This window comes from Blautia sp. AF19-10LB (assembly GCF_003461245.1).
Classification (GTDB): Bacteria; Bacillota; Clostridia; order Lachnospirales; family Lachnospiraceae; genus Blautia_A; species Blautia_A intestinihominis.
The window spans coordinates 115,343-173,013 of sequence record NZ_QTWS01000003.1 but is presented as its reverse complement, the minus strand read 5'-3'; the positions used below and the strand labels follow the sequence as shown (position 1 = coordinate 173,013).

Annotated in this window: 48 protein-coding genes and 1 pseudogene (2 of these 49 running past the window's edge); 40 read left to right on the top strand and 9 right to left on the bottom strand. The window is 44.8% G+C overall.

Going from position 1 to position 57,671, the window contains the following annotated elements; genetic code table 11:
- Window positions 1-964, top strand: the 3' portion of a protein-coding gene (locus DWX28_RS03605) for a sensor histidine kinase (RefSeq protein WP_118251854.1). Its footprint begins 710 nt before the window's first position; only the last 964 of its 1,674 coding nucleotides appear in the window; the start codon falls outside the window, past its left edge; its stop codon occupies window positions 962-964.
- A 50-nt stretch (window positions 965-1,014) separates the two neighbouring features.
- Here DWX28_RS03605 and DWX28_RS03600 read toward each other — a convergent pair whose 3' ends face one another.
- Both DWX28_RS03600 and DWX28_RS03595 read right to left on the bottom strand, forming a co-directional pair.
- Complete coding sequence (locus DWX28_RS03600) at window positions 1,015-1,203, bottom strand: hypothetical protein (RefSeq protein WP_022214101.1); 189 nt, start codon at window positions 1,201-1,203, stop codon at window positions 1,015-1,017.
- Window positions 1,203-2,063, bottom strand: coding sequence for a class I SAM-dependent methyltransferase (locus DWX28_RS03595; protein WP_118251883.1), 861 nt, complete (start codon window positions 2,061-2,063; stop codon window positions 1,203-1,205). Before DWX28_RS03595 ends, DWX28_RS03600 begins: the two co-directional genes overlap by 1 nt.
- 317 nt (window positions 2,064-2,380) lie before the next feature.
- Here DWX28_RS03595 and DWX28_RS03590 point away from each other — a divergent pair, with 317 nt between their 5' ends.
- The 6 genes from DWX28_RS03590 to DWX28_RS03565 all read left to right on the top strand — a co-directional run bounded on the left by DWX28_RS03590 (window position 2,381) and on the right by DWX28_RS03565 (window position 9,722).
- Complete coding sequence (locus tag DWX28_RS03590) at window positions 2,381-3,670, top strand: transcriptional regulator (protein ID WP_022214099.1); 1,290 nt, start codon at window positions 2,381-2,383, stop codon at window positions 3,668-3,670.
- 24 nt (window positions 3,671-3,694) lie between these two features.
- The gene (locus DWX28_RS03585; protein WP_118251853.1) at window positions 3,695-5,107 is read left to right on the top strand and encodes a L,D-transpeptidase family protein; all 1,413 of its coding nucleotides are present in this window, start codon (window positions 3,695-3,697) and stop codon (window positions 5,105-5,107) included.
- A 77-nt stretch (window positions 5,108-5,184) separates the two neighbouring features.
- A complete protein-coding gene (locus DWX28_RS03580) occupies window positions 5,185-6,219 on the top strand; it encodes a D-alanine--D-alanine ligase family protein (protein WP_022214097.1) in 1,035 nt (344 codons plus the stop codon).
- Between the two features lie 13 nt (window positions 6,220-6,232).
- Window positions 6,233-7,603 carry a UDP-N-acetylmuramoyl-tripeptide--D-alanyl-D-alanine ligase gene (locus DWX28_RS03575; RefSeq protein WP_022214096.1) on the top strand — a complete coding sequence of 457 codons (1,371 nt, stop codon included), beginning with the start codon at window positions 6,233-6,235 and terminating at the stop codon, window positions 7,601-7,603.
- 237 nt (window positions 7,604-7,840) lie between these two features.
- The gene (locus DWX28_RS03570; protein WP_118251852.1) at window positions 7,841-8,461 is read left to right on the top strand and encodes a hypothetical protein; all 621 of its coding nucleotides are present in this window, start codon (window positions 7,841-7,843) and stop codon (window positions 8,459-8,461) included.
- Between the two features lie 190 nt (window positions 8,462-8,651).
- A complete protein-coding gene (locus DWX28_RS03565) occupies window positions 8,652-9,722 on the top strand; it encodes an acyltransferase (protein WP_022214094.1) in 1,071 nt (356 codons plus the stop codon).
- A 61-nt stretch (window positions 9,723-9,783) separates the two neighbouring features.
- On the opposite strand, the gene DWX28_RS03560 is transcribed toward DWX28_RS03565, so the two are convergent.
- Together DWX28_RS03560 and DWX28_RS03555 are read right to left on the bottom strand one after the other, a co-directional pair.
- The gene (locus DWX28_RS03560; protein WP_022214093.1) at window positions 9,784-10,050 is read right to left on the bottom strand and encodes a hypothetical protein; all 267 of its coding nucleotides are present in this window, start codon (window positions 10,048-10,050) and stop codon (window positions 9,784-9,786) included.
- A gap of 99 nt (window positions 10,051-10,149) precedes the next feature.
- Window positions 10,150-10,653 carry a DUF6548 family protein gene (locus tag DWX28_RS03555; RefSeq protein ID WP_118251851.1) on the bottom strand — a complete coding sequence of 168 codons (504 nt, stop codon included), beginning with the start codon at window positions 10,651-10,653 and terminating at the stop codon, window positions 10,150-10,152.
- Between the two features lie 199 nt (window positions 10,654-10,852).
- Between DWX28_RS03555 and DWX28_RS03550 the strand changes: the two genes are divergently transcribed.
- From DWX28_RS03550 to DWX28_RS03540, 3 genes are all read left to right on the top strand, one after another.
- Window positions 10,853-13,111 (top strand): hydratase, encoded by a 2,259-nt coding sequence (locus tag DWX28_RS03550; protein ID WP_022214091.1) that lies wholly within the window; start codon window positions 10,853-10,855, stop codon window positions 13,109-13,111.
- Window positions 13,112-14,381: 1,270 nt separating this feature from the next.
- Window positions 14,382-15,086 (top strand): RluA family pseudouridine synthase, encoded by a 705-nt coding sequence (locus tag DWX28_RS03545; protein ID WP_022214090.1) that lies wholly within the window; start codon window positions 14,382-14,384, stop codon window positions 15,084-15,086.
- Between the two features lie 140 nt (window positions 15,087-15,226).
- Entirely contained in the window at window positions 15,227-16,348 is a 1,122-nt protein-coding gene (locus DWX28_RS03540) for a substrate-binding domain-containing protein (RefSeq protein WP_022214089.1), read from the top strand.
- An 86-nt stretch (window positions 16,349-16,434) separates the two neighbouring features.
- Here the strand turns inward: DWX28_RS03540 and DWX28_RS03535 are convergent.
- Window positions 16,435-17,276 (bottom strand): annotated as a pseudogene (locus DWX28_RS03535) (IS982 family transposase).
- 276 nt (window positions 17,277-17,552) lie between these two features.
- Here DWX28_RS03535 and DWX28_RS03530 point away from each other — a divergent pair.
- The 4 genes from DWX28_RS03530 to DWX28_RS03515 all read left to right on the top strand — a co-directional run bounded on the left by DWX28_RS03530 (window position 17,553) and on the right by DWX28_RS03515 (window position 20,864).
- Window positions 17,553-17,804: a helix-turn-helix domain-containing protein gene (locus tag DWX28_RS03530; RefSeq protein WP_118251850.1), complete on the top strand. Its 252-nt coding sequence runs from the start codon at window positions 17,553-17,555 to the stop codon at window positions 17,802-17,804.
- Between the two features lie 31 nt (window positions 17,805-17,835).
- Entirely contained in the window at window positions 17,836-18,015 is a 180-nt protein-coding gene (locus DWX28_RS03525; protein WP_118251849.1) for a hypothetical protein, read from the top strand.
- Window positions 18,016-18,117: 102 nt separating this feature from the next.
- Window positions 18,118-19,608: a sodium-dependent transporter gene (locus tag DWX28_RS03520; protein ID WP_420314286.1), complete on the top strand. Its 1,491-nt coding sequence runs from the start codon at window positions 18,118-18,120 to the stop codon at window positions 19,606-19,608.
- Window positions 19,609-19,670: 62 nt separating this feature from the next.
- Window positions 19,671-20,864, top strand: a complete 1,194-nt coding sequence (locus DWX28_RS03515) for a pyridoxal phosphate-dependent aminotransferase (protein WP_118251848.1) — start codon at window positions 19,671-19,673, stop codon at window positions 20,862-20,864.
- A gap of 145 nt (window positions 20,865-21,009) precedes the next feature.
- On the opposite strand, the gene DWX28_RS03510 is transcribed toward DWX28_RS03515, so the two are convergent.
- A complete protein-coding gene (locus tag DWX28_RS03510; RefSeq protein WP_022214085.1) occupies window positions 21,010-21,711 on the bottom strand; it encodes a GTP pyrophosphokinase in 702 nt (233 codons plus the stop codon).
- A 506-nt stretch (window positions 21,712-22,217) separates the two neighbouring features.
- Between DWX28_RS03510 and adhE the strand changes: the two genes are divergently transcribed.
- From adhE to add, 3 genes are all read left to right on the top strand, one after another.
- Window positions 22,218-24,827 (top strand): bifunctional acetaldehyde-CoA/alcohol dehydrogenase, encoded by a 2,610-nt coding sequence (gene adhE / locus DWX28_RS03505; RefSeq protein ID WP_022214084.1) that lies wholly within the window; start codon window positions 22,218-22,220, stop codon window positions 24,825-24,827.
- A 264-nt stretch (window positions 24,828-25,091) separates the two neighbouring features.
- Window positions 25,092-26,396 carry an AI-2E family transporter gene (locus DWX28_RS03500; RefSeq protein WP_243002315.1) on the top strand — a complete coding sequence of 435 codons (1,305 nt, stop codon included), beginning with the start codon at window positions 25,092-25,094 and terminating at the stop codon, window positions 26,394-26,396.
- A gap of 90 nt (window positions 26,397-26,486) precedes the next feature.
- On the top strand, window positions 26,487-27,464 hold the full coding sequence (add, locus tag DWX28_RS03495; RefSeq protein WP_118251847.1) for an adenosine deaminase: 978 nt from the start codon (window positions 26,487-26,489) through the stop codon (window positions 27,462-27,464).
- 136 nt (window positions 27,465-27,600) lie between these two features.
- On the opposite strand, the gene typA is transcribed toward add, so the two are convergent.
- Window positions 27,601-29,433 (bottom strand): translational GTPase TypA, encoded by a 1,833-nt coding sequence (gene typA, locus DWX28_RS03490; protein ID WP_022214081.1) that lies wholly within the window; start codon window positions 29,431-29,433, stop codon window positions 27,601-27,603.
- A gap of 196 nt (window positions 29,434-29,629) precedes the next feature.
- Between typA and DWX28_RS03485 the strand changes: the two genes are divergently transcribed.
- The 22 genes from DWX28_RS03485 to DWX28_RS03380 all read left to right on the top strand — a co-directional run bounded on the left by DWX28_RS03485 (window position 29,630) and on the right by DWX28_RS03380 (window position 54,500).
- A complete protein-coding gene (locus DWX28_RS03485) occupies window positions 29,630-30,256 on the top strand; it encodes a single-stranded DNA-binding protein (RefSeq protein WP_022214080.1) in 627 nt (208 codons plus the stop codon).
- Window positions 30,257-30,371: 115 nt separating this feature from the next.
- The gene (locus DWX28_RS03480) at window positions 30,372-30,884 is read left to right on the top strand and encodes a cob(I)yrinic acid a,c-diamide adenosyltransferase (RefSeq protein WP_022214079.1); all 513 of its coding nucleotides are present in this window, start codon (window positions 30,372-30,374) and stop codon (window positions 30,882-30,884) included.
- Between the two features lie 57 nt (window positions 30,885-30,941).
- On the top strand, window positions 30,942-31,835 hold the full coding sequence (dapA, locus tag DWX28_RS03475; RefSeq protein ID WP_118251846.1) for a 4-hydroxy-tetrahydrodipicolinate synthase: 894 nt from the start codon (window positions 30,942-30,944) through the stop codon (window positions 31,833-31,835).
- A gap of 24 nt (window positions 31,836-31,859) precedes the next feature.
- Window positions 31,860-32,618 carry a 4-hydroxy-tetrahydrodipicolinate reductase gene (dapB, locus tag DWX28_RS03470; protein ID WP_118251845.1) on the top strand — a complete coding sequence of 253 codons (759 nt, stop codon included), beginning with the start codon at window positions 31,860-31,862 and terminating at the stop codon, window positions 32,616-32,618.
- 368 nt (window positions 32,619-32,986) lie between these two features.
- Window positions 32,987-33,982, top strand: coding sequence for a BMP family protein (locus DWX28_RS03465; RefSeq protein WP_022214076.1), 996 nt, complete (start codon window positions 32,987-32,989; stop codon window positions 33,980-33,982).
- Window positions 33,983-34,066: 84 nt separating this feature from the next.
- Entirely contained in the window at window positions 34,067-35,596 is a 1,530-nt protein-coding gene (locus DWX28_RS03460; protein ID WP_022214075.1) for an ABC transporter ATP-binding protein, read from the top strand.
- On the top strand, window positions 35,593-36,663 hold the full coding sequence (locus tag DWX28_RS03455; RefSeq protein WP_022214074.1) for an ABC transporter permease: 1,071 nt from the start codon (window positions 35,593-35,595) through the stop codon (window positions 36,661-36,663). The genes DWX28_RS03460 and DWX28_RS03455 overlap by 4 nt, the downstream gene beginning before the upstream one ends.
- Window positions 36,664-36,665: 2 nt before the next feature.
- On the top strand, window positions 36,666-37,586 hold the full coding sequence (locus tag DWX28_RS03450) for an ABC transporter permease (protein ID WP_022214073.1): 921 nt from the start codon (window positions 36,666-36,668) through the stop codon (window positions 37,584-37,586).
- 129 nt (window positions 37,587-37,715) lie between these two features.
- The gene (locus tag DWX28_RS03445) at window positions 37,716-38,159 is read left to right on the top strand and encodes a hypothetical protein (RefSeq protein WP_022214072.1); all 444 of its coding nucleotides are present in this window, start codon (window positions 37,716-37,718) and stop codon (window positions 38,157-38,159) included.
- A gap of 161 nt (window positions 38,160-38,320) precedes the next feature.
- Window positions 38,321-39,088 carry a phosphoribosylformimino-5-aminoimidazole carboxamide ribotide isomerase gene (gene hisA / locus DWX28_RS03440; RefSeq protein WP_022214071.1) on the top strand — a complete coding sequence of 256 codons (768 nt, stop codon included), beginning with the start codon at window positions 38,321-38,323 and terminating at the stop codon, window positions 39,086-39,088.
- A gap of 140 nt (window positions 39,089-39,228) precedes the next feature.
- Window positions 39,229-40,317 carry a class II aldolase/adducin family protein gene (locus DWX28_RS03435; RefSeq protein WP_022214070.1) on the top strand — a complete coding sequence of 363 codons (1,089 nt, stop codon included), beginning with the start codon at window positions 39,229-39,231 and terminating at the stop codon, window positions 40,315-40,317.
- A 12-nt stretch (window positions 40,318-40,329) separates the two neighbouring features.
- The gene (locus DWX28_RS03430; protein ID WP_022214069.1) at window positions 40,330-40,851 is read left to right on the top strand and encodes a nitroreductase; all 522 of its coding nucleotides are present in this window, start codon (window positions 40,330-40,332) and stop codon (window positions 40,849-40,851) included.
- Between the two features lie 211 nt (window positions 40,852-41,062).
- The gene (locus DWX28_RS03425; RefSeq protein WP_022214068.1) at window positions 41,063-42,454 is read left to right on the top strand and encodes a radical SAM protein; all 1,392 of its coding nucleotides are present in this window, start codon (window positions 41,063-41,065) and stop codon (window positions 42,452-42,454) included.
- A 178-nt stretch (window positions 42,455-42,632) separates the two neighbouring features.
- A complete protein-coding gene (gene rfbF, locus DWX28_RS03420) occupies window positions 42,633-43,409 on the top strand; it encodes a glucose-1-phosphate cytidylyltransferase (RefSeq protein ID WP_022214067.1) in 777 nt (258 codons plus the stop codon).
- Between the two features lie 17 nt (window positions 43,410-43,426).
- Window positions 43,427-43,606: a DUF6472 family protein gene (locus DWX28_RS03415; RefSeq protein WP_022214066.1), complete on the top strand. Its 180-nt coding sequence runs from the start codon at window positions 43,427-43,429 to the stop codon at window positions 43,604-43,606.
- Between the two features lie 15 nt (window positions 43,607-43,621).
- On the top strand, window positions 43,622-44,455 hold the full coding sequence (locus DWX28_RS03410) for a DNA-3-methyladenine glycosylase family protein (RefSeq protein ID WP_022214065.1): 834 nt from the start codon (window positions 43,622-43,624) through the stop codon (window positions 44,453-44,455).
- A gap of 11 nt (window positions 44,456-44,466) precedes the next feature.
- The gene (locus DWX28_RS03405) at window positions 44,467-46,056 is read left to right on the top strand and encodes an inositol monophosphatase family protein (RefSeq protein WP_118251844.1); all 1,590 of its coding nucleotides are present in this window, start codon (window positions 44,467-44,469) and stop codon (window positions 46,054-46,056) included.
- 218 nt (window positions 46,057-46,274) lie between these two features.
- Window positions 46,275-49,991, top strand: coding sequence for a penicillin-binding Tp47 domain C-containing protein (locus tag DWX28_RS03400; protein ID WP_022214063.1), 3,717 nt, complete (start codon window positions 46,275-46,277; stop codon window positions 49,989-49,991).
- An 85-nt stretch (window positions 49,992-50,076) separates the two neighbouring features.
- The gene (locus DWX28_RS03395) at window positions 50,077-51,867 is read left to right on the top strand and encodes an FMN-binding protein (protein WP_022214062.1); all 1,791 of its coding nucleotides are present in this window, start codon (window positions 50,077-50,079) and stop codon (window positions 51,865-51,867) included.
- Window positions 51,868-51,906: 39 nt separating this feature from the next.
- Window positions 51,907-52,470 (top strand): FMN-binding protein, encoded by a 564-nt coding sequence (locus DWX28_RS03390; protein ID WP_022214061.1) that lies wholly within the window; start codon window positions 51,907-51,909, stop codon window positions 52,468-52,470.
- Window positions 52,470-53,309: a 4Fe-4S binding protein gene (locus tag DWX28_RS03385; RefSeq protein ID WP_022214060.1), complete on the top strand. Its 840-nt coding sequence runs from the start codon at window positions 52,470-52,472 to the stop codon at window positions 53,307-53,309. Before DWX28_RS03390 ends, DWX28_RS03385 begins: the two co-directional genes overlap by 1 nt.
- Before the next feature lie 144 nt (window positions 53,310-53,453).
- The gene (locus DWX28_RS03380; RefSeq protein WP_022214059.1) at window positions 53,454-54,500 is read left to right on the top strand and encodes an FAD:protein FMN transferase; all 1,047 of its coding nucleotides are present in this window, start codon (window positions 53,454-53,456) and stop codon (window positions 54,498-54,500) included.
- Between the two features lie 155 nt (window positions 54,501-54,655).
- Here the strand turns inward: DWX28_RS03380 and DWX28_RS03375 are convergent, their stop codons facing one another.
- Window positions 54,656-55,141, bottom strand: coding sequence for a Gx transporter family protein (locus DWX28_RS03375; protein ID WP_022214058.1), 486 nt, complete (start codon window positions 55,139-55,141; stop codon window positions 54,656-54,658).
- 30 nt (window positions 55,142-55,171) lie between these two features.
- A complete protein-coding gene (locus DWX28_RS03370; protein ID WP_022214057.1) occupies window positions 55,172-55,540 on the bottom strand; it encodes a NusG domain II-containing protein in 369 nt (122 codons plus the stop codon).
- 329 nt (window positions 55,541-55,869) lie between these two features.
- On the opposite strand from DWX28_RS03370, the gene secA reads away from it, so the two are divergent.
- Window positions 55,870-57,671, top strand: the 5' portion of a protein-coding gene (gene secA / locus DWX28_RS03365) for a preprotein translocase subunit SecA (RefSeq protein ID WP_118251843.1). The gene runs 775 nt beyond the window's last position; 1,802 of the gene's 2,577 nt are visible here — the first part of the coding sequence; it begins with the start codon at window positions 55,870-55,872; the stop codon falls past the right edge of the window.

The following is a 57,671-nucleotide window of genomic DNA, read 5'->3' as shown; positions in this document are numbered from 1 at the left end:
CATTGATGCATATACGATCATTCTTTCTGGGAATTCCAGTGTATGGAGAATGTTCCAGGTACGGGAACCAAAGACAGGAGAAAGCGTTTATTCTCTTGACAGGAATGAGGATTTCCGCAAGGTGATCGAGGAAGTCCTGGGCGGTCGTCATGGCAGTGCGATGCTGCAGCTAGATGGCGAATATGTTCAGCTTATCGCCAATCCGGTATTCAGAGATACTAAAGTTGCAGGTGCAGTTCTGCTTCTTGTCAATGAAACCGAAAAGATGGAGAGGGAGAACCTGCGGAGAGAATTTTCTGCAAATGTATCACATGAACTCAAGACACCATTGACATCTATCTCTGGTTTTGCAGAGATCATAGAGGGCGGTCTGGTACAGGAAGAAGACATTCGGAAGTTTGCCGGAAGGATTTACCGGGAAGCACAGAGACTGATCCATCTTGTGGAAGATACCATCAAGATCTCACAGCTTGACGAGGGAGAAAACCCATATGAGTGGGAAAAAGTAGATGCATATGCCGTAGTAAAGAATGTCTGCGGAAACCTGAAAGAAATCGCAGCAAAGAAGAACGTACATCTCTTTATTGACGGCGAGAAACTGGTCTTCTGTACAGTTCGTCCGATACTGGAAGAAGTGATCTATAATTTGTGTGATAACGGAATCAAGTATAACAGAGATGACGGTACGGTAAGCATCCATCTGCAGGATCTTGGAGAAAGCGTAGAGATCCGCGTCAAAGACAACGGCATCGGAATCCCGAGAGAAGACCGCAGCAGAGTCTTCGAACGCTTCTATCGCGTAGACAAAAGCCACTCCAAATCCATCGGCGGCACTGGACTGGGCCTGTCGATCGTGAAACATGGCGTTACCTTCCTCGGCGGCACACTCAAGATGCTCAGCGAAGTTGGCAAAGGAACCGAGATCACCATGACCTTCCCGAAAGAACGCAAAACAAATTTATAAAAAACAGGAGATGCTGACGATCGATCATGTCAGCATCTCCTGTTGTGCTATTAGTAGCAATACGCGCCTTCGTAACGTCCACAGGCGTCTTTTTTGTGAGAAAGTTCTTTGCAGGAACTGCAGCGATCGCAGAATTCCTGCTCGTAACAGGTTGCACAGACACAGTTCCCACAACTGCTACGGTCATAAGCCGGAGTACAGGTGTAGGGAAGAGCGTCCTTGGATTTTTCTTCCTTCATTATTTCGCCTCCCAGCGTCCGGAAGCACCACATGGAAGTACCAGTCCGTTGGAGGTTACCGGAAGTCCGATCTCCTGGGAGTCAACATGTCCGTCGAAGTCTTTCAGCTCGGTTGCCAGCATATAAGTCAGTACGGCAGGAGCCAGACCTGTGGTGTAGGAGTTGATGAGGAAAAATAGCGGGTTCGGGCTTAAAAGTTTCACGCAGAGCTTGATCAGAGGATGGATCGCCTCCTCGATCTTCCAGATCTCACCCTTCGGTCCACGTCCGTAGGACGGCGGGTCCATGATGATCGCATCGTAGTGATTGCCACGACGGATCTCACGCTCCACAAATTTCACACAGTCGTCCACCAGCCAGCGGATCGGTGCGTCAGAAAGTCCGGAAGCGGCAGCGTTTTCCTTCGCCCAGTTGACCATTCCTTTGGAAGCGTCTACGTGGGTAACCTGTGCACCGGCAGCAGCGGCAGCCAGAGTTGCACCGCCTGTGTAGGCAAAAAGGTTCAGCACTTTGATCGGACGGCCTGCATTACGGATCTTGTCACCAAACCAATCCCAGTTGACAGCCTGCTCCGGGAAAAGTCCGGTGTGTTTGAAACTGAACGGTTTCAGATGGAAAGTAAGATCTTTGTAATGGAGATCCCACTGCTGAGGGAGGTCAAAGAATTCCCATTCACCGCCGCCTTTTTTGCTTCTGTGGTAGTGGGCGTTCATGTTTTTCCATCCACGGCTTACCTTCGGAGTGTCCCAGATAACCTGCGGATCCGGACGGACCAGAGTATATTTACCCCAGCGTTCCAGCTTTTCTCCACAGGAAGTGTCAATTACTTCGTATTCTTTCCAGTCATTTGCAATCCACATATATATGATAACCTTTCTTTTATTACATTTAAATAGAAACATTCAGGATATTCCTGCCTATTCAGTATAGGTGAAACAACGAAATTCTGCAAGTAAAACTGTGGCGTTTTGTGTATAAGCAGGGGACTTTATGCAGAATTCACACTTTATCACACTGATTCGAGAAATTTTTTTTCAAATACAGGGGCAGCAGGGCTTGACAAGCGGGAATTTAGCATACTAAAATAGACGGGATAGTAATATTAGATATCAAAAGAAAAAAGAAATTTATATTATGCCGGTACAGGATTCTGGAAGCGGCACGAGGAGGACAAATTATGCAGAAGTACAGTGAAATGAGCAGAGAACAGCTTCTTGCTCTGAAGAAGGAACTGGATCAGCAGTATGCAGAGATCAAGGCACAGGGACTTGCCCTGGATATGTCTCGTGGTAAACCGGCGGCTGACCAGCTTGATCTTTCCATGGGATTGATGGATGTTCTGTCAAGCAGCGCGGACCTGAAATGCGAAACAGGTGTAGACTGCCGTAACTACGGTGTTATGGATGGTATCCCGGAAGCCAAACGCCTTCTTGGAGAAATCTCTGAAGTATCTCCGGAGAACATCATCATTTATGGTACTTCCAGTCTGAACGTTATGTTTGATACCGTAGCACGTTCCATGACTCACGGCGTTATGGGAAACACTCCATGGTGCAAACTTGACAAAGTAAAATTCCTTTGTCCTGTTCCGGGATATGACCGTCATTTCAAAGTTACAGAATTCTTCGGAATCGAGATGATCAATGTTCCGATGACTCCACAGGGTCCGGACATGGATATGGTTGAGAAACTTGTAAGCGAAGATCCTGCGATCAAAGGTATCTGGTGTGTTCCGAAATACTCCAACCCGCAGGGCTACACTTATTCAGAAGAAACAGTTAAGCGCTTTGCACGCCTGAAACCGGCAGCACCGGATTTCCGTATCTACTGGGACAATGCTTACAGCGTACATCATCTTTATGATGGAGAAGAGAAACAGGATTTCCTTCTTGAGATCCTGGAAGAATGTGCAAAAGCAGGCAATCCTGACATTGTTTACAAATTTACTTCCACATCCAAGATCAGCTTCCCGGGTTCCGGTATCGCAGCAGTAGCAGCATCCAAAGCAAACCTGGATGATTTCCGCAAATATATGACTGTTCAGACGATCGGACATGACAAACTGAACCAGCTTCGTCACGTAAGATTCTTCAAGAACCTGGACGGTGTTCATGCACACATGAGCAAACATGCAGCAATCCTTCGCCCGAAATTCGAGATGGTAGAGTCCACCCTTGAAAAAGAACTCGGCGGACTTGGAATCGGAAGCTGGACAACACCGAAGGGTGGATACTTCATTTCCTTCGAATCCATGGATGGCTGTGCCAAAGCAATCGTTGCCAAAGCAAAAGAAGCAGGCGTTGTCATGACAGGTGCAGGAGCAACTTATCCATATGGCAAAGACCCGAAAGACAGCAATATCCGTATTGCACCGTCCTTCCCGCCAATTGACGAACTTGCCAAAGCAGCAGAAGTATTCGTTGTCTGCGTCAAACTCGCAAGCGTAGAGAAACTTTTGGCTGAATAAGACAGGAGCTATAAAGGAGGCATCATGGCAGAAGAAAACACAGGGATGAGCAGAGAAAGAAAGATACTGGTAGGCTTCATTGTTGTGCTGTTTTTACTGACCATCGGTGCCTACTTTTTTGGAGTATATTATTTTACAGAACATTTCCTGCCGGGAACACAGGTAAACGGTTTTAACTGCTCTTACATGACACAGGAAGAAACAGAGAAACTTCTGGCAGAAGAAACCAGTGTATATATTCTGGCTATTCAGACCAGAGGAAACGGTCGGGAGAGTATTTCAGCAGATGAGATCGACCTGAAATATACTTCTGATGGAAGCGTGAACCGAATGCTCCATGAACAGAAGCGCTTTCAGTGGTTCCTCGCATTCAGCCAGCACAAATCCTGGGAGGTTCCATCATCTGTTACTTATGATCAGGACAAATTTGAGCAGGTCATCGATAGTCTGAACTGTATGAAGGACAATCAGGAACCTTACGATGCATACATAAAGCAAAATGATGACGGATTTGAGGTCGTACCGGAAGTAGAAGGAACAAAGATCGACAAAGAAAAATTGCAGAAAGACATTTCCAATGCAGTTACGACAGGAAGAACGCTGGTAGATCTTGATGTGGATGGCTGCTATGTAGATCCTGCAGTATATGGCGATGAACTGACAGAAGACTGCGAGCAGATGAATGAGCTTACTGATGTTGTGGTCACCTATGATTTCAGTGACCGCAAGGAAACGGTTGATCGTACCTTGATCAAGGAATGGCTCAGCCGTGATGAGGATGGAAATCTGATGCTGGATCACAGCGCAATTGCATCTTATGTTGGACAGCTGGCATCAAAATATGATACAGTGGGTATAGAGCGTTCTTTTTCAACTTATGACAACAGAGAGGTCACCGTATCCGGTGGCACTTATGGATGGCTGATCGACCAGCCGAAAGAAGCGGATGCTTTGTATCAGGCGATCATGGATAAGAAAACACAGGTGAGAGAGCCGGTATATGCACAGGAAGCGGCGAGCCGCTACACGAATGATATCGGATATTCTTATGTGGAAGTCAATCTTACTGACCGCAGGCTTGTACTTTACAAGAGTGGAAATCCTGTTGTAGATACCGGGATCGCGATCAGCAGCAGTACACCGGATGGAGTTTATTCGATCGAAGAAAAGAAAAACCAGCAGGCAGTTGGAAATATGACGGTGGATTGCTGGATGTCCTTTACAGATGATCTTGGAATCTATGGTGATCCGGGATTTGAACCTGGGACGGCAACGGAAAGTGAAGCAGACAGTTTTGGAAGTTCGTCAGAGACAGATTTCAGTTCAGATATGACGGACTGGAGCAGTACAGAGGGCTGTATTGTCCTGTCTGAAGAAGCGGCACAGGAGTTGTATCAGAACGTAGAAACCGGTATGCCGGTGGTTATTTATAAATAAGAACAGGTAAAATGCTGCAGAGATTCTGAAGTGAATTTTTGCAGCAGTTTTTGCTTTCCTTAAGGAGATGGAAGAATATGAAAATTGTTGTATTAGCAGGTGGAACCAGTACAGAAAGAGATGTTTCTATCGTATCAGGAACAGGAATCTGCCAGGCACTCAGACAGAAAGGACATCAGGCGATCCTGGTGGATGTATTCTGTGGCCTCGAAACCGTAAACTGGGAAGATCCGTTCCCGGCGGAATACGATGTCGAAAAAGCAGCAGAGTATATCAAGGGCTTTAATCCGCAGATGAAAGAATTAAAGAAAGCCCGCAGAGATTTCTTCGGGTCAAATGTCATCGAACTCTGCAAAAAAGCCGACTTTGTTTTTCTCGGACTTCACGGTGCAAACGGAGAGGACGGCAAGTTACAGGCAGCATTTGACCTGATGGGAATTCCTTATACCGGAACCGGATACTTAAGCAGTGCGATGGCAATGGACAAAGGCGTGACCAAAGCAATGTTCCAGATGAGAGGCGTAAGCACACCGGGCGGAAAAGCCATGAAGAAAAAAGACCGTCAGGACTCTCTTGCGGCACTTGGCATGGAATTTCCTGTAGTTGTCAAGACATGCTGCGGTGGTTCCAGCATCGGTGTCTATATCGTAGATAATCAGGAAGATTATGTCAAAGCACTGGATGAAGCTTTTGAATACGAAAACGAAGTTGTCATCGAAGAATTCATCAAGGGTGTGGAATACACAGTTGCGGTCGTTGACGGAACTGCCTACCCGGTAGTCCAGATCGTGCCGAAAGAAGGCTTTTACGATTACGAGAATAAATACAAACCAGGTGCAGTACAGGAAACCTGTCCGGCTCCGATCTCAGAGGAACTGACAAAACGCCTTCAGGAAGCAGCCGTGGACGGCTATCATGCACTGGAAATGGAAAGCTACGCAAGACTTGACTTCATCGTGACCGAAGACGAAAAGATCTACTGCCTGGAAGCCAACACCCTCCCGGGAATGACCCCGACCAGCCTGATCCCGCAGGAAGCAGCCGTTCTCGGAATGGATTACCCGACACTGTGTGAAGAACTGATCCGCGTTTCACAGAAAAAGTACAACTAAAGAGGAAATCGATATGAAAAATCTTACTATAAAGAATCTTACCGAAGTCTGCTCCGGTACATACCATGGTCCGGAAAACGTGATGGACAGGGAAGTTTCCTCCATCACTACAGACAGCCGCAAGATTGAAAAAGACAGCCTGTTTGTTCCAATCGTAGGAGAACGTGTAGATGCACACCGTTTTATCCCGGATGTCATGAGCAAGGGTGCGCTTGTCACACTTTCAGAGAGAGAACTGGAGAATGCAGATTTTCCATATATCCAGGTAGGATCTTCTCTTCAGGCAGTGAAGGATATCGCAGAATTTTATCTGAAACAGCTTCAGATCCCGGTTGTCGGGATCACCGGAAGTGTTGGCAAGACCAGCACAAAAGAAGTGATCGCTTCTGTACTTAAAGAAAAATACCGCACACTCAAGACACAGGGAAACTTTAATAATGAACTGGGACTTCCGTTGACTGTTTTCCGCCTGAGAGATGAAGATCAGATCGCAGTTCTGGAAATGGGAATCAGTGATTTTGGCGAGATGACCAGACTGACAAAGATCGCCAGACCGGATACCTGTGTGATCACAAATATCGGAACCTGCCATCTCGAAAATCTCGGAGACCGCGATGGTGTGCTCAAAGCCAAAACAGAGATCTTTAAGTCCATGAACCCGAAAGGACATATTGTTCTGAATGGTGATGACGATAAACTGGCGACAGTAAGTGAATACAATGGCGTCAAACCGGTATTTTTCGGACTCAATGCAGAGCGAGATGTATATGCGGATCAGATCGAGAGCAAGGGACTCAAGGGCGTTGCCTGCCGTATTCATCTTGGCGAGGATGCTTTTGATGTGCTTGTTCCGACACCGGGGATCCATATGGTCTACAATGCACTGGCAGCAGCTGCTGTAGGACGCATTTACGGGCTTTCCATCGAGGAGATCAAGAGAGGTATCGAAAGCCTGGAGACGATCCGCGGACGTTTCAAAATGATCGAGACAGACAAATTCCTGGTAGTGGATGACTGCTACAACGCAAACCCGATGTCCATGAAAGCTTCCCTTGATGTTCTTCACGACGGAGAAGGACGAAGAGTGGCGATCCTTGGAGATATGGGAGAACTTGGAGAAAATGAGATCGCGCTTCATGAAGAAGTCGGAACTCATGCAGCACAGTGCGGAATTGATGTCTGCATCTGTGTTGGTGCGCTTTCTGTGCATATGGCAGAAGCTGCACGCAAAGCAGATCAGGAATTTAAAGTAATTTATGAAGAGAGCCGGGAATCTCTCCTTGAGCATCTTGGAGATCTTGTCCAGGAGGGAGATACGATCCTTGTAAAAGCATCCCATTTCATGCAGTTTGAAGAGGTTGTCAAGGCACTGGAAGAAATGTAAATATCAGGTTATGAAAGATCCAGACAGAATATAAAACGACAGAAACTCCTCATGGGAGGTTGAATTATCACGAAAAGCAGATAAATCAGCCGTTCAGAGGAGTTTTTCGCATTTTCCAGGGAGAATTTGACGAACGATTTTTGTTTCCAGCAAGTTCATACGGGTGTAGAATGGGAATTAACAGCAGAAGAAAAGCCGAGAAGGTGTCGGAGAGATTGTAAAAGCAAGGAGGGGCTTATGCTGGAGCGAATCATGAACCTGCAGATACTGCTTTGCATCATGGCAGCCGCCGGAGCTTTCGGAGCGGTTGGCATGCTGGCAGTACACCTTACTTACAGAAGAACTCTGCGAAGAACAAATGCAGTCACAAGCCTTAAGGAAAAATGGCTGAACCTCTGGAAAACAAGAGATAAACTGCTGAACAGGATGAACTTTCTGGTCTGGCTGCCGTCGCTTCTGTCAACGTTGTGTCTGGGGCTTGCAATCCTGTTTGTGACAAAGCTCAAGTGGACAAGTGGGCTGCCGCTTAGGTATCTTTATCTGGGAACGGTGATCCCGGTTGCATTGATGATTCTGAGACAGGCTCTGGATTTTGCTTACCGGGAAGAGCTTGTGATGAATTCTCTGGCAGACTATATCCTTTCTGCACGGACCAAAAGAGAGGAGACAGTCACACCGCGAAAGGCGGAACCAGTCGCACCGCCGCCCAGGATGGACCCCGTTCTCCAGGAAGAGATGGTGGAGAAGATCACGGCAAGCATCCGCCAGACAGCGGCGACCGGAAGCCATTTCAGCAAAATGCTGAGCCCGGAGGAAGAGGAGATCATGCGTGAGATCATCCGGGAATTTATGGAATGACAGATCGTGGAAGAAATATTGCTTGTAGGAAGGCAGTTCGTTTGTTATACTTTCAGAAGGATCTGAGAGTTACTGTGAACGGAGCGAACAGTAACATCTGAGAAACTTGAAATATGTAATTGTGAAGAAATAAGATAGTTGCGGATACACAAAATTAAGGAGAAATGGGGGACAGCCCCACGAAACAAAAATGAATAAAAAGAGAATTACATGGATAGAACTCCTGCGAATTGCAGCCTGCATCGGTGTGATCGGCATTCATGCCGGGTCACAGCATTTCCGGGATACACCACTGGATTCCAGTATATGGAGAATTTCGAATTTTTACCATGGAATCAACCGTTTTGCAGTGGCATCGTTTATCATGATCAGCGGAACGCTGTATCTGGATGGTAAGAGAAACTGGTCACTCAAGAAACTCTGGACCAGGAATATTTTTCAGATAGCAGTGGCGTATGTGTTCTGGCAGATTTTTTATGCGGTATACAGGATCGTAATGGCGGGGAAACCAGCGATAGGATCTGTATCGTTTTTTAAGAAAATACTGATCTATTGCAGTGAATCCTATTTCCATCTGTGGTATCTTCCTATGTTAGCAGGACTCCTGATAGTGACACCGCTTTTGTGGGAAATCGTAAACTGTGAACGAAGTAAGAAATGGGAAGAATATCTGATCCTGATGTTTCTGCTCATCAAGATCATACCATACACAGTAAACTGTTTTTCGTTCCCGCTGAAGGAATACGTCATGAATGTGATGCATACGGTTCAGCCGGGAATGGTCGTGGACTATGCAGGATATTTTATCCTGGGACATTACCTTTCACATTATGAGATTTCCAGGAAGCTGGAACGAACGATTTATATTCTGGGAATTTCACTGATCCTTGCGGCAATCCTGCTCAGTCAGTACATGTCACCGAGAGTGGGAAGAGAACTCCAGTCCTATTATGAAAACTTTACGCTTGCGGGATTTTTCTGGGGAAGTGCGATTTTCTTATTTTTCAAAAATCATGTGTCCAAAATACATTGGAGCGAGAAACAGGAAGAGATCATATGTCGGTTGGGAGGTTATACGTTCGGAATCTATCTGATCCATGCATTTTTCCGCGACATCCTGCACAGAGCTGGAATAGACAGCATGATGATCGGAAATACAGTGATTGCGATCCCGATAGTCATGGTGTGTATCTTTGGACTTAGCTGCCTTGCGGTAATACTTATCAAAAAAATACCGGTATTGGGTAAGTGGATTGTCTGATACGAAAAAATGCCGCTTGCAGCAAACTGTTATTATCAGTGAAGCTGTGAGCGGCACTTTTTTAATCTTCCTCGATCACCTGAATCTCCAGGTAATCAAATTCAATATGTTCAATAAAACTGTCCTGGCGGAACCGTGTTCTGGAATGGCGTTTGAAATCCGTGACATTGCTGTCCAGCCAGATCGGATTTTCCAGGTCAAAATCATAGCAGATCTCCTGCAGTGCACGGAAGATCTTGTGTGTCCTTGTATCTTCTGAGTCGTCATCAATGACGAGATCTTTCAGCATGTGGTTGTCTTTCCACAGTTTTCCCCATAAACGAAACATAGTGTTCCTACCTCCCTATCAAAACTGCCACAGGTGACAGAAATATTTGAGTGCTAAGTGATTTTAAGTATAATGGCTTTTAATATGCAAGTAAAGATGTTATAAGTTCATATTTATAAGTGAAAAAACGATTAAAATTATAATAATTATGCCAGCTATGATACTGATAACTGCCAGAGGTCCATGTGATGAACTGCCATTAGAAGTGTCAGGTAACTGAGTATGAAAGGAGTTATCTGAAGACTTTGGCGGAAAATAATAATTGTTATTGGCATAGGTTTTTCTTTGTTCTGCTTTTCTTAAATGTGAGAAAGGATCATTTTGATTTATGATTCGATCATAAAATGCATTTGTAAATTCCAAATCAGCTTCTGTGCTGAATGGAGCGTCTGAGATATCATGGGCTATTTGATTTCTGACCCAGCGGATATGCTTCAACATTTTATAATCTTTTTCCCAATTGGTAACTGTATACTGCGCCTGAGGAGTTTTATCCATTTGCTGAATATATTCACTAACACCATTTTGGCAGTTGAGAATATCTCTGCAAAGCCGGTCAAGACGTTTATAAGCTTCAAAAAAAGTATTATCTCTCTGATTCAAATTTATCCCCTGTTTTTTACATCAATAGTAGGTGTTTGCTAATGGCATTGTAGTTATCAGTTATTATTTTGTCAAGAATTTTTATATATCTTCTTGTGAAATGTCGTTGCAGATTTTAGCGAGATAAAGTATAATTAATATACATTTTGCAAAAACACAGAAGCGTGCAATGCATAATTTATATGAATGGAGGATTATTATGAAGCTATACGACGGTGGCGTTTACCTTGTAAATGGCAGTGACATTGTTGAAGAAAGCAAGTTTGATCAGCCGGTATCCAGAGAAGACGCAGCAAAGAACACCATGGCATATGATATCCTGGAAGCACACAATACTTCCGGAAATATGCAGAAATTACAGATCAAGTTTGATAAGTTAACATCCCATGATATTACTTTTGTAGGAATCATCCAGACAGCACGTGCTTCAGGACTTGAGAAATTCCCGATCCCATATGTGCTGACAAACTGTCACAACTCTCTGTGTGCAGTAGGCGGAACAATCAACGAAGATGACCACATGTTCGGACTTACCTGTGCAAAGAAATATGGCGGAGTATATGTACCTCCTCATCAGGCAGTCATCCATCAGTTCGCACGTGAGATGCTTGCAGGCGGCGGCAAGATGATCCTGGGTTCTGACAGCCACACCCGTTATGGTGCACTTGGTACCATGGCCATGGGCGAGGGTGGCGGTGAGTTGGTTAAGCAGCTCCTTTCCCAGACTTATGATATCAATATGCCGGGCGTAGTTGCGATCTACCTCAAGGGACAGCCGAGACCGGGCGTAGGACCGCAGGACGTTGCTCTGGCGATCATCGGCAAGGTATTTGCCAATGGATACGTTAAGAACAAAGTTATGGAATTCGTAGGACCTGGAGTTGCAGGTTTAAGTGCAGACTTCCGTATCGGAATTGACGTTATGACAACAGAGACAACCTGTCTTTCTTCTATCTGGCAGACAGATGAGACCATCGAAGAATTCTACGAGATCCATGGCAGAAAAGAAGACTACAAAGAACTCAAACCGGGCAAGGTTGCATACTATGACGGCTGCGTAGAGGTTGACTTAAGTGAGATCAAACCGATGATCGCAATGCCATTCCACCCAAGCAATACCTATACTATCGATGAACTCAAAGAAAACCTCTATGACATCCTTGATGATGTAGAGAAAAAGGCTCAGATCAGTCTCGACGGCAAAGTTCCATATTCTCTCAAGGACAAAGTCGTTGACGGTAAACTTTATGTAGAGCAGGGAATCATCGCCGGATGTGCAGGCGGCGGATTTGAGAATATCTGTGCAGCAGCAGACATCCTCCGCGGAGCAAGCATCGGTGCAGACGCCTTTACACTCAGCGTTTACCCGGCAAGTACACCGATCTATATGGAACTTGCAAGAAACGGTGTCCTGGCTGACCTCCTTGCAACAGGGGCAGTTGTCAAGACTGCTTTCTGCGGACCGTGCTTCGGTGCCGGAGACACACCTGCAAATAATGCGTTCAGTATCCGTCATACAACGAGAAACTTCCCGAACCGTGAAGGTTCCAAGGTCCAGAACGGACAGATTTCTTCCGTTGCACTTATGGATGCGAGATCCATCGCAGCAACAGCAGCAAACAAAGGCTTCCTGACTTCCGCAGAAGAATTTACCGGAAGCTACAGACATCAGAAATATTTCTTCGACAAAACAATTTATGAGAACCGTATCTTTGACAGCAAGGGCGTTGCAGATCCAAGCGTTGAGATCCAGTTCGGACCAAACATCAAAGACTGGCCGGAGATGCCTGCGCTGGCAGAGAACCTTGTTCTCAAAGTTGTTTCTGAGATCCATGATCCTGTTACAACAACAGACGAGCTGATTCCTTCCGGTGAGACTTCCTCTTTCCGTTCCAATCCGCTTGGACTGGCAGAGTTCACTCTTTCCAGAAGAGATCCGGAGTACGTTGGACGTGCCAAAGAGATCCAGAAGGCACAGAAGGCGATCGAAGCAGGAGAATGTCCGGCAGAGGCAGTTCCGGAACTGAAACCGGTTATGGAAGCTGTTAAGAAACAGTTCGCAGATATCAGCAAAGAAAACGTCGGAGTCGGAAGTACGATCTTCGCTGTAAAACCTGGTGATGGCTCTGCACGTGAGCAGGCCGCTTCCTGCCAGAAGGTTCTCGGCGGATGGGCAAACATCGCAAACGAGTACGCTACCAAACGTTACCGCTCAAACCTTATCAACTGGGGCATGCTTCCATTCCTGATCCCGCAGGGAGAGCTTCCGTTTACCAACGGTGATTTCCTGTTCTTCCCGCATATCAGAGAAGCTGTTGCTGATAAAGCCGACAGCATCACCGGATATGTAGTCAAAGAAGACGGACTTAAGGAGTTCCAGGTAACACTCGGAGAACTGACCGATGACGAACGTGAGATCATCCTCAAAGGATGTCTGATCAACTACAACAGAAAATAAGACTGGTTCTGGCACCCCACATACAGAACCAACCCCTGTTTGTGCAGTCCCGCAGGATGGCTTACCACAGCCTCCCGCGGGACTGCTTTTTGTATGGAAGAGGAGTTTTATAATATGTTTAAATTATCAGAAAATAATAAAAAATACACACAAATAAAACAAGAATAATATTATAAACACGAAAAATATACAATAAATTAAAAAATAATCGAAAAATGTGTTGACAAATACACTATACAGTGCTATTATAATGACATCAAAAGAAAACAAAAACAAAACACAAAAGAAACTCATTCAATTCATAGTATAGAGAACATGAAAGGAATGAAAATCAAAAGAAAGGCAAGGGTGATACCGTTGGGACAGTAGTTACTAATCACAATCAATATAAGAAGTGATAGGAATCGAGTTTCCTGCAAGAAAGACCTGATACATATTAGCCCATTAATTTAAGAAATAATCATATTCTTAGAGAAGAAAGATGAAATTTACAGCCTGGTGAACAGGACTTCATGAAAAGAAATGATCGTTTATCATAAGTATTACAGGTATATAGAATCGATTACTTATATTGAATAACTATCACGCACCTGATACAGAGACTTTCGAAAATGTGTAAAGAAACATTTTTGAAAAAGTATAACTCCTTATTTTAGAGCATCGTCTGGAAGCAGAGATCCAGAGAAGCTTGAAGATAAATAAGCAAGATACTTTGAGATGCATATAAGATTTATTCTAATATGGATTGAAACTTTGCATCAGAAGAACATCTCCTCACAACAGATGTTAAGAAGAGATTATAAGGAATCTTATTTCAAAGGAAAACAGTTTGAAATTTAAGAAGTTAAGTTTGGAGCTGCTCTAATCCAATGAAAAAGAATATCCTAAGTTTCTCAATAAATTATAATTCGTAGATTATAATTTAAAATCTATAAACTTTCTAAATAGACGAAGTGATAAAAATCGTATCGTTTATGAGCAGGGAATAAAACAATCGCAACCACAAATCAAGACATCAATATGATATCGAAATTAATATAAAAACTAAATACAGAGAATTGGATCAGAGATATATGATGTAGATATATCACAGGAATTCAATTAGCAAACAAGACGATAAGTTTTGAAAGAACTAAGAGGTTATTAAAAATTGAATAGTGAAGAGTGTTAAGACGACCATCCTTTTATAAATAATTCGCGAAGAATAAATAGAAGTGATGGTCGTCTTACGTGTTGTATGTTATACTCTCCTCAAAAGGAGAGATTTTTTATGCAAAGTTTTAATATACAGGATTGTATTCTTTATGAAGATAAGGATATTCTGGTGTGCCATAAACCGGCGGGCGTTGCCGTGCAGAGTGCCCGCTTTGGAATGGCAGATATGGAAAGCAGCCTTAAGAATCATCTGGCACTTAAGACACCGGGCAAGATGCCGTATCTCGGGATCATACACAGACTGGATCAGCCGGTAGAGGGCGTTCTGGTATTTGCAAAAACGCCAAAGGCTGCCGCCGAACTGAACCGACAGATCACGTCTAAAACTGTCACAAAAGAATATCTGGCAGTAACCGCACAGCTGCCAGAGGAAAAGCAGGGGCATCTGGAAGATTACCTCAAAAAAGATAACCGGACAAATTCTTCCTCCGTGGTCACTCCGAAGACTCCCGGAGCAAAAAAAGCCAGCCTGGATTACAGTATTCAGGAAGAAATCAAAGACGAACGCACCGCAACAGGAAAAAGAATCCTTGTTAAGATCATCCTGGATACAGGACGACATCATCAGATCCGTGTGCAGATGGCTCACAAAGGCATGCCGCTCCTTGGAGACCGGAAATATAACGCCGCAGATAAGTCTGACCTTCCGTTAGGATTATGCTCCTGCCATCTGGCTTTCCGCCACCCGGCAAACGGAAAAAAAATGGAATTTAAAGTCACACCGAAAGGTGAGACATTCAAAGGCTTTTTGACACTGTAAAGCATATCAGCAAGAATGTATTATTTTCCGCTCAAATAATGAAAAAACTATGAAATCTATGGACGCAAAAAAGAAAATGTGTATAATGTAAAAAAGAAGCGCATTTGTATGAAGTTTGGATTAAGAAAAGAGGGAAAATAATGAGAAAAGCGGCTGCAGCCGGAATTATCCTTGCTGGTGCCATACTGGTGGCAGGGGGACTCGACAAAGAAAGCGGCTCTGAGAATTTTGTGGCGGATGTGCAGGCAAATGACGAGACAACACAGACAGAGGAAGAGACAGATTCAGATCCGGAATCAGAGGAAGAAGCTGCACTGGCAGCACAGATCGATACTTCTGCACCCGTAACGAAGGGAAGTAGAATTGCAGTTGTAAGTAAGAGCGTGGATGGTGAGTACTGGAAGGCACTTCATTCCGGTATGGAAGATGCGATTAAGGATGTCAATGCGGCATACGGTTTTACATCCGATGACCAGATCACGATGACCTTTGAAGGCGCAAGTGATGAGCAGGATGTGGAGAAGCAGGTTAATACACTGGATGCAGTTATTGCAGAGAATCCAACGGTATTATGTCTTTCAGCAGGCGACGAGGATTCCTGCCAGGCACAGCTTGAGGCAGCCAGAGAGAATGACATTGCAGTAGTAGCTTTTGACTCCAATGTAAGTGACAGTGATATGATCGCCGTTTTCCGCGGAACAGATAATGTTTATGTAGGAAAGATGGCGGGAGAGAAATTAAGCGATGCGATCGGAAAAAGCGGTAAAGTCGCAATTTTTTCCGCTCAGGAGAAGACAGAGAGCTCTAAGAAACGTGTAGAAGGATTCAAGGAAGCTCTCGCAGAATGTCCGGACATTACAGTTGTTCAGGAATTATATACAGATCAGGTGGATGACATGAAAACTGCCATGGAAGATGCTCTTCGGAGATATCCGGATCTGGCAGGCGTGTTCTGTACGAATGCAGATGTATCTGATCTTTATCTCGATATTGAGAAAGCAGAGGGTACAGCACCGGTCATGGTTGGAGTGGATGCAACTACCAAACAGCAGGACGCAGTTCGTAATGGTTCAGAGGCAGGCATTGTTTCACAGTCCCCGTATCAGCTGGGATACCAGACGATCCTTGCAGCCGTACAGCTGACCGTTCCGTATGAGGAAGTTTCCAGCGGTCTGGAGAAATTTGTATACTATGATCCTGTATGGATCGATACCACGAATCTGGATGCTCCAGAGTACAGCTCTTATCTGTATGGGAAATAAATTAACCTGTTGTGCTATTTCAAATAAAACGTTTAAAACTTGTAAAAACCGCAAAGAATCCCTGTTATTATTGATAAATAAATTTTTTAGAATATCAATTCTTTGATTTTTCCAAGTTCGCAGGTTTCGCCGAAAATACTGTTTAATGCAATGCAGAGGTTGTATGCCAATACTTTATTAACCAAACGGGTGCATAAGCCCTGAAAGCTTTTGACCAGTTTTCTTTACCGTTGGAACGCTTGAGTGCAAAAAGACAGATCGTTTGTTCCTTCATTTCCTGCATGAGTTTTTCGCCAACATATCCTTTATCTGCTAAAATTGTAATATTTGAACAATTATCCGCCAGATCCCGTAATCCTTCGCGGTCATCTGTGGATGCCGGCGTAATCTCAAATGCAGTAATGTAACCTTCTAATGTGACCAGGGCATGCACTTTATAACCGAAGTAAGTTTCCTTTTTAGAAGGACACTTTCCGTAATCAGCATCCTGGCTGCGAAATGTTTTGCAGTATCGTGCACGTCCAAAATTACAGACTGCAAGCGGAAAATTATCAAGAATGCAATAAGAACTGACCGGAACCGGAAAAACAGAGCGCATTTTTTGTCTTAATAATTCGGTTATCTGCATCAGAGCACGCCTCGTTCTGTTAAAACGGCTTCTGCTGCAAAGCTGTGGGAAAAGGTGTCGGTAATTCTTTTTTACAAAAGAAAACCAGGCATTTTCAGAATCAATACCGACCAACTCTCCACAGAGAGCAATCGTAATGATTTCGGAATCAGATAGTTTTGCATCCAAAACATGGCGACGTTTTCTGACTTCCGAAGGTGCAAAGCGGTGATACAATTCATCAATAATAACGTAAGTGGTCAAAATAAAGTCTTCAAAAGTTGCAATAATCGTGGTATCATTATTTTGAAACTTCAACATGATGATGCCCCCTTTCAAATTTGTATGTCCTACAAATAAGATAGCACATTTTGTTGAAGTTTCTTTATATTTTATTTTATCTAGCACAACAAGTTAATTTAACAAATGTAGTAAGAATTTCCTCACCTATAGGTGAAGGGATGAATTGACCTTTGAGCATATCTGCTCGAATAATTCATAAAAGCACTTGTTCTTATAAAACAAATATATTATAATGAAGCAAGAACAATGTGTTCATAGAAATAGAATCAATCCGTCAGTATATAGAAAGTCAGGGTGAGAAAAGTAAACCGGGCAGTAAAAATAAGAATCTATCCAAATAAAGAACAGATATCTCAGATAGAGAAAACAATCGGTTGCTGCCATTTTCTTTATAACCAGATGCTTGCAGATAAGATCAGTCATTACCAGAAAGAAAAAAAGATGTTGAAAAATACACCGGCCGGATATAAAAAAGAATATTCATGGCTGAAAGAAGTAGACCTTCGAACCGCATATCGTATCCTGCCCGTACTTTACCGTAGATAAGCTCGTTCTCGACGGACAGCACGTCAAAAAAGTGTTCGGCGAGATCGACAAGACTTCCTTCGTAAGCATTCTCGTCATGGAAGGAAAAGGTACGATCCGCGATAAGGAAGAAACCCTGACTTTCAAAAAAGGAGACAGCCTCTTTGTCACAGCCAATATCGGTGAGTATGAACTGGAAGGTGCTTTTGAGGCACTTGTAACGACCGTATAACATCTTGCCTGATATAACTATATATAAAACTTCAAATTGAAATCCCAATTCCTGCAAGGACAGTTCACATCGGACTGTCCTTGTGTTATAATAGATAAGTTAATGAAAATGGAGGAGGAAAATCTTTTGAAAGAAAGAGAAACATTTGGATCAAGACTTGGATTCATCCTGGTTTCAGCAGGATGTGCAGTAGGTCTTGGAAACGTATGGAAATTTCCGTACATGACAGGTAAGTACGGCGGTGCCGCTTTTATCCTGATCTATCTTGGCTTTCTTGTACTGCTTGGACTTCCGATCCTTGTAAGCGAATTTGCAGTAGGACGAAGCAGCAGACTGAGTACGGCAAGAGCATTTCACAAACTGGAGCCGGAAGGTTCTAATTTCCATAAATACAGCTATATGGGAATGATCGGTAACTACATGCTGATGATGTTTTATACGATGGTTGCAGGATGGATGATGTACTATTGTTATGTTATGGCAACCGGGAAACTGAGCGGAGCTTCTTCCGAAGAAGTGAGCAGATTTTTCTCAAATCTGATGACATCTACAGGAACGATGACTGGATGGATGATCGCAGCGGTCCTGCTGGCATTTGGTGTATGTTCCCTGGGACTTCAGAACGGAATCGAGCGTATCACTAAGATTATGATGATCTGTCTGCTGGCACTGATCGTTGTACTGGCAGTTCACTCCGTAACACTGGATGGAGCAATGGAAGGTGTGAAATTCTACCTTGTACCGAATCTTGACAATATCCGCGAGGCAGGAATTGGAAATGTAATCTTTGGGGCACTGTCACAGGCATTCTTTACTTTGAGTATCGGTATCGGAGCGATGGAGATCTTCGGAAGCTACATGGGCAAAGAACGTACCCTTGCAGGAGAAAGCATCAACATCCTGATCCTGGATACCTTCGTAGCACTGATGGCAGGACTTATTATCATTCCGGCGTGTTTTTCATTCAATGTAGAGCCGGGAGCAGGTCCGGGACTTGTGTTCATCACTCTGCCAAATGTGTTCAATCAGATGGCTGGCGGAAGACTCTGGGGAGCACTGTTCTTCCTGTTTATGTCTTTTGCGGCACTGTCTACAGTAATTGCAGTATTCGAAAATATCCTGTCCTTTGCAATGGATCTGTGGGGATGGAAACGCAACAAGGCTGTTGCATTTAATATCGTTCTGATCATTATCCTTTCCATGCCGGCAATCCTTGGCTTTGGACCATGGTCCGGAATCCAGATCCTTGGTGAAGGAACAACTATCATGGATCTTGAGGACTTTATTATCTCAAACAACATCCTGCCGCTTGGATCTGTAATATTCGTGATTTTCTGTACATCTAAGAACGGATGGGGATGGAAGAATTTCCTGAGAGAAGCCAACACAGGAAAAGGAGCGAAATTCCCGGCATTCATCAGAAATTACATGCTGTGGGTGATCCCGGTCGTTGTAGCGATCATTTATCTCAAAGGTTACTATGACATGTTCCAGCCAAAGGGAAATGCTTATCTGATCCCATGGATGATCGTCGGTATTGCCATGCTGGCACTGACAGGATGGATCTCATTCGGACACAGCAAAAAGAAATAAGATACCACGGAACAATCCGTAAGTATCGCAAACAATAAGAATTAAGAGGAGGCACAAGTATTATGATAGCAGAAAAAATGAAACCTTTCGTACAGAACAATTCAGCAATCCGTATGATGTTCGAAGAAGGAAACCGTCTCCGGGCAAAGTACGGTGCGGACAAAGTCTATGACTTCAGCCTTGGAAATCCAAGTGTTCCGGCACCGGACTGTGTACGCGAAGCAATCATAGATCTTGTAAACAACGAAGAACCGACTGTCCTTCATGGATATATGAGTAACGCCGGGTTCGAGGATGTCAGAGAGACGATCGCACAGTCTCTGAACCGTCGTTTCGAAACTGCTTTTTCTGCACATAATCTGATCATGACTGTTGGTGCTGCCAGTGGCCTGAACGTGATCCTCAAAACGATCCTGAATTCTGGAGAGGAAGTGATCGTTTTTGCACCGTATTTCCTGGAATATGGTGCATATGTCCGCAACTATGATGGCAAGCTTGTGGAAATCTCACCGAACACAGAGACCTTTCAGCCGAACCTTAAAGAACTGGAAGAAAAAATTACAGTCAACACTCGTGCAGTGATCGTAAATACACCGCACAATCCGACAGGTGTCGTTTATTCCGAGGATACTATCAAAGAACTTGCAGCGATCCTGGAGAAAAAACAGCAGGAGTTCGGTTCTGTGATCTATCTGATTTCTGATGAGCCATACAGAGAGCTGGCTTATGACGGCGTAGAAGTTCCGTATCTGACGAAATACTACAAGAATACGGTTGTAGGATATTCCTACAGTAAATCTCTGTCTTTGCCGGGTGAGCGTATCGGTTATCTGGTCATTCCGGATGAGCTGGAAGACAGCGCAACCGTCATCACAGCAGCAGCGATCGCAAACCGTGTACTCGGAAGTGTCAATGCACCGTCCCTGATGCAGAAAGTCATCCAGAAATGCGTAGACGCAGAAGTAGATGTTGCAGCTTATGACAGAAACCGTCTGGCACTTTACAATGGACTGACAGAATGTGGATTTGAGTGCATCAAACCACAGGGAGCTTTTTACCTGTTCGTGAAATCTCCGATCGCAGATGAGAAACAGTTCTGTGAGGCCGGCAAGAAATACAATATCCTCATGGTTCCGGGAAGCTCCTTTGCCTGCCCGGGATATGTGAGGCTGGCATACTGTGTTTCCTATGAGACGATCCAGAATTCCCTTCCGGAGTTTAAGAAACTGGCTGCGGAGTATGGACTGGGCAAATAATCCACATGAAACAACAAAAGAATGACAAAAAAATAACAATATAAAACACTATTTATACAGGATTTTAGATAAAACCACAAAAACAGGAGCCCCTCTTGTAGAAATACAAGGCAGAGGCTCCTGTCTACGTTTACATGGCATTATATCAGATCTTATCAATTTTCTTGCGGATCGCCAGCATCTTCTGATCGAGCTGGCTGATCATAGAGGCACATTGCTGCAGTTCCTCATTGATAACGGCAGCCTGTTTCTGACCTCTCTTATAACGGAGCTGGTGGTCGAGGTTTGCCCAGTAATCCATTGCAGCCGTCCGGAGCTGAAGCTCCAGTTTGACCCATTGATTCTCATTCTGGAATGGAATTGCGATCTCCAGGATCAGATGCAGGCTCTGATAGCCGGATTTCTTGGGCTGCTTGATATAGTCCTTGATCTTGATGATGCGGATGTCCTGCTGTTTCTGGATCAGGTCAGCCACCTTGTAGATATCGTCCACATAAGCGCACACAGCACGGACCCCGATCAGGTCGTTGATCTTCTCCACTGCCTGCGCGAAATTCATATCGAGGCCTTTTTTCTGCATTTTCTTGCAGACACTGTCGTAGCTCTTGAGTCGTCCGGTCTTCATCTGTATGTAGTTTCGTCCGGTCTTCATCAGCAGAAAAGTGTTGATGATATCGATCTTGGTCATCATAAGATTGATGGCACATTGTCCCTGGATGCTGAACTCGCTGTCGGTCAGCATATTCTTTAATAGTTCTTTCTTTTTCAATTTCTGTCTTTCTTCCTCTAATTGTATCAGTGTGAATGTTTCTGGTTCTGTTACCCGTATTGCATTACCGCTTCCCATTAGAATACTCCTTCAATAATAAATCTGTAGATTGATCATGTTAAAAGAAAGTAAAACAGAAGAGAAGCGCAGAACAGGGAATAGTTCTGTGTCATCTCTTATCCTCTAATCTATGCAGGATAAAATAGGAATATGACAATATATTCTGGTGCATTATTCTATTATATACAAAATAACTAATTTATACAGAGAAAAACAAAAAAACTTATATAAAATACCATATGAAAATAAATTGCAAAATAAGTGACCATAAAATATAATAAACATATACAAAAATGCCCCGGGCATAGTTGTGTAAATTACATAAAAAGAATAAATAAAAAGGGATTTAGTGGATTTTTTAGGTGGTTAAAATATATTGACAAATGATTAACAATCTAATATAATAACCTCATCAGCAAGATTGATAAATAATTAACGTTAATTCATTAACACACACAACCATCAAACACACTACTAAAACCAGAAAGAATCAAATCACAAGAGGAAAACAGGAGGATTCAGAAATGGCAAAGAAAGAAACCCACATCCCGGCAATTATCGACACTCCAGAGGCACTTGAAGCCAAGATCGCTGCGATGAAAGAAGCTCAGAAAATTTTTGCTACCTATACTCAGGAGCAGGTAGACAAGATCTTCAAAGCAGCCGCAACAGCAGCAGACAAAGCCCGTATTCCGCTTGCAAAAGCAGCCGTTGAAGAAACAGGAATGGGTATCGTAGAAGATAAAGTCATCAAGAACCATTACGCAGCAGAGTACATCTACAATGCATACAAAAACACCAAGACCTGTGGTGTACTGGAAGAAGATCCGGTTTATGGAATCAAGAAAATTGCAGAACCGATCGGTCTGATCGCAGCAGTTATCCCGACAACAAACCCGACTTCCACAGCAATCTTCAAAACCCTGATCGCTCTGAAGACAAGAAACGCAATCATCATCAGCCCACATCCACGTGCAAAAGGAAGCACTATTGAAGCTGCCAAAGTTGTTCTTGAAGCAGCAGTAAAAGCAGGTGCTCCGGAAGGAATCATTGGCTGGATCGATGTACCAAGCCTTGAGCTTACAAACCTCGTAATGAAGGAAGCTGACATCATTCTTGCAACAGGTGGTCCTGGAATGGTTAAAGCAGCATACTCCTCCGGAAAACCGGCACTTGGTGTTGGAGCCGGAAATACACCGGTTATCATCGACGACACAGCAGATGTCCGTCTTGCAGTAAACTCCATCATCCATTCCAAAACATTTGATAATGGTATGATCTGTGCTTCTGAGCAGTCCGTAACTGTTCTTGAAGGCATTTACAAAGCAGTAAAAGAAGAGTTCCAGTACAGAGGATGCTACTTCCTTAAGAAAGACGAAATCGAAAAAGTAAGAAAAACAATCCTGATCAACGGTGCACTGAATGCCAAGATCGTTGGACAGAAAGCAGCTACGATCGCTGAGATGGCAGGAGTTACTGTTCCGGCAGAAACCAAGATCCTGATCGGTGAAGTAGAATCTGTAGATATCAGCGAAGAGTTCGCACACGAGAAACTTTCTCCTGTACTTGCAATGTACAAGGCAAAAACCTTCGACGAAGCTATCGCAAAAGCAGAACAGCTGGTAGCTGACGGTGGATATGGACATACATCTTCTCTGTACATCAACGTAAATGAGAAAGAAAAGATGGCAAAACATGCAGCAGCAATGAAGACCTGCCGTATCCTGATCAACACTCCATCTTCTCAGGGTGGTATCGGAGATCTCTACAACTTTAAACTCGCTCCGTCTCTGACACTTGGATGCGGTTCCTGGGGTGGAAACTCTGTATCTGAAAACGTTGGTGTTAAACACCTGATCAATATCAAGACTGTTGCTGAGAGGAGAGAGAACATGCTCTGGATGAGAACCCCGGAAAAAGTTTACTTCAAAAAAGGCTGCCTGCCGGTTGCTCTTGATGAGCTGAAAAACGTGATGGGCAAAAAACGCTGCTTCATCGTAACTGACTCCTTCCTTTACAAGAATGGATACACCAAGAAGATCGAAGACAAACTTGACGAAATGGGAATCGTTCATACATGCTTCTCTGATGTAGAACCAGACCCGTCCCTCGCTTCTGCAAGAGCAGGTGCTGCAGCAATGCGTGCATTCGAACCAGACTGCATCATCGCAATGGGTGGTGGATCCGCAATGGATGCTGGTAAGATCATGTGGGTTCTCTATGAAAACCCGGATGCAGACTTCGATGATATGGCAATGGACTTCATGGATATCCGTAAGAGAATCTATACATTCCCGAAAATGGGTAAAAAAGCTTACTTCATCGCCGTACCTACATCTTCCGGTACAGGTTCTGAGGTAACACCTTTCGCCATCATCACAGACAAAGAAACAGGAATCAAATGGCCTCTGGCTGACTACGAACTGTTACCGGATATGGCGATCGTAGATACAGACAACATGATGAGTGCACCAAAAGGACTGACAAGTGCTTCTGGTATCGACGTTATGACACATGCTCTTGAGGCATATGTATCCATGATGGCTTCTGACTACACAGACGGTCTTGCACTCCGTGCAATCAAACTGGTATTTGATTATCTGCCAAGAGCATACAGAAACGGAAACGATGTAGAGGCAAGAGATCATATGGCAAATGCTTCCTGCATGGCTGGTATGGCATTCGCAAATGCATTCCTCGGAGTAAACCACTCCCTGGCTCACAAACTGGGCGCTTTCCATCACATCCCGCACGGTATCGCAAACGCTCTGGTACTTACAGATGTTATGCGCTACAATGCAGCAGAAGTTCCGGCTAAGATGGGTACTTTCCCGCAGTATCAGTATCCGAAGACACTGGCTCGCTACGCAGAGGTTGGCCGTTTCGTAGGGCTGACAGGAAAAGATGACAAAGAAGTATTTGAGAAACTTCTGGAGAAACTCGAAGAACTCAAGAAGATCATCGAGATCAAACCTACCATCAAAGATTACGGTGTAGACGAGAAATACTTCCTTGAGACTCTTGATGAGATGAGCGAGCAGGCATTCAACGACCAGTGTACTGGTGCAAACCCGAGATACCCACTCATCGCAGAACTCAAAGAAATCTACCTGAAAGCTTACTATGGTAAATAATTAAAACGATATATTTTCTTCCATAAAATATAAATAATATAAGCGGCGATTGCCCCGGCATTACAGGAACGTAGTGCCGGGGCAGTTGCTTTATGGCAGTTAAGATTTGTTTAAGATTTGCGCGGACAAATTTAAGACTTTGTGTGTTGAAAAGAAAGAACACGAATGTTACAATAAACACCAACAGATATGGTAAAATCAAACAAAAACCACATACATCTTATGTGGAACAAAGGAAGCGTTAAGCTTCAGGGGGCATGATTATTGAAACAGAATGAAAACACAAAATACGTGAAACTTGGAATTACAGGTGCAGCAGTCCTGGCGTTTGGATTTGCGATCATGTATATCCTGAACCAGAGCCAGAGTATCGCAGCAGGAATCCGCGTGATCTTTAATATCCTGAAACCATTCCTGTATGGCGCACTGATCGCCTATATCCTTGCACCGATGTGCAACCGGATGGATGACAGATTCCTGAAATGGTGTCCAAATGCAACTGAGAAACAGAAAAAGGGAATGAAGTTTCTTTCCATTGCAATAGCGATCATATGTGCAGTGACTCTCGTAGTTCTGCTGATCCTGCTGATCTTACCGCAGGTATGGGACAGTACGATCAAAATCATCCGTATCCTTCCGGCACGGCTTGCATACTGCAATCGTATGATAGATCAGGTGCTCCAGGATCAGCCGCAGCTTCAGGCATATTTTAATCATTTTTCTTCACAGATTGAAAGTGGTCTGAATGACATTCTGAGTGCGAATTCCAGTATGATGCAGACAATTCAGGGGATTATAGGGAATCTTACCGTACAGTTGATTGAAGTCCTGAGTGTATTCAAGAATATGTTCCTCGGATTTTTGATTGCAGTATATCTCCTTGCCAGCCGCAAACTGTTTGGCGCACAGGCGAAACTTCTCCTGTATGGTATATTCCCGAACAAATGGGCACAGATCATCGAGGAAGAAGTCCATTACACAGACAAGATGTTCAATGGATTCTTTGTTGGCAAGATCATCGACTCTGCAATCATCGGTGTGATCTGTTTTGCAGGGACAACGTTGTTGGGATTTGAATCTGCAGCGTTTATCAGCGTTGTCATCGGTGTGACGAACATCATACCGTTTTTCGGACCTTTTATCGGTGCAATCCCGTGTGCATTACTTCTTCTTCTTGACAACCCGTGGCAGGCATTGTATTTCCTCATCTTTATCGTGATTCTTCAGCAGGTAGATGGAAATATCATTGGACCGAAGATCCTCGGAAACACAACAGGCGTTTCCAGCTTCTGGGTGCTGTTTTCCATTCTTCTGTTTGGCGGATTATGGGGACTTGTGGGAATGGTCATTGCGGTTCCGCTTTTTGGCGTACTCTATGATATTATCAGGAAACTGACAAACAGAGGACTTCAGAAGAACCACAAAGAAGACATGAGAGAAGAATACGATAATAGCTTCCACAAGCCGGAACCACTGAAGGAAAAATCTTCCGAGCCGAAACTTTCCAGAGAGAAACTTCTTGAGGCAAAGGTTCAGCTTCTGAAGAAAAAGAAACAACAGAAACATTGATTCAAAGTAATTAAGAACTGATTCAGGTGCAGTCTCGTGATGCCCGCCGGATCAGTTCTTTTCAGAAATGGAAGGAAAAGGAGAATGAATATGACGAAAGAAGAACTGAAACAACTGCCAAAAGTAGAGCTGCACTGTCATCTGGACGGTTCACTCAGCAGAGAATTTATAGAGAAAAGACTTGGAAGACAGGTCAGCCAGGAAGAACTTACAGTTTCTGACGACTGTACGAGTCTTGCCGAATATCTTGAGAAATTTGACATCCCGGGCCGATGCCTCATGGACGAACAGGGACTTGCGGAAGCCGGTTATGATGTACTTCGCAGCATGAGCCAGGAAAATGTCTGCTATGCAGAGATCCGTTTCGCTCCGCTGTTCTCAGAGACAGAGGATATGAACTGCAGCAAAGTGATCGAAGCACTTCTTAGTGGTCTGGAACGCGGCAGGAAAGATTTTGGAGTAGAGTACGGAGTACTCACCTGTGCAATGCGCCATCATAGCGAGGAAGAGAATTATCGTATGCTCAAGGCGGCAAGGGAATATCTCGGTTCCGGTGTATGCGGAGCAGACCTTGCTGGAGCAGAGGCAGTATATCCAATGTCGGAGTTCATGGAACTGTTTACAAAAGCGGGGAAACTGGGGATACCTTTTACTCTCCATGCAGGAGAATGTGGAAATCCTCAGAATATCATAGATTCTGTGCAGGTCGGAGCAAAGAGGATCGGACATGGTATCGCCATGCGTGGTCATAAAGAACTTGAGAGAGCACTTGCAGAGAAAAACATAGGAATCGAAATGTGCCCGATCAGCAATCTCCAGACAAAAGCAGTCAACAGTACCGCAGAATATCCGCTCCGTGAATTCCTGGATGCAGGACTGAAGGTATCGATCAACACCGACAACCGGACAGTCAGCAATACAAATCTGACCAAAGAACTGGATTTCATCCAGAGAACCTACGGGATCCGTGATGAAGAACTTCCGCTCCTGATGAAGAATGCAGTGGACACAGCTTTTGCAGCAGATGAGGTGAAAGCAGCACTGTACCGGAAACTGGGAATCCGGTAAATTTCAGGTGTGACTGCCGATAATTGAATTTTTACAAATAAAACCGCCCTGAGCCGTTAAAATGTTACGACTCAGGGCGATTCTTTTATTGCTCTGTATATCAGGGAACGCCAGCGGCGTGTCCTGTGATTTACTCTTACTGCTTACGGAATGCAGCACGTTTTCTTTCTCTGGGATCAAGAATTCTCTTGCGGATACGAAGGCTTGATGGTGTAACCTCAAGAAGCTCATCCTGGTCGATAAACTCGATCGCCTGCTCAAGACTGAGAACCTTAGGCGGTGTCAGTTTCAGAGCTTCATCGGCGGAAGAGGAACGTGTGTTGGTCAGATGTTTGGTCTTGCAGACATTCAGTTCGATGTCTTCAGCTTTACCATTCTGTCCGATGACCATACCGCTGTATACTTTTTCGCCAGGTCCAACGAAAAGTGTCCCACGGTCCTGTGCGGAGAACAGACCATATGCAACAGCTTCACCTGCTTCGAATGCGATCAGGGAGCCCTGTTTACGGTACTGGAAATCTCCTTTGTATGGAGCATATCCATCGAAGGTTGTATTCAGGATACCGGTACCCTTGGTGGAAGTAAGGAACTCTCCACGGAAACCGATCAGTCCACGGGACGGGATATGGAATTCCAGGCGGACAGAACCATCGCTGGCTGTGCTCATTCCCTGGAGTTCACCTTTACGCTCGCTCAGTTTCTGGATAACGGTACCGGAGAATTCTTCCGGAACATCAACGTAAGCGATTTCCATTGGTTCAAGTTTCTTGCCGCGTTCGTCTGTGTGATACAGAACTTCCGGTTTACTTACTGCGAATTCATAACCCTCACGGCGCATGTTCTCGATCAGGACAGAAAGGTGAAGTTCACCACGTCCGGAAACCTTGAAACATTCGGTAGTTTCAGTATCTTCTACACGAAGGCTGACATCTGTATTGAGCTCACGGTACAGACGGTCACGCAGATGACGGGAAGTGATGTATTTACCTTCCTGTCCTGCAAGCGGACTGTCGTTTACGAGGAAGTTCATGGAGATCGTAGGCTCGGAGATCTTCTGGAATGGAATTGCCTCCGGGTTGTCGCCGCCGCAGAGAGTATCACCGATATGGATATCTTCGATACCGGAGATCGCTACGATGGAACCTACAGATGCTTCTTTAACTTCAACTTTGTTCAGTCCGTCGAATTCATAAAGTTTGCTGATCTTGACTTTCTTGCGTTTGTCAAGGTCGTGATGGTTCAGAAGGGTAAGTTCCTGGTTTACTGCGATCTTACCGTTCTCTACTTTACCTACACCGATACGTCCTACATATTCATTGTAGTCGATGGTGCTGATAAGAACCTGTGTGTCAGCTTCCGGATCACCTTCCGGAGCCGGGATATATTTCAGGATTGTCTCAAACAGCGGAGCCATATTCTCCGGTGTATCTGCGAGGTCAAGAACTGCATGGCCTGCTTTTGCAGAAGCATACAGGAACGGGCAGTCAAGCTGCTCGTCAGAAGCTTCAAGGTCCATAAGAAGTTCCAGAACTTCATCGATAACTTCATCAGGACGTGCTTCCGGACGGTCGATCTTGTTGATGCAGACGATAACGTGCAGGTTCAGCTCCAGAGCTTTCTTCAGAACAAATTTAGTCTGAGGCATAGCACCCTCAAAAGCATCTACCAGAAGAATAACGCCATCGACCATTTTCAGTACACGCTCTACTTCGCCGCCGAAGTCTGCATGACCTGGGGTATCGATGATGTTGATTTTTACTCCTTTGTAGTGGACAGCAGTGTTCTTGGACAAAATAGTAATTCCGCGCTCACGCTCAATGTCATTGGAGTCCATGACACGTTCCTGAACTTCCTGGTTTTCACGGAATACACCGCTCTGCTTCAGAAGCTGGTCTACCAGGGTGGTTTTGCCGTGATCGACATGGGCGATAATGGCTACGTTGCGTACATCTTCGCGTTTGATATTCATAAAAATCGAAATCCTTTCTTTTTTCTTCTATATTAATGTGTTTTTTCCATGATACGACATTCCAGTTTACCACATTTTTCGCAGATTACAAGGTGTTGAGAAAAATTTTTTTTAAAAGTAGTTCTAAATCTGCATAAGCCTTCATATTCATAGTTCTATAAAAAACAAAATACCCAAAGAGGAAGGAGAACTATTTATGGCAGACAAAATCATTGAAAACAATCAGGTATCGATCATGGGAAAAATTGATACAGGCTTTACATTCAGTCATCTGGTGTTTGGCGAGGGCTTTTATACAATGGAGCTGATCGTCAAGCGTCTGAGTGATTCTGAGGACAGGATCCCGGTCATGGTGTCAGAGCGTCTGATCGATGTCACACAGGATTATATAGGAGAGTATATTGAAATCCATGGACAGTTTCGTTCCTATAACCGCCATGAGGAGAAGCACAATCGACTGGTGCTCTCTGTCTTTGCGCGTGAAGTGAAGTTTGTGGAGGAGGACGATGAAAATGTTCCGGTCAACCAGATCTTTATGGATGGCTTTATATGCAAACCGCCGGTTTACCGCAAGACTCCTCTTGGAAGAGAAATTGCAGATATCCTGCTGGCAGTGAACCGGCCTTACGGAAAATCAGATTACATACCATGCATCTGCTGGGGCAGAAATGCGCGATATGCTTCGGCGTTTGCAGTAGGCGGACATGTACTTCTGTGGGGCAGGATCCAGAGCAGGGAATATATGAAGCGTATCGGTGAGAATCAGTCCGAGAAGCGCATAGCGTATGAAGTATCCGTGAGCAAGTTGGAGTACGTAGATTAGGAAATATCTGGGAAACGTCCGGAGGACAGATACAGCTTGCTTTTTTGCCGGAACTGAGGTAAGATAAAACCATTAATGCAAGGATTAGTTTTACCAACGTTAAGAGGAAGTAGTTATGGAAAGAGAATTAACAGAAGTATACTGTGGAAACGGAAAGGGCAAGACCGCACTCGCGATCGGACAGAGCATCCGTGAAGCGGTGCAGGGCAAGAGTGTGATCGTTATCCAGTTCCTAAAGGGATGTGAGAAGCGTTCACTGGATTTTCTGGAGGATCTGGACAATCTGGATTTCAAGATTTTCCGTTTTGAAAAGAGGGACTGCTGTTATGAACAGCTCACTGAGGAAGAGAAAGCGGAGGAGAGATCCAATATCCTCAACGGATTGAATTTTGCCCGCAAGGTTGTTGTGACACAGGAATGCGATTTTCTTTTGCTTGATGAGATTCTGGGACTTCTGGATCGTGGGATCGTCACGGTAGATGCCATTATAGACATTCTGAAACAGAAGGACGAGTCCATGCATATAGTAATGACCGGCTGGAATTTTCCGGAGGAACTTAAGCCATATGTGGATACGATAACCACACTGAATTCCGAGGAAGTCCATCACTCCTGCGAACAGCAGTGAGCATCCGGCAGATTATCAGAATATATTAAATTACAGAAGAATAAAGGAGGAGTTCAAATGGCAATTTTTAAAGGTGCAGGTGTAGCGATCGTTACCCCTATGTATGAAGACGGAAAGGTGAACTACGACAAACTGGAAGAACTGCTCGAGTATCAGATTGCCAACAGCACAGATGCGATCATCATCTGCGGTACCACAGGTGAGTCTGCAACCATGACACATGGAGAGCATCTCAAAACTATCAAATTTGCAATTGACAAAGTAAACAAACGTGTTCCGGTTATCGCAGGAACAGGTTCTAATTGCACAGAAACTGCGATCATGATGTCCAAGGAAGCAGCATCCTACGGAGCAGACGCTCTGCTGGTAGTAACTCCTTATTATAATAAGGCAACTCAGAAGGGACTCATCGCTCACTATACTGCAGTAGCAAACGCAGTACCGGAGACACCGATCATTATGTACAACGTTCCGAGCCGTACAGGATGTAATCTTCAGCCGGCAACTGTTGCCACTCTTGTTAAGAATGTCAAGAACATCGTAGGTCTTAAGGCTGCAAGCGGAGACCTTTCCCAGATCGCCAAGACAGTTTCTCTGGCTGGCGAAGACCTGGAACTGTATTCCGGAAACGACGATCAGGTACTTCCGATCCTTTCACTGGGCGGACTGGGTGTTATCTCCGTACTTTCCAACGTTGCACCGAAGGAAACTCATGATATGGTAATGAAATTCCTTGAGGGAGACACCAAGGGAGCTGCCAAGATCCAGATCGATGCGATCCCGCTGATCAATGCACTTTTCTGCGAAGTAAACCCGATTCCGGTCAAGACTGCTCTGAACCTTATGGGAATGAATGTAGGACCGCTTCGTATGCCGCTTTGCGAGATGGAAGAAGCAAGCAAGGAAACACTGATCAAAGCAATGAAAAATTTTGGAATCAAACTTGCTTAAGATACCCCGGAGGAAACTAAGATTATGGTAAAAATTATTATGCACGGATGCTGTGGACATATGGGTCAGGTGATCTCTGATCTGGTTGCGAAGGATGCAAATGCAGAGATCGTTGCCGGAATCGATATTGCAGACAAAGGAAACACCACATATCCGGTATTCACAGAAATCAAAGCATGTCAGACAGAGGCAGATGTAGTGATCGACTTTTCTTCAGCCAAGGCAGCAGATGCACTGCTGGATTTCTGCGTAGAGCGTAACCTTCCGGTTGTACTCTGCACAACAGGACTTTCCGAAGAACAGCTTGCCAAAGTAGAGGAGACAGCAAAGAAGATCCCTGTCCTCAAATCCGCAAATATGTCTCTTGGCATCAACACCCTGCTCAAACTGATCCAGGATGCTGCCAAAGTTCTTGCAACAGCAGGATTTGACATGGAGATCGTAGAGCGTCATCACCGTCTCAAAGTAGATGCACCGAGCGGTACAGCTCTGGCGCTTGCAGACAGCCTTAACGAAGCTATGGATAACCAGTATCACTATGTCTATGACAGAAGCCAGAAGCGCGAGATGCGTGACGATAAGGAGATCGGTATCTCCGCAGTCCGTGGCGGAACTATCGTAGGTGACCACGAAGTGATCTTCGCAGGTCCGGATGAAGTGATCGAATTCAAGCACACTGCATATTCCAAAGCTGTTTTTGGCAAAGGCGCAGTAGAGGCAGCCAAATTCCTCGCAGGCAAACCGGCAGGAAGATATGATATGGCTGATGTGATCGAGGGATAAATAACATCAGGACGCTTTTTTGACATGCCAAAAACTAAAAAAAGTTCTTGCAATCAAAAAAATATTGTGCTATTATGACCTCATCAATCAAAGAACAATCGAATTTACAAAGGCGTAAACATCATATGGTGTTTGCGCCTTTTTGCATTTGGCGTAACTTTGACTGAACAGGCCTGTTGAAAATGTCGAAAAACTAAAAAAGTAGACAAAAAACTATTCGACTAATTGTACAAAAATATTATTGAACTCTCAAAATTTTTGTGATATAGTAACTATATCAAAAGTCGTGTATTAAATAAAAAACAAAAAAAGTTACTGAAAAGTGACACATCAGCCGGAGAACTGAGGGAAAAAGGAGGAAATTCAATATGAAAAAAGCATTAGCAGCAGCACTTTGTGGAGTATTATTCACAGCAACTATGACAGTTCCGGTACTGGCAGACGATGCAGATTATGCAGGAATGAAGATCGTTCTGATCCTTCCGGGAAGCATTGATGACCAGAGTTGGAATGCAAGCAACAATGCAGGAGCGAAAGAATGTGACGAGGAGCTTGGCACCTCCATCGAAGTTGTTGAATCCGTTCCGGTAGAAGAATTTGAATCCACCTTTACAGAATATGGCGAGAAAGGCTATGATCTGGTAATGGCAGCAGGAAGCCAGTTTGATGAGGCTAGTGCAGCAGTAGCACCTCAGTATCCGGACACTGTATACACTGTTATCAATGGTACAGCAAGCGATTCTGACAACATGGTTCCTGTATTCCCGAAAGAATATGAAGGTTCCTATCTTGCAGGTATCATCGCAGGATACACAACAGAAAATGGTAAATTTGCAACAGAGGGCGGCGAGTCCAATGCAGCAATGGTCAAACTTCTTGATACATACGAAGGCGCAGCCAAAGAAGTTGCAGAAGAAAGAGGAATCGAAGGTGCAGAGGCAAACAGATCCTTCCTGAATACATGGACAGACGTTTCCGTAACCAAATCCATGACAGACCAGATGATCGACAATGGTGCTGATACCGTATTCTGCTATTCCAACGAAGGTGCATCCGGTGCTGTTCAGTCTGCAGAAGAAAAAGGTGCCAAATTCGTTGCATTTGCAGCTAATAAGAACGACGAGAGCGACTGTGTAGTTGCTTCTGTAAATATGAACTGGTCAAATGTTTATCCTTGGATCGTTGAAGGAATCGCTTCCGGTGAACTGAAAGGTGCTCAGGAAGTCGGCGTAGCAGAAGGCGTATTTGAAGCAATCTATACAGATGCAGTTTCAGATGAATGCAAGAGTGCAGTTGAGCAGGCAACACAGGATATCACAGATGGCAAGATCGATTTCACACAGTATTTCTCTGAAGCAGAATAACAATCGTTGATGAGAATATGAGTTTCCAGATTGACAGTGCCTTTTGGCACTGTCAATTTTATAAGGAAAGGGGATGGCGAAATCATGAATGAGCCTGTTATAGAACTGAAACACATTACCAAACGCTTTGCCAAAGTACTGGCAAATGATGATGTTTCCATCACGATCCACAAGGGCGAAGTTGTAGCTCTTCTGGGAGAGAATGGAGCCGGTAAGAGTACGATCATGAAGATTTTGTATGGCCTGTACCACGCAACATCCGGAGAGATCTGGATCGACGGCAAAGAACGCAAGATCGCAACACCAAAAGAAGCAATGGACGCTGGTATCTCCATGATCCAGCAGCATTTTTCACTGGTTCCGGCACATACAGTTACAGAGAATATCATTCTCGGAAACTGTAAGGGAAAGCTGGATATCAAGAAAAAAGAAAAAGAGATCCAGGCGCTTGCAGAGCAGTACGGATTTCAGGTTCCGGCAGGAGAGTATGTAAAGAATCTTTCCGTAGGAACTCAGCAGAAAGTTGAGATCCTCAAGGCGCTTTATCTCAATGCCAGAGTCCTGATCATGGATGAGCCTACTGCTGTACTTACGCCTCAGGAGATCGATACGCTGATGGAGTTTGTCCGCCGCTATGTTGAGAAAGGCAATTCTGTAGTATTTATCACGCACAAGATGCGTGAGGTTATGGCGGTTTCTGATACGATCGTTGTTATGAGAAACGGAAGCATCTGCGGTACTGTAAAGAAGACAGATACTTCTGAAACAGAACTTGCACATATGATGATCGGTCATGAACTGGAAACCCTGGAAAAACCAGGAACCGAAGATATGAGCAATCGCAGAGTACGCCTTGCGGTCAAAGACTTAAGCATTAAGCCGAAGGGCCATACACCGCTTCTGGAAGACATCAATTTTGAGATCCATGAGGGAGAAGTTCTTGGATTTGCGGGAGTTTCCGACAATGGACAGCAGGAACTCTGTGAGGCGATCTACGGAGGAATCCCGATCACATCCGGCAGGATCGAACTGGACGGAGAGGATGTCACAAACGAATCTGTCAAAGACAGGATCAAACTTGGTATGGGATATGCGGCAGCAGACCGTTATCGTTATGGAATGGTTGCAGAGATGTCCATGTCCGAAAACATGCTCCTCAAATCCAGTTACCTGAACAAATGGGTCAATCACGGACTGATCCGCTGGTCAGCACTTCACCGTTATACAGAAGACAGCATCAAAAAATATGCGATCAAAGCACCGGACCACACTGTTACGGTAGGAAGCCTCTCCGGTGGTAACCAGCAGAAGATGGTCGTTGCCCGTGAAGTTGATATGGGTGACAAGCTGATCATTTTTGACCAGCCAACCCGTGGACTTGACCTTGGTGCGATCAACTATGTACATAAGACGATCCTTGGGGAAAGAGACAAGGGAAAAGCAGTTCTTCTTGTTTCGACAGAACTTTCAGAGATCTTTGCACTTTCCGACAGGATTGCGGTTCTCTATAAAGGAAAGATCATGGGAATCTTCAAAAACGGAGAACTTACAACAGAAAAGATCGGATTGCTGATGGCTGGTGTACAGCCTGAGAAAGAAGGTGCAGAATCATGAAACAACAGAAAAAAGTAGCAGAGCTTCTGCTGTGGACCGTTCTGGCGATCATCCTTGGACTGGTGATCAGTTTTGCATTTTTGCCGCTGCTTGGTGTAAATCCGGTAGAATCTCTCAAGATCATGCTTTCAGAAACGTTTGCAGATAAATTTTCCATGGGAAATATCCTGGTAAAGACAACACCTCTGATCCTTACCAGTCTTGCATTCGCTTTTACATACAAAGCAAACCTTTATAACATCGGTGCACAGGGACAGTTTTATGTTGGATGTATCTGTGCGGTTGCAGTGACACTGCAGCTCCAGACCAAAGTCCCAGGACCGGTCGTTCTGATCACTGCCTGCCTTGCAAGTATGATCGGCGGCGGTCTTACAGGATTCATCATTGGATTCCTCAAAGCGAAATTCAATGCAAATGAGTTCCTTGTAAGTATGATGTCTACCTATGTTATTACTTATGTTATGCAGCTCCTTCTGAGAACTGTTCTCCAGGAGTCAAAGCATGAATATTTAAAAACAGACTACATTGATAATTCCGCATGGCTGCCAAAGATCATCAATGGAACTTCTGTTTCACTTGGTATCGTGATCGCGGTTGCAGCAGCGATCGTGATCTGGTTCATCCTGTACCGTACTTCCATGGGATATCGTATCCGTGTTATGGGATTCAATCAGGATGCAGCGGCAATGTCGGGTATCAATCCGAAAACACAGTGCATGCTGGCTTTCTTTATCAGTGGCGCAGTTGCAGGTCTTGCAGGTTTCACTGAGATCAATGGCATGCAGCATATGCTTCTTACCGGACTGGAATCCGATATCGGTTCTTATGGAATCGGTATTGCGATCATGGCAAATGCCAACCCGATCGGTGTCATCTTTGCGGCACTGCTGTTTGGTACTCTCCAGGTCGGAGGTACTGCACTTGGCCATTCTACAGATGCGCCGGCAAGTGTTATTGATGTAATGCTCGGTTTCGTAATGCTGTTCGTACTGATGTCCTTCTTTGTAAGAAAGAAACTGGAAGTCAGAAGCATGAAGAAACAGAAGATCCAGAAAGGAGAGGTTTGAGTATGCAGATTTTTGTGAATTTGATTACAAGAGCTATTTTTATGAGTACGCCTCTTGTTCTGGGCGCATTAGGTGAGGTTCTGGCAGAACGTACAGGTATGATGGTAACGGCGATCGAGGGTATTTTCCTCGTTGGCGCGTGGGGAGGATTTATCGGAGCTTATCTTTCCGGAAATCTTCTGATCGGATTTTTGCTTGCGATGGTATGCGGACTGATCGTGTCACTGCTTTATGGCGTGACGACGATTTACATGCATCAGCACCAGATCGTAATGGGAACTGCTGTTGCGATCCTTGTGACAGGATGCTGTACATTTTTCTACCGTGTGATCTTTGGTATCCAGACAGTACCGCTTAAGGTAAACATCCTCAAGACGATCAAGATCCCGCTTCTGAGTAAGATCTCGATCATTGGACAGGCGATCTTTTCCCAGAACCTGGTAACCTATTTTACGTATATTCTGGTGCCGATCATTTTCTTTGTGATATACAAGACTTCTCTTGGTCTGTCCATGAGATCCTGTGGTGAAAACCCGGAGGCAGCAGATGCGGCCGGTATCAATGTAACACGTACACGTTTTCTTGCAGTAGCAGTAGCCGGATGCCTTGGCGGTATCGCCGGAGCTTACTATCCGCTGTGCAACGTCGGCATGTACAATGCAGAGATCATCGGCGGACGTGGATGGATTGCATTCGGTATCTGTTTCCTCGGAAACTGGAATCCGGTCGGCGCGCTGATCTTTGGAATCATCTTTGGTATTTCCGATGCACTTGGTATCTTCGTCAGAGCGATGGGAACTTCCTCTGTTCCGAGTGAGCTGTTCAGTGCACTGCCGTACATTCTGGTCATCGTACTGACCGTATGTAGAAAACAGTTCAACGTACCTGCAAAACTCGGTGCAAATTATGTAAAAGAAGATTAAAATTTCATGGGCATGTGTCTTTTGTGGCACATGCCTTTTTATGTAATTCCAGTTTCTTCCAGAATAGGATCTCGAAATCCGGTACATATTATTACCACAAGATAAAATCCATGGTAAAGGAGAATGACAATGAAAAAATTCAAAGGGATCCTGACAGGTACATTGCTTATCATGACGCTTGGAATGCTGACTGCCTGTGGAAACAATAATAATGCAGCCGATGAGACCGGAACTGTGACGGAAGAAAATGATATGATGGGCGATAATGCGGATGATACTACGGCAAACGACAATGTCAATGGAAACAATGCAGACGCAAACTCTGGTGCAGACGATGCTGCGATAGACAATGGCGATACGATGTCAGAAGGAACCGGGGATAACGGAACCGTGACAGAAAACGGAGCCGGAACAGCAGAAAACAATACAGAAAATATGAATAATAATGCAGACAACAACGACGATACAGTATCAGGTGCACTCGGAAACGGAGTCAAAGATCTCGGCGACGGCGTGGGTGACGCGGTGGAAGATGTCGGCGATGCCGTTGGAAATGCAGTAGAGGGACGATAAGATCTTATATCGGTTTTAATAATTTAGCATGATAAAGTAAAAACGCTTGCATGAAACAGAAAACCATATTATGATATCCTCAGGAAAACCTGAACAGGATCATGCAAAACCCCTGGACCTATCAGAATCCGGGGGTTTTATATTGAAGGGAGAAACAGACTATGAAATTTCGTCCATGCATCGACATACATAATGGAAAAGTAAAACAGATCGTAGGCGGCAGCCTCAAGGATGCCGGAGACCAGGCAAAAGAAAACTTCGTATCCGGACAGGATGCGACTTTTTATGCAGAATTATACAAAAACGCCGGACTGAAAGGCGGACATGTCATCCTTCTGAATGGAAAAGATTCTGAATACTACGAAGCCACCAGAAACCAGGCACTTAAGGCTCTCAGGGCATATCCGGGAGGGCTCCAGATCGGAGGCGGTGTCTGCCCGGAAAACGCGCAGGACTATCTGAACGCCGGAGCAAGCCATGTGATCGTCACCTCCTATGTTTTTAAGGACGGCAGACTTTCCTGGGAAAACCTCGCCAGGATGGAACAGGCAGCAGGCAGAGAACATCTCGTACTTGATCTCAGCTGCCGCAAAAAAGACAACCAGTACTTCATCGTCACAGACCGCTGGCAGAAATTTACCGACGTACCGGTAACCCTCGAAGTGATGGAAGAACTCGGAAGCCATTGCGATGAATTCCTCGTTCATGCAGTAGATGTAGAAGGCAAGGCAAACGGCATCGAGACAGAACTCGCGGACCTCCTTTCCGCATACCAGAAACGCCCGATCACCTATGCCGGTGGTGTAGGAAGCATGCAGGACATCAAACTTTTGAAGCTTCACGGCAAAGGCAGACTTGATGTGACCGTCGGAAGTGCCCTGGATCTGTTTGGCGGAACGATTCCATTTGAAACACTTAAGAATCTGTAAGTTTGGATGATTAGTAGAAAATTCTATGAATAATCTGTAAAATAACATCCCAGAAAGTCTGTTTATGTGCTATGATAGATAGCAGATATGGTATTAGCAAAAACCTATTATAATGATAAAAAAACGGAGGAATTTCAATTATGGATCTTTCAACTTTAGTAAAAATGTCCAACACATACGGAAGTAATCCGGCTTATGTTCTGGCTGGTGGGGGAAATACTTCTGTCAAGGATGACACAACACTTTATGTTAAGGGCTCAGGCACACAGCTTGCCACAATCAAGGCAGAAGAATTTGTTGAGATGAGCAGAGCACGCCTGAATGAAATCATGAAAACAGAGTATCCGTCCGATGACGTGAAACGTGAATCTGCATACCTTGCTGATGTCATGGCGGCGGTGACAGACGATGACAAGACCAAACGTCCAAGCGTAGAAGCACTGCTCCACAATTTATTTGCCTATACTTATGTACTGCATGTTCACCCGACTCTTGTCAACGGCCTGACCTGCGGAAAGGGCGCACAGGCACTTTGCGAGGAACTTCTGGGCAAAGATGTTCTCTGGATCGATATCTGCAAACCGGGATATACACTTGCACGCATCTGTTACGAGAAAATGAACGCCTACAAAGAAGAAACCGGAAAGGATGTTCAGGTTCTTCTGCTTCAGAATCACGGCATTTTTGTTGCGGCAGATACTGTGGAGGAGATTGGCGTTTTATTTGACGGCGTCATCAGTAAGTTAGAGAAACAGGTTAAAAGAACCGCTGACGTAAGCGAAGCTGTCACACCGGAGAAAGAGCAGGCTGCGCAGAAACTTTCCGAATTACTGGGACATGCGGTGGAAGTTGTGCCGGCAGCAGAAATGGACAATTTCGTAAAGGACAAAGCATCAGCAGCACCGCTTCTGAAACCATTTACTCCGGATCATATTGTGTACTGCGGACCATATCCGTTATTTGTAGAGAATATCGATCAGGCAAAAGAAGCACTGGACGCATTTATGAAAGAGAATGACAAAGAACCACGCCTCATTCTGGTACAGGGCGTTGGCGGCTTTATCATGGAAGATGACAAGGGAAAAGCTGCAAAAGCACAGCTCCTGGTCAAAGATGCCATCAAACTTGCAGTATATGCAGAGAGCTTTGGCGGAGCACTGCAGATGACAGATGACATTACATATTTCATTACACACTGGGAAGCAGAAGCATACCGCAGCAAGAAATAGGAGGTAAAAAACATGAGTGACGTACTTGAAACGATCAAAAGCAGAAGAAGCATCCGCAAATACAAAAGCGACATGATCCCGCAGGACAAACTTGAGAAGATCATCGAAGCAGGAACCTACGCGGCAACAGGAATGGGTAAACAGTCCCCGATCATCATTGCTGTGACAAACAAGGAGCTCCGCGATAAACTTTCTGCCATGAATGCAAAGATCATGGGAGTTGAGATCGATCCGTTCTACGGCGCACCGGTCGTTCTGATCGTGCTGGCTGACAAGGCACGTCCGACATACATTTATGACGGAAGCCTCGTTATGGGAAATCTGATGCTGGAAGCAGAAGCACAGGGAATCGGAAGCTGCTGGATCCACAGAGCCAAAGAAGAATTCGAGAGTGAAGAAGGCAAAGAACTCCTCAGATCTCTTGGAATCGAGGGCGATTATGAAGGAATCGGACATTGCATCCTCGGTTATGCAGACGGTGATGCTCCGAAGGCCGCACCAAGAAAAGCTTCTTATGTTTATTACGTAGAATAACAAAGAAAATACAATACCTTACAGATCAGGTCGGTGGTAAGATAATTTACCATCGACCTCTTTTTGTCCATTGAAAAAGGAAAGAATCCGCGAATATAATATAAGAAATAAAAAATAACAAGCACCTGAGGGCTTTCTTCCATTTTGAGGAATGCGGATCCAGTAAATCGGATAAAGTAATAGGGAAGATGGAACAGAGGAGGAAATTGTAATGAATAAGCTTACACATGCAGCTGCCAAGACCGTTTTTTCAGGAGTAGTTGATTATGCAATTGGACAGGTAAACAAGAACCCGGAGGAAGCATACGAAAAGATCATTGACACTGCAGAGAAACATATGAAAGATTTTCAGACAGGAGTAAACTGGGATTATCTGAGACGAGTTGCCTGTAATCCGGAATACACACTGAACCGTTACGTGACATCGATCGTAAAGGATCTCCACCCGAATGTACTCAAGACCACACTGATGAATCTTGGATTTGAGGCTCTTTACAATGGAACCAAAACCATCCGTGAGATGAGAAAGATCCATAACTGCAACATTCCGTGGATCATTCTGATGGACCCGACCAGCGCATGTAACCTGCATTGTACAGGATGCTGGGCAGCAGAATACGGAAATAAACTGAATCTTTCTTTTGAGGATATGGATTCTATCGTAACACAGGGTAAAGAACTGGGCGTTTATTTCTACATGATGACAGGCGGAGAGCCGATGGTAAGAAAGAAAGATATCATCGAACTTTGCAGAAAACATAACGACTGTGTCTTCTTTGCATATACCAACGGTACACTGGTTGACGAAGCACTCTGCAAACAGATGCAGGAAGTCGGAAACCTGTTCCTTGGCTTAAGCGTAGAGGGTGAGCCGGACGTAAACGACATGCGTCGTGGAAACGGTGTATACAACAAAGTTATGCATGCGATGGACCTGCTCAAAGAGCACGGGCTTGTATTTGGTACCTCTATCTGCTACACAAGCGCAAACTACAAGAGTGTTACCAGTGAAGAGTTCATCCAGATGCTCATCGACAAAGGATGCCGTTACGCTCTGTATTTCCACTATATGCCGGTTGGAAACGCGGCTTCCGTTGATCTGCTTCTGAATCCGGAACAGCGTGTTTATGTGAAAAATCGTGTAAGAGAGATCCGTAATATGGAACACGGCCCTGGAATTTTTACCATGGACTTCCAGAACGATGGTGAATTCGTAGGAGGATGTATCGCAGGTGGAAGAAACTACTTCCATATCAATGCAAACGGTGATGCAGAACCATGCGTATTTATTCATTACTCTAATGGAAATATTCACGAGAATACAATTCTCGAGATCCTGAAACAGCCGCTGTTCATGGCTTACCATGATAACCAGCCATTCAATGACAACATGCTCCGTCCATGCCCGATGCTGGAGAACCCGGAGATCCTGCAGCGTATCGTCAAGGAATCCGGCGCACATTCCACAGACCTCCAGTCCCAGGAAACACCGGAACATCTCTGCAGCAAATGCGTACATTATGCAGAAGAATGGGCTCCTGTAGCAGACAAACTGTGGGAGGAAGAAAAAGCAGCAAAGGCAGCGAAAGCCGCAGCAAAATAATCTGCACCTCGATAAAATAAAAATCCTCAAACCGTCTTCTTGTATTCCTGAGACCAGGGATGTGAGCAGGCGGTTTTTTACTTATAAATGTCAGGCGGAATGCTTTCTTTTTTGCGGGGATTGTATTAGAATATAGGATATCATACGCAAAACAGATAAAACGGATTGGAGAATAAATATGAAAGTTGTAATTTTAGCAGGCGGTTTTGGTACCCGTATCAGCGAGGAGAGCCATCTGAAGCCGAAGCCGATGATCGAGATCGGGGAGAAGCCGATCCTCTGGCATATTATGAAAATGTATTCTGCTTATGGATTTAATGAATTTGTTATCTGCTGTGGATACAAACAGCATGTGATCAAAGAATGGTTTGCAGACTATTATCTTCACAACAGCAACATCACTTTTGATTTTACCCAGGAAAATAAGATGATCGTGCACAACAATGTCCTGGAACCGTGGAAAGTCACCCTGGTCGATACAGGACTCAATACCATGACCGGCGGACGTATCAAACGTGTGAAGGAATATCTCGATGGAAATACGTTCATGCTGACCTACGGGGATGGCGTGGCTGATGTCAACATCAAAGAACTTCTCGAGTATCACCGCTCCCACGGCAAAATGGCGACGATCACAGCGGCACAGCCGGGAGGACGTTTCGGTATCCTTGATATTGAAAACGATGGAACGATCACCAACTTCAAAGAAAAGAAAAAAGAAGACGGCGGTTGGATCAATGCCGGATTCATGGTCCTGGAGCCTTCGATCATGGATCTAATTGAAGGGGATGATACTGTGTTTGAGAAATATCCTCTGGCAGAGGCTGCCCGCATGGGACAGTTAAATGCCTACCGCCACAAGGGCTTCTGGCAGTGCATGGACACCCTTCGTGAAAAAAATCTCCTGGAAAGTCTCTGGCAGAGCGGAAATGCACCGTGGAAGATCTGGGAATAGAAAAGAGGAAATAACAGATGAAAGCAACAAGCTGCGATTACTGCGCGAATTATGTATATGACGAAGAAAGTGAAAGTTATTACTGCGATGTAAATCTGGACGAGGACGAGTATTACCGTTTTATCAGCACAGAATATAAAGAATGCCCGTATTATCGCAATGGAGATGAATACAGAGTAGTTCGGCATCAGATGTAGGGGACGGAGAAAAATATGATTACAGTAGAGCTGGATAATTTCAGCCTGAAACAGATCTGTCAGTCCGGTCAGTGTTTCCGGATGAGAGAGACAGAAGAAAACACGTATGAACTGATCGCAGGAGATCAGTATCTCAAACTTACACAGGAAGGGACGATCGTAACTTTTCATTGCAGTGATGTGGAATTTCTCTGTTACTGGGTTCCGTACTTTGATATTGATGCGGATTATGCAGGCTATATCGAGAAGATCAATCCACGTGACCATTACCTGAGTGCGGCGGCAGAGTGCGGGAGCGGCATCCGGATCTTGCGTCAGGATCTGTGGGAGATGATCATTACGTTTCTGATCTCACAGCAGAATAATATTTCCAGGATCCGTGGATGCATTGACAGATTATGTAAACGATACGGTGAGCAGAAATATTCTGAGGAAGGCGTGGAATACTGGACTTTCCCGACAGCGGAACAGCTGGGAACGGCGACGGAGGAAGAACTCCGGGCACTCGGAATGGGCTATCGCGCGAAATATCTGGTGGAAACGACACGAAGTATTCTGAGCGGAGAGGTCTCGCTGGAGAAACTTTACCGCATGTGTTATTATCGCAGGGCAAGACAGGAATTGATGAAACTCAGCGGCGTGGGAGAGAAGGTTGCTGACTGCATCTGTCTGTTTGCACTTCACCACATGGATGCATTCCCGATCGACACACATATCCGCCAGGTTCTGGACATACACTACAAAAGAGGATTCCCGAACCGCAGATATCACGGACTTCGGGGAATCATGCAGCAGTATATTTTTTATTATGAACTGACTGGTGCGGCGGATATTCACCGCACGAAATGAGGAGACAGACTATGGAATATGTTGTAAAAATCATCGCAGATGTTCTGGCAGCGCTCTACCAGACAGCGGGAGCATCCCTTCTGCTGGCGGCACTTGTCATGTGCGTCTATATGCTTGGCAGGAAACAGGGAGCCGGTCCAGTGGTTCGGGCATGGATCCGTCAGTTCCGCACAAGCGGCTGGTTCAGGAAACATTTTTTCCTGGTATTTTATGTAAGTATGATGCTGTTTCGGACACTTTTGTGCCGGACAATCTGGGGAAATCCTCTGGATCATGTGCTCGGCATTTGGAGTTTACATAATAATGGAGAGCTTTACACAGAGAATTTTGAAAACCTGATCCTGTTTCTTCCGTTCATCGTCCTTTTGTTCTGGGCACAGGAAGAAAGAGACCATTATAAGGAAAAAAGTATTCAAAATGTCCTGATCTTAAGTTTCAAGATCAGTTTCCTGTTTTCGCTCGGCATCGAGTTCTGTCAGTTGTTTTTCAAACTGGGAACCTTCCAGCTTGCAGACCTGTTCTTTAATACAGTGGGCGGACTTCTCGGTGGAATCTGGTACTGGGGATTTGACAGAAGCCGCAGAAAGATTGAGAGTGCGATTCGCAGATTTGGCGGCTGGGATGTGACACCATGGAGATCCGCGGATGAGGAGCAGAAATCTTCCGGCACATATGCAATGACGGAGAATCCATCCATGGACCGCTCTGTTTCAGAAGCAATGGAAGAAAATGCCACACCTGAGATCAAAGAAGATCCGAAGGAACGAATGGATTCCAGATACCGTGCGATCGAGCGTCTGATCCGCGAAGCCGGCAAAAAGATGGTCAAGGCCAGACCATCCGATGCAATGATCCATCAGAAAGAGGGGCTTGCGAACTTCTGTACCGATTACGATATGGAGATCCAGAGGTTCCTGATCAAAGGATTCAGCGAGATCCTTCCGGGAGCAACTTTCTTCGGAGAAGAAGATACCGAGGGAAATGCCGGTGCACAGGCAGATGGCGAGTTTACCTTTTATATTGATCCGATTGATGGCACGACGAATTTTATGTTTGATTATCATCACAGCTGTATTTCTGTCGGGCTTGCACATAAGGATCAGATGATCGCTGGTTTTGTCTATCATCCGTACATTAATGATATGTATATTGCGATCCGCGGCAAGGGAAGTTACCTTAATGGCAAACGGATCCAGCTTGCGGATAAATCCGTCACGGAGGGAATCGTGGAGTTCGGCTGTGCAAGATACAACGAAGCCGGAATCGACTGTCTGTTCCGTGTGGTCAAAGATATGTTCCAGAACAGCCTTTCCATCCGTTGTGGCGGTTCAGCGGCATTGGGACTCTGCCGTGCGGCATCTGGAAGCAATACGGTCTATCTGGAACTGAAACTCCAGCCATACGATTATGCGGCGGCATCCGTGATCCTGGAAGAAGCCGGTGGCGTGATCACACAGATCGACGGAAGTCCGATCACACTCCACGAAGGCTGCTCGATCATCGGCGGCACACCGAAAGCGTGGAAAGAAAGCAAAGAAGCTTTTGAGAGACTGAGAGACAGTTCGGCAGAAGGGACCACAAAAGTAAAACTGAATAAATGACAAATAATATGCACCTGCTGTATCGGGAATGTTTACCTGGTATAACAGGTGTATTTTGTTATACTTTTATTGAAAAAGAATTATCAATAAGATGTTAAATGAGAAAAAAAGTCAATTCGCAGGTTAGAAAATTCTAACTGAAATATAGACAGGAATATAGGTTTGTGGTATAAAATAATAGTTAGAAATACCTAACGGAAAGAAAGAGGAGGAAGAAGATGGCAAATCAGAAATTGTTAAAGAAAGTAGCTCCGGTAGTGCTCAGTGCAGCTATGGCAATGACAAGTATGCCGACAGTTGCAATGGCGGCTGATTTTTCAGACAGTGATGTAGTTTCAGATGCTGTAGAAGTAGAAGAAACACCGGATGCGGAGACTGAGACAGAAGTAGAGGTAGATACAGAAGAAGTTGCTGATGATACTGCAGATGTAGATGTGGTAGAAGATGAGGATGCAGACACAGCAGAAACTGATTCTGAGGAAGATCTGTTCAGCTCCGAGTTAACAGAGGACGAGTTTTCTGATCAGGCAGGCGATGACCAGACAACAGGCGAAGCATACGTTCTCATGAACATTCCTTATGACGATTTCTATAAGGCAGAATTAAAGAATAACGATGTCAAAGTCGATGCATTTACCTCTGCCACATTGAACAAATCCAGAACAGCGGGTATGATGAATGGAAATTCAGCTTATCATACAGATGTAGAAGGAACAAATCTGGCAGGTGTCACCTTCCCTGTTAAAGTAAGTGATCTTGCACTTCTGAAGGATCAGAAAAAGGTGACAGACGATGATTCCGTAACGATCACAGTCACAAACAAAGGACAGACAGCAAGCAATACTTATACAGGAAAAGATTCTCTGATCGAGAATGCTTCCTACTCTTATTATGTACTGTCAGAAGTTCCGGGTTATTATAAAGAACTGACAGTAAATGAAGATGGAAGCTTTACCTTCAGTGATGTTAAGGGTGCACAGGAGAAAACAGTTGAAGCAACAGCAGAACTGAAAACACAGAGCAAATATGGAGATTATCAGCTGAAGATCAATAATGAAACCTTCTCTTCCCTGATCAGTACAAGCACGGATAAAATCTATGGTGCAACGGTTAATACAACAGATGGTACAGAGTACGGTATGCGTCATCTGGAAAATATCTGGAAAGGCTATGAACTGGCATGGTGCACAGGTTTTACTACAAGTGTTCATGGATGCCCGACTTCATCTGAACATTATAAATCCATGATGGGAAAAACCATTGACAGTGTTACTTATTACACTGACAAGGGAATTATCACATTTGATGTTAATGATGAAAAGGTTCTGACAAAAACAGGCGTAAAAGCAACAGTTGCAAACATTCATACAACAGATACAGAAGCAGCAGTCACTCTGGATGGCACTCTTCCGGAAGGTTTTGCAGCAAAATATACTGTTGACGGAACAGAAGTTGCATATGCAGATGGCAAGATCACAACCGGAACACTGGCAGCAGGTTCCCATACTCTGGTTATCAGCGATGAAAATGGCGAATATGCACCGATCCAGGCTTCTTTCTCTGCAAAAGAGGCAGCTGTACCGGCAGCTTACGATGCTGAAAACAGTAAACTTGTACCGGCAGAAGGCTCTACAGAAGAGCAGCTGACAGCTTACATCAAGACAATCACTGCTGTAACAGTAGGAGATAAGACTTATCAGGCCACCGGAAAAGGTTCAAAAGTGATCGTCAAAGAAGACGGAACACTGGATCTTACAGGTATTGAAGTAACAAACGGAACTAAATTTGTTGTAACTTCCAGCGGATATGATGATTTTGCGTTCGATTATGAAGTTGCAGAATATAAATATGTATATGCAGGACTTACCTGGGCTCAGTACTGGGCAGCAGAAGGTGTATATGCAGCAGGTGATGCAACTGCTTCAGCAGACAAAGATACAAGAGGTGAGGCAGACCTTGGAGCGTTTGATACTGTAACAAGAGCAACTACAAACCACGGTCTTCACAGAGGAAGCTTCCAGACAACTGCAATTATTAAAGGCGAGAAAGGTTCTTATGCCGTTTCTTACTGGGAAGGACAGTCAACAGTTGTATTCACAGACGGAACAAAAGCTACATATAGCAGGGGAACTCTTACATTTGAAGATGGTACAACAGATGAAATGCTTGACTATGAAGTAAGCGGTCTGAAATATGTACCGGTTAAAGTAAAAACTTCGGATTATGAAGATTTCAAAAAGGCTTATACAGTAGTAGAAAATGATGGAACACTGGTTGGTGGATACGGAGAATTTAATCTTCAGTCTTATAATCTGACAGCAGATGTTACGGCAAATACAAATGGTCTTAAGACAGCTACAAAGAATGAAGATGGTACATTCAGCTTCAGCGCAAGAGCAAATGGAACAGATTCAGGTGTTAAAGATGCAGCCCTCAAAAAAGCAGAAAATATTACCACAACTGTAAAAGAAGCAAGTGGCAACTATGGTGAGTTCCTGAGAGTTGACCTTACAGGAGATGGATACGGAGATCTTGGTGCTGCAATGCAGGCTGTTAAATGGACATACTATGGAAACGACAGCACTTGCACAAATGCACTTCAGACTTACGGAACAAAATTTGCAGCAGATAACTGGATGCACAAATCTATGGGTATTCAGCTTGGCCTTACAAAATCCCTGCGCTGCCAGCTTCCAGAAGGATACGACGGAACAGGATACTGGACACTGACCGTATATGCTCTTGGATACGAAGACTTTACTGTACAGTTCCAGGCAACAGATGCAAATATTGTAAAACCAGCAAAAAAAGAAGTGGATACAACTGCACTTGAGGCAGTGATCGCAGAAGCAAAAGCACTGAAAGAAAGTGACTATACTCCGGCAAGCTGGGTAAATGTTGCAAACGAACTTGAAGAGTGCGAAGAAATGCTTGCAAATATTGACAAACAGACACAGAATGGCGTTGATGAGCAGATTACACATCTGAGAGAAGCAATTGATTCACTTGTAAAAGCTGAGTTCAAACTTAACGCTGCTTCAGGAACACTTTATACTCAGGATAAAACATCTACAACCCTCAAGGTAACAACCAACCTGGCAGGAACTGTAACATGGAAATCCAGCAATACAAAAGTTGCAACTGTAGACTCCAAGGGTGTTGTAACAGCCAAAGCAGCAGGTACAGCAAACATCACTGCTACTCTGAATGGAAAAACAGCAACTTATAAAGTAACTGTCAAGAATGCAATGTCCATCAACAAAACAGCTGTCACAGTTTATGTTGGAGGAACACCTGCTTCCTATACACTGAAAGCAACATCTGCAATCGGTGGAACAGTAAAATATGCAACAAGCAACAAGAGCGTTGCAACTGTAAGCTCCAAAGGTGTTGTAACAGCAAAGAAAGCAGGTACAGCAGTAATCACAGCTACAGCCGGAAAAGCAAAGATCACCTGCAAAGTAACTGTTAAGAATCCGAGCATTGCAGCAAAAGCAGCAAAAACAACTATTTATACAAAAGGTCAGACTTCTACAACAATCGCAGTGACCAAGAGCGGTGTTTCCGGAACTGCGAAATTTACAAGCAGCAACAAGAACATTGCAACCGTAGATTCCAAAGGTGTTGTAAGAGCGAAAAAAGCCGGAACCGCTAAGATCACAGTTCAGGTAGGAAAGCTGAAAAAGGTAGTAACGGTATCTGTTAAAAATGCATCTCTGAAACTTTCAAGAACAGCAGCAACAATCAACAGAGGCAAAACAACTACCATCAAAGTAAGTGCAGTTCCAACTGGAAAAGTTACTTACACAAGCAGCAACAAAGGCGTTGCAACTGTAACTTCCAAGGGCGTTGTAAAAGGCGTTAAGAAAGGTACAGTAGTTATCACTGTGAAATGCAGCGGCATGACAGCAAAATTTAAAGTAACTGTAAAATAAAAAGTTATAAAGTCAGCACAAAAGACGGGGGCCGTTTTTTAACAGCCCCTGCTTTTGTACGTTTTGAGATAATACAGGAGACACTATGAAAAAACAGGACAAAAAGGATTTTCCGGACAGAAAAAATTATATCAAGCTTCTTCCGGCAGCGGCAGTGATCGCAGCAGTGGCGGTGACTGGCGTTCAGGGAAAGGCCGGAAGTACGCAGAAAGTACAGTCAGAGAGTGCCGATGTTAAGGATGCAGAAGAACTGACCGGGCTGATTACAACAGCATATTCCTATGAGGATTTTTCAGATGGAACTTCTTCTTCAGCAAAAACAGGCAAAACTGCTTCCAAAAAGGCAAAAGCCGGAATCAAAAAAGGAACGGCAAAAACACTTCCGGATGAATCTCAGAAAACTTCTGCGACAGGACAGGGAACTACATCTACTCCGACTGTATCCGTCCCGGAAGGCGGATATAAGGATGGTACTTATCAGGGAAGCGGCACAGGATTTGGAGGCACGGTCAGTGTTCAGGTAACGATTTCCGGTGGAAAAATTACTTCGATTGATGTTCTGAGTGCCTCCGGCGAAACTCCTTCTTATTTTGCCTCTGCACAGGGGGTGATCAGCAGGATGATCTCCGGTCAGACTCCGAATGTTGATGCTGTCAGTGGAGCAACCTATTCCTCCAATGGAATCATTCAGGCAGTACAGGATGCTCTGTCAAAAGCGGCGAATACAGATGCAAAGACAACACCGACACCAACCGTGAAGCCGGTCGTAACAGCAAAACCAACACCAAAACCGGCATCTATTCCGAAACCGGCAGAAAATGTGACCTATAAAGACGGAACATACAGCGCAGAAGCAGAAGGCTTTGACGGACCGGTTAAAGTGACAATTACCATCAAAAACGGAAAAATCACAAAAATCACAAATACAAATACAGATACGAAGGAATATTTTAGCAAAGCATGGTCTAAGATTCAGCCTGCAATTCTCAAGAAGCAGGGCGTATATGGCGTAGATACCGTAAGTGGAGCAACTTTCTCATCCAATGGTATTCTGGAAGCTGCTCAGAAAGCACTGGCGAAAGCAGAGACAACAACTGCCAAACCGACTGTGAAACCAACAGCTACGCCTACTCCGACAGCAGAACCAGATATCCCAGAACCAGATACACCGACTTCTGAATATCAGGATGGTACTTACACAGGGAGAGCAAGAGGGTATTCTGGATTTGTCTATATTACAGTAACTATTAAGGATGGAAAAATTATAGAACTGACGAATACGAACACAGACACAGATTCTTTCTTTAAGAAAGCATGGAAAGTATTACAGCCTGCAATTCTGGAAAAACAGTCTGTAGATGGAATTGATACCGTAAGCGGAGCAACGTATTCTTCGAATGGAATTCTTGGTGGAACCCAGAAAGCACTGGAAGGTGCAAAAATTACGCCAACCCCAACAGAAACCCCAGTTCCAACAGTGACACCGGAAATTACTGTTACACCAACTCCAACGGTAATACCAGAAGCAACTCCAACACCGGAACCGACTGCTGTTCCGACAGAGACTCCAACACCGGAACCGACTGAAGAACCGGCAGGAAGATACAGAGATGGAACTTACACGGGAAGCGGAGCCGGAAATTATGGAGCAGGAAGCGTAACAGTAACAGTTACTATCTCCGGAGGACAGATTGTTGAAGCATCCTACAGTACACTTGATGATGAAGAGTATTTTGATGAAGCATGGAATTCTATTTATAATCAGGTAATGGGAAGTCAGTCAGCTGACGGTCTGGATGCTGTATCTGGGGCAACTTTTTCCTCACAGGGCATTATTCAGGCATTTCAGAATGCACTGAGTCAGGCTCAGAATTAACACATATTAAAAAATAATCAACAGGAGTAACGAGAAAAAATGAAATACCATAGTTTTTATATGCGAGTTCTGTGCCTGATCCTGATCATCGGCGCAGTCCTGGGCTATAATTTTATGCAGAAAAATGATACACAGGCACAGGAGATCACAGAGCTTACAGACCGCGTGAGTGCGCTGGAAGAACAGCAGCAGGAAATGCTGACTGCCCTCGAAGATGCGGCAAAAGCGCAGGAAGAAGCCAAGGCTGCAGCCGCAAACGCTTCTTCAAAGGAGACAGCAGGTGATATCACAGCTGCGGACAGCAGCAATGCAGACATATCTGATGCTGATAATGTATACAAAGACGGAACCTACACAGGTGAAGCACAGGGATTTGGTGGAACCATTCAGGTTCAGGTAACACTTGCCAGCGATGAGATCACCGACATCCAGGTGACAAGCGCACCGGGCGAGGATTCTGCTTATCTCTCACAGGGAGAGGGCGTTATCAGCTCCATTCTCTCCGCACAGAGTACAGATGTTGATACCATTTCCGGAGCAACCTTCAGCTCTACCGGAATCATCAATGCAGTTGTAGATGCATTAGGAAAGGCGGAAAACTGATGAAAAAAAGGCAGAGAAAAGTCCGTCTGATCCGGGCTGCCATACAGCTTGTATTTTTCATTGTGGCACCGGCACTTTTTTCCACCGCGTTTGCGGGAGTTAAGTCGATCTTTCAGGCGATCGCGGCAGGACAGCCGGTGACATGGAATTCCTTCCTCGATGTTACAGGCGCACTGCTTCTGATCACGGTACTGTTCGGAAGACATTTCTGCGGATATGCGTGTGCCTTTGGTTCTCTGGGAGATGCCATGTACGAGCTGACCTTATTTATCCGCCAGAAAGTTTTTCATAAGAAAGGCAGACATGGATATCCGGAAAAAGTGGTTCGCTGTCTGCAGAAAGTGAAATATATCCTTCTGGCATTTATCCTCCTTTCCATTTTCACCGGATGGTATGCAAACCTCCAGGGAATGAGCCCGTGGGATGTATTTTCCATGCTGACAGCGCGGAAACTTCCAAATGCCTCTTACAAGATCGGAATCATCTTACTTGTCCTGATCCTGATTGGCATGTGTACACAGGAGCGTTTCTTCTGCCAGTTCCTGTGCCCGATGGGAGCTGTTTTTGCGCTGATGCCGATCCTGCCGTCAGCGTTATTCAAAAGAGACCGTTCCAAATGCCCTGCCAAATGCGGTCTCTGCAAAAAACGCTGCCCTGCACATCTTGATATTGACGGAGATACCCCTCTTTCCGGTGAATGTATCTGCTGTCATGCGTGCGAGGCAACCTGCCCGCGTAAGAATATCCAGATCGGACAGGAAGTGGAGGAACTGAAAGAAGAAGCAGCAGTTTCAAAAACACCAGTGAAGCGAGAGAAAAGTGCAGCTGTTTCAAAATAATGGTGAAGTTACTGCGAATAGTAACAAGTTAATAATATATAACTTGCCGCAAAAACAAAACTGTGGTAAGATATAACCGAAAAATTAAAACGCATTCGTTGTATGTCACAGCGGATGCGTATTTCGGTTATAAAGGAGAAATATATGCGTAATTTTCATAAAAAAATCGCCTGTACACTGACAGGTGTGATGCTTTGTGGCACGCTTATGGGAGCAGTGCCGGTTCTGGCGAAAGATGCGGAGAAATATACAAATACAGATTTTGCGATGGATACGGTAGTTTCTGAGACGCTGTATACAACAGGAGATGACCTGAACGCAGAGATCGGAAACAAGCTCCGGGAGATCGAAAGCGGACTTCTGTCTTGGACGGACGAGGACTCACAGATTTCGAAGCTGAATGCGGCAGCGGGGGAGATGACGGAAGTTTCCGATGAGCTTGCCGGGTATCTTGCACAGATCGAGCAGCTTGCTGATGATTCAGGTGGAGCTTTCGATCCGACACTTGGCAAGGTGATCCGTCTGTGGGATATCGACGGCGAGGACCCGCATGTGCCGGAGCAGTCCGAGCTTGAAGCACTTCTTAAGGATGTTGGCTATCAGAACGTGACTCTGGATGGGAACAAAGTCACTCTGGCAGAGGATACCACTCTGGATCTGGGTGCGACCGGCAAGGGGATTGGTTGCGATGTGATCTCAGAATTTCTCAAAGACCAGAAAGAAGTCGAGGGAATGATCCTGAACCTGGGCGGCAGCAGTGTCATGGCTTATGGACAGAAACCAGACGATTCCCCATGGAAAGTAGCAGTCACAGACCCGAGAGACACAGAAGGTGATTATCTCGGCGCGATCACGATCAAAGGCGGCGAGTTCCTTTCTACCTCCGGTGATTACGAGAAATATTTCATGGAAGACGGCAAACGCTACCACCACATCCTGGACCCGAAGACGGGCTATCCGGTATGGAACGGATTAGATTCCGTGACGATCGTCTGCGACAATGGACTTCTGGCAGACGGACTCTCCACCGCATGTTTCGTTCTTGGAATGGATGATGCAATGGAACTGCTGGAGAAATATGATGCAGATGCAATGTTTGTGGATGAAGACAAGAATATCTATTTGACGGACGGGATGAAAGAACGATTTGAGTTAATGAAGAACACCTACACCGTAAAGGTTGTGCAATAGTTCAGGAGCAAATGTGATTTTGCGATGCTTTATTTTGGTGTTAAAATTATTTTGAGCATCGAGAAATGAATTATACTTTAAAAACGATGCATAAGACCAAGGGGACGGGTACAGTGGCGATTTAGTGCCATTGTACCCGTCCCCTTTGGTTTTTCCTAGAACCGAATACGTTTCAAAACCTCACTTGTCAGAGTCCCGATCAGCAATCCGGTGATCACCCCGGAGATCAACAGCGCCGGCGCATAATAAATCAGCCCGGACGTCATCGTGATCAGACTCGCAATAATAAGCTGCCCGATATTATGTGACACGCCCCCGGCGACGCTGATTCCAAGAATGCTGAAGCCAGATTTTTTCTTCATAAGAGTCATAACGGTAAGACTGAGTGCAGCCCCGGCGAGGCTGTAGAGGATACTGAACAGATTTCCAAACATAAACCCGATCACAACGATCCTCACAGCGGAGACAAGTGCCGCTTCCTTCCATGTATATTTCTCAAGGATAAAAAGTACCGCAAGGTTTGCAAGTCCAAGTTTCATTCCCGGAATCCCCGCAAAAAACGGGATCAGCGATTCTACATAGCCAAAGATGATCGCAACTGCGGCAAACAGTCCTAGATTGGCGATTTTTTTCTGGTTCATAATGTTTTCCTTTGTAAAGTAGAATAAGAGTCAGACAACAGTGTCAAATTCCGGTGAGGTTTCATCGGAACCGGAACCCTTTTCCCCCTCGATCACAACTTTGTTCGGCAGGCAGACGATCGTTCCGCCGGTGCTGTCAACGGCTTTCTGTTTTAGGCAGAGATGGTCCGGACAGTCGGCCTCGATCATTTTGACCTCGCCGTTTTTTATTTCGCATACATTGGTATCTCCGATGGAGATCACCTGATCCTTTGAAAGAGAATACGTGCCATATTCTTCACCATCTACCGTGATCCGGATCGAACCGTAATGCCCCTGACGCACCAGATACATCCCGCCCCACAGGATCAGGGCAAAAACTACGATACCAATGATAAATGTCAGTTCTTTTTTCTTCAAATAAATAAACCTCTGTCTTAGATAAATGTTAGTTTGTTACGGTTTACAGGTTCCCATATAGAATCAATCATAGCATATCTGTCTGTGTATGACAAGAAAAAGTTAGTACTAACGAACAGGAGCGGATTTGCCAAAAATCTGGACACATTTTGTTTATTAAAAATTCATTGTTTTCCCTCTATGAAAGTGGTAAAATAGAGAAGATGTGACGTTAAGGTGTTAAGTAAGCCATAACGAGTAACTGCCGGGCGGTCATGAAACCGTGGGCAGGAGTTGTAGAATGGGAAATAAGAAGAACAAACAAGAATAAAGACAAACAGGAGTAAAGTATGAATATATTTTCAAAAGTATTCGGGACACGTAGTGAGCATGAGGTAAAGAGAATCATGCCACTGGTAGAGAAAACAGAATCTCTTCGCCCGGAAATGCAGAAATTAACAGATGAACAGCTGAGAGACAAGACCAGAGAATTCCGTAAACGTCTGGACGAGGGAGAGACACTGGATGATCTTCTTCCGGAGGCTTTTGCAGTTGTTCGTGAAGGTGCGAAACGAGTTCTTGGCATGGAGCATTACCGTGTACAGATCATCGGTGGTGTCATTCTCCATCAGGGGCGTATCGCTGAGATGAAGACTGGTGAAGGTAAGACCCTCGTGTCTACCCTTCCTGCATACCTGAATGCTCTCGAAGGCAAGGGTGTCCATATCGTAACTGTCAACGACTACCTGGCAAAACGAGATGCTGAGTGGATGGGTAAAGTCCATGAATTCCTCGGACTGACTGTAGGCGTTGTCCTCAACGACATGAAACCGGAAGAGCGCCGTGCAGCATACGGATGCGACATTACTTATGTAACAAACAACGAACTTGGATTCGATTATCTTCGTGACAACATGGTTATCTACAAAGAGCAGCTTGTACAGAGAGATCTGCACTATTGCATCATCGATGAGATCGACTCCGTCCTGATCGACGAGGCACGTACACCTCTTATCATTTCCGGACAGAGCGGCAAATCCACCAAACTTTACGAAGTATGCGATATCCTGGCACAGCAGCTTGAGCGTGGTGAAGCCAGCCATGAGATGACCAAGATGGCAGCTATCATGGGCGAGGAAGTTGTCGAGACTGGTGATTTCGTTGTCAATGAGAAGGACAAGATCGTCAACCTCACCGAGCAGGGTGTCAAGAAGGTTGAGAAATTCTTCAATATCGAGAACCTGGCAGATCCGGAGAACCTGGAGATCCAGCACAATATCATCCTTGCACTCCGTGCACACAACCTGATGCATAAGGACCAGGATTACGTAGTTAAGGATGACGAGATCCTGATCGTAGATGAGTTTACCGGACGTATCATGCCGGGTCGCCGTTATTCTGACGGACTTCATCAGGCGATCGAAGCAAAAGAGCATGTCAAGGTCAAGAGAGAGAGCAAGACTCTTGCTACTATCACATTCCAGAACTTCTTCAACAAATATGACAAGAAGGGCGGTATGACCGGTACAGCACTTACCGAGGAGAAAGAATTCCGTGATATCTACGGAATGGACGTTGTAGAGATCCCGACCAACAGACCGGTACAGCGTAAAGACCTCGAAGATGCCGTATACATGACCAAGAAAGAGAAATTCAACGCAGTCGTAGAGGCTGTTAAGGAAGCATATGCAAAGAAACAGCCGGTACTGGTTGGTACGATCACCATCGAGACTTCCGAGCTCATCAGCAAGATGCTCCGCCGCGAGGGAATCCCGCATAAAGTCCTGAATGCGAAGTTCCATGAACTTGAGGCAGAGATCGTTGCACAGGCAGGTCAGTCCGGTGCTGTTACCATCGCGACCAACATGGCAGGTCGTGGTACCGATATCAAGCTCGATGACGTTGCAAGAGAAGCCGGCGGTCTCAAGATCATCGGTACAGAGCGTCATGAATCCAGACGTATTGATAACCAGCTCCGTGGACGTTCCGGTCGTCAGGGAGATCCGGGTGAATCTCGTTTCTATATCTCTCTTGAGGATGACCTGATGCGTCTGTTCGGTTCTGAGCGACTGATGAAAGTATTTACATCCCTCGGTGTTGCAGAGAATGAGCAGATCGAACACAAGATGCTTTCCAACGCGATCCAGAAGGC

Bases quoted from the DNA above. Each gene is read 5' to 3' on its own strand.
- DWX28_RS03375 (WP_022214058.1), bottom strand. From the start codon at position 55,141: ATGAACCAGAAAAAAATCGCCAATCTAGGACTGTTTGCCGCAGTTGCG.
- DWX28_RS03425 (WP_022214068.1), top strand. From the start codon at position 41,063: ATGAATAAGCTTACACATGCAGCTGCCAAGACCGTTTTTTCAGGAGTA.
- DWX28_RS03540 (WP_022214089.1), top strand. From the start codon at position 15,227: ATGAGAAAAGCGGCTGCAGCCGGAATTATCCTTGCTGGTGCCATACTG.
- DWX28_RS03510 (WP_022214085.1), bottom strand. From the start codon at position 21,711: ATGGGAAGCGGTAATGCAATACGGGTAACAGAACCAGAAACATTCACA.
- DWX28_RS03550 (WP_022214091.1), top strand. From the start codon at position 10,853: ATGAAGCTATACGACGGTGGCGTTTACCTTGTAAATGGCAGTGACATT.
- DWX28_RS03545 (WP_022214090.1), top strand. From the start codon at position 14,382: ATGCAAAGTTTTAATATACAGGATTGTATTCTTTATGAAGATAAGGAT.
- DWX28_RS03575 (WP_022214096.1), top strand. From the start codon at position 6,233: ATGAAAAATCTTACTATAAAGAATCTTACCGAAGTCTGCTCCGGTACA.
- dapB (WP_118251845.1), top strand. From the start codon at position 31,860: ATGGTAAAAATTATTATGCACGGATGCTGTGGACATATGGGTCAGGTG.
- adhE (WP_022214084.1), top strand. From the start codon at position 22,218: ATGGCAAAGAAAGAAACCCACATCCCGGCAATTATCGACACTCCAGAG.
- typA (WP_022214081.1), bottom strand. From the start codon at position 29,433: ATGAATATCAAACGCGAAGATGTACGCAACGTAGCCATTATCGCCCAT.
- hisA (WP_022214071.1), top strand. From the start codon at position 38,321: ATGAAATTTCGTCCATGCATCGACATACATAATGGAAAAGTAAAACAG.
- DWX28_RS03580 (WP_022214097.1), top strand. From the start codon at position 5,185: ATGAAAATTGTTGTATTAGCAGGTGGAACCAGTACAGAAAGAGATGTT.
- DWX28_RS03485 (WP_022214080.1), top strand. From the start codon at position 29,630: ATGGCAGACAAAATCATTGAAAACAATCAGGTATCGATCATGGGAAAA.
- DWX28_RS03380 (WP_022214059.1), top strand. From the start codon at position 53,454: ATGCGTAATTTTCATAAAAAAATCGCCTGTACACTGACAGGTGTGATG.
- DWX28_RS03480 (WP_022214079.1), top strand. From the start codon at position 30,372: ATGGAAAGAGAATTAACAGAAGTATACTGTGGAAACGGAAAGGGCAAG.
- DWX28_RS03405 (WP_118251844.1), top strand. From the start codon at position 44,467: ATGGAATATGTTGTAAAAATCATCGCAGATGTTCTGGCAGCGCTCTAC.
- dapA (WP_118251846.1), top strand. From the start codon at position 30,942: ATGGCAATTTTTAAAGGTGCAGGTGTAGCGATCGTTACCCCTATGTAT.
- DWX28_RS03600 (WP_022214101.1), bottom strand. From the start codon at position 1,203: ATGAAGGAAGAAAAATCCAAGGACGCTCTTCCCTACACCTGTACTCCG.
- DWX28_RS03395 (WP_022214062.1), top strand. From the start codon at position 50,077: ATGAAAAAACAGGACAAAAAGGATTTTCCGGACAGAAAAAATTATATC.
- DWX28_RS03430 (WP_022214069.1), top strand. From the start codon at position 40,330: ATGAGTGACGTACTTGAAACGATCAAAAGCAGAAGAAGCATCCGCAAA.
- DWX28_RS03445 (WP_022214072.1), top strand. From the start codon at position 37,716: ATGAAAAAATTCAAAGGGATCCTGACAGGTACATTGCTTATCATGACG.
- DWX28_RS03465 (WP_022214076.1), top strand. From the start codon at position 32,987: ATGAAAAAAGCATTAGCAGCAGCACTTTGTGGAGTATTATTCACAGCA.
- DWX28_RS03520 (WP_420314286.1), top strand. From the start codon at position 18,118: ATGAAAATGGAGGAGGAAAATCTTTTGAAAGAAAGAGAAACATTTGGA.
- DWX28_RS03390 (WP_022214061.1), top strand. From the start codon at position 51,907: ATGAAATACCATAGTTTTTATATGCGAGTTCTGTGCCTGATCCTGATC.
- DWX28_RS03435 (WP_022214070.1), top strand. From the start codon at position 39,229: ATGGATCTTTCAACTTTAGTAAAAATGTCCAACACATACGGAAGTAAT.
- DWX28_RS03565 (WP_022214094.1), top strand. From the start codon at position 8,652: ATGAATAAAAAGAGAATTACATGGATAGAACTCCTGCGAATTGCAGCC.
- DWX28_RS03595 (WP_118251883.1), bottom strand. From the start codon at position 2,063: ATGTGGATTGCAAATGACTGGAAAGAATACGAAGTAATTGACACTTCC.
- DWX28_RS03570 (WP_118251852.1), top strand. From the start codon at position 7,841: ATGCTGGAGCGAATCATGAACCTGCAGATACTGCTTTGCATCATGGCA.
- DWX28_RS03400 (WP_022214063.1), top strand. From the start codon at position 46,275: ATGGCAAATCAGAAATTGTTAAAGAAAGTAGCTCCGGTAGTGCTCAGT.
- DWX28_RS03415 (WP_022214066.1), top strand. From the start codon at position 43,427: ATGAAAGCAACAAGCTGCGATTACTGCGCGAATTATGTATATGACGAA.
- DWX28_RS03515 (WP_118251848.1), top strand. From the start codon at position 19,671: ATGATAGCAGAAAAAATGAAACCTTTCGTACAGAACAATTCAGCAATC.
- DWX28_RS03455 (WP_022214074.1), top strand. From the start codon at position 35,593: ATGAAACAACAGAAAAAAGTAGCAGAGCTTCTGCTGTGGACCGTTCTG.
- DWX28_RS03410 (WP_022214065.1), top strand. From the start codon at position 43,622: ATGATTACAGTAGAGCTGGATAATTTCAGCCTGAAACAGATCTGTCAG.
- DWX28_RS03460 (WP_022214075.1), top strand. From the start codon at position 34,067: ATGAATGAGCCTGTTATAGAACTGAAACACATTACCAAACGCTTTGCC.
- add (WP_118251847.1), top strand. From the start codon at position 26,487: ATGACGAAAGAAGAACTGAAACAACTGCCAAAAGTAGAGCTGCACTGT.
- DWX28_RS03590 (WP_022214099.1), top strand. From the start codon at position 2,381: ATGCAGAAGTACAGTGAAATGAGCAGAGAACAGCTTCTTGCTCTGAAG.
- rfbF (WP_022214067.1), top strand. From the start codon at position 42,633: ATGAAAGTTGTAATTTTAGCAGGCGGTTTTGGTACCCGTATCAGCGAG.
- DWX28_RS03585 (WP_118251853.1), top strand. From the start codon at position 3,695: ATGGCAGAAGAAAACACAGGGATGAGCAGAGAAAGAAAGATACTGGTA.
- DWX28_RS03450 (WP_022214073.1), top strand. From the start codon at position 36,666: ATGCAGATTTTTGTGAATTTGATTACAAGAGCTATTTTTATGAGTACG.
- DWX28_RS03560 (WP_022214093.1), bottom strand. From the start codon at position 10,050: ATGTTTCGTTTATGGGGAAAACTGTGGAAAGACAACCACATGCTGAAA.
- DWX28_RS03385 (WP_022214060.1), top strand. From the start codon at position 52,470: ATGAAAAAAAGGCAGAGAAAAGTCCGTCTGATCCGGGCTGCCATACAG.